We start from the raw sequence: 55,631 nt of genomic DNA on the forward strand, positions 1-55,631 counted from the left end.
CTTCGCCAACGGCAGCTCGGACTCCTGGCCGAACACCCACAACCCGCTCTTCGCCGACGCCGAGGCCCGCACCGCGCAGGTGGCCGCCGAAGGCGCCGACAGCTGGACCGACCCACGGGAGAACGGCGCCCTGCCGGACGTCTACATCGCGATGGGCCAGACCGCCGAGAACCTCGCGCGACTGAAGAACGTGTCGCGTGAAGAGATGGACGAGTTCGGCGTCCGCTCGCAGAACCTCGCCGAGAAGGCCATCGCGGACGGCTTCTGGGCCAAGGACATCACGCCGGTGACCCTGCCGGACGGCACCGTGGTCTCGAAGGACGACGGCCCGCGCGCCGGCGTCACCCTCGAAGGCGTCTCCGGCCTCAAGCCGGTCTTCCGCCCCGACGGCCGCATCACCGCCGGCAACTGCTGCGCGCTCAACGACGGCGCCGCCGCGGTGATCATCATGTCCGACACCAAAGCGAAGGAACTCGGCCTCACGCCGCTCGCCCGCGTCGTCTCGACCGGCGTTTCGGGGCTGTCGCCGGAGATCATGGGCTATGGCCCGGTCGAGGCATCGAAGCGGGCGCTCGCGCGCGCCGGGATGGCCATCGACGACATCGATCTCGTCGAGATCAACGAGGCGTTCGCGGCGCAGGTCATCCCGTCCTACAAGGACCTCGGGATCGACCTCGACAAGCTGAACGTCAACGGCGGCGCGATCGCCGTCGGCCACCCGTTCGGCATGACCGGCGCGCGGATCACCTCGACGCTGATCAACTCGCTGCAGCACCACGACAAGCAGTTCGGTCTCGAGACGATGTGCGTCGGCGGCGGCCAGGGCATGGCGATGGTACTGGAGCGCCTCTCCTGATCCCCTGACCTGCGAAAAGAGAGCAAGGGACCTTTGCTCACGTTAGTTAGTGTGCTAACGAACGCGAGCAAAGGTCCCTTGCTCCCTTCCGGGCCTAGTGGCTCATGATCGGCGGCGCCGCGGGGACCTCGCCGTCGGCCGAGCCCGCCGGCAGCGCGGGCTTGGTCTTCGGCAGGAACGCCGCCGGGATCAGGCACAGCGCCAGCAGGATCATCGACCACAGGAACGTCGTCGAGAACGAGTCCGCGGCCAATCCCGCGGCCGCCTCGTGCGTGGCCGGGTTCATGATCGCGCCTGTCGCGGCGAGCTGCCCTTGAGCGGTCGGCACGCCGAACTTCCCGGCCAGCTGCGCGGCGAGGATGATCGACAGCACGGCCGCGCCGATCGCTCCGGCGGTCTGCTGGAAGATGTTCGTCGCCGTCGACGCCTTCGCCATGTCCTTCGGCTCGAGCGTCTGCAGCGCGGCCGAGGTGATCGGCATCATCGTCGCGCCCATGCCGAGCCCGATGACGAACAGCGCCGAAAGCAGCAGCCAGTACGGCGTCGTCGCGGTGACCCGGGTGAACGAGATCAGCCCGGCGAGCATCAGCACGAGCCCGGGCAGCACGATCTTCCTGGCGCCGATCTTGTCCGCCAGCCTGCCCGCGAGCGGCATGGTCAGCATCGCGCCGAGACCCTGCGGTGCCAGCAACAGCCCCGCGTTCATCGCCGACTCGCCGCGGGCGAGCACGAAGTACGTGGGCAGCAACAGCATCGCGCCGAAGAAGGCGACGCAGAAGAACGTCATCGTCACCATGGCGACGGAGAACGACCGGTCCTTGAACAGTTTCAGGTCGACCAGCGGGTTCGAAACCCGGTTCGCCCGCAGCACGAACGCCACCAGCAGCACGATCCCGGCCAGCGCGGGCAGCCAGACGTCCACCGCGCCGACACCGCCGGCCGACGGGATGTTCGAAACACCGAAGATCAACGCCGCCAACCCCGGCGACACCATCAGCATGCCGAGGAAGTCGAACCGCTCACCGGGTTCCGGCTGGTCCTTCGGCAGCAAGCGCCAGGCCAACAGGATGGTGATCAGGCCGATCGGCACGTTGATGTAGAAGATCCAGCGCCAGCTCACCGCGTCGACCAGCCAGCCGCCGAGGATGGGGCCGCCGATCGGGCCGAGCAGCATCGGCACGCCGAGCACACCCATCACGCGCCCGATCCGGTGCGGCCCCGCCGTCCTGGTCAGGATCGTCATACCGGCGGGCATCAGCATGCCGCCGCCGAAGCCCTGCAGTACCCGGAAGACGATCAGCGACTCGACGTCCCAGGCCATCCCGGTGAGCATCGAGCCGATCAGGAACAGCCCGATCGCCGTCAGGTAGAGCCGTTTGGTGCCGAACCGGTCCGAGGCCCAGCCGGTGACCGGGATGACCGTGGCGAGCGCCAGCATGTAGCCGGTCGCGACCCATTGGATGGTGTCGAACGACGTCTGGAACTCGATGGTCAGCTTCTGGAGCGCGACGTTGACGACCGTCGTGTCGAGGATCGCCATGATCGCGCCGAGGATGACGACGCCGGCGACCTTGAGCACGCCGGCGTCGAGTTTGTCTCCGGCGGGCGCGGCCGGACCTTGCGTTGACATGTGAAAACCGTCCCTGGTGATCCCCCATGACGCTTGTGCACTAAGGCACAAGCGAGAACATGTCGCCGAGGGTAGCCGAACGCGGGTTTTACCTGCCAACTTTTTCCCCGTATGCGGGCCGAAAGGGCAAGACCGCATACGGATTGTGACACTGAGTGATCAGCAGACGCTGTCTGTCGGAGCCGGGTTGCCGAGCCCGAAGAGCGGTCGCAGCTTGAGTCCGATCCAGGTGCCGCCGAGTGCGAAGACACCCCACAGCCAGCCGTGCAGACTGCCGACCGAGATACCGCCGAGGTAGGCACCGATGTTGCAGCCGCCCGCCATCCGCGCGCCGACACCCATCATGATCCCGCCGAGCACCGCGGCGACGGCGGTGCGCCACGGGATCGAACTGTGGATCTTCCACGCACCCGCCGCCGCGGCGGCGATCCCCGCGCCGATCATGATGCCGATGTCGGTGAGGCTGTTCTTGTCCTTCCAGATCGGCGCCGCCAGCGAAGCCGCGTTCGCCTTGAGGCGCCAGAACTCCCACGTCTCCGGGTGTAGTCCGAACACCTGGAGGATCTTGGCGCCCCACAGGCTGAACGCGCTGGTGACACCCCAGATCCCGCCGGAGACCAGGAAGACCGCGCCGGCCAGGACACCGAGGACGACGGCACCGACGAGGATCGGCCACGAGCCGCGGAAGATCCGGGCGAACCCGTGCGCGGTCGGCACCACACCGACCGGCGGCGGGTTGCGGCGCTTCTGCACGAACCGGGTGCCCAGCACGATCGCGGCGAGAACGGCGACGGTGATCGCCCACGAACCGAACCAGCCGACGTGGTCGGCGAGCAGGATGCCCTTGAACTCGGGCCAGCCCGACAGCAGCGGATACGCCCACGTGTAGAGGACCGAGCCGGTGATGAACCCGCCGAGCGTCAGCACGATCGCCGACTGCCCCGAGCCGACCGCGAACAGCGTTCCCGACGCGCACGCGCCGCCCAGCTGCATGCCGATGGCGAAGATGGTCGCGCCGACGAACAAGGCGAGTCCCAACCCACCCGCGGTCGGGTTCGGTGTACTGCCGAACAGGCCGGAGCCGGTGCCGACGATCAGCGCGATCAGGGTCGCGGCGGTGCCGAGCAACAGCGTGTGTGCACGCAGGCCTTGACCGTTTCCGACCGCGATCAGCTGGCGCCAGGCCGAAGTGAAACCGAAGCGGGAGTGGAAGAGCGCGAGCCCGAGCAGGAGCCCGAGGATGAGCAGGACACCGAACTTCGCCCCGTGCGCCGCCCAGACGTACCAGGTCAGGCCGACGGCGAGCACACCCGCGACCGCCAGCGGCACGATCTTGACCGGCTCTTCCGGTTGTGGGGCCGGAGCGGCGCAAGAGGTCGGAAAGTCGAGGAGTTTCTTCGCACCGGCTTGGGTTTCTGTCGTCGCCACCAGGACTCCAGGTCGATCGGCGGGGTGGGGGACGAGCAACGTTAGGTCCCGCGCCCGCCCGGTCGCAGCCCGTCCCACAGTGTGCGACGAACGGACGCGTCCGCAGGCCCGGATGGCGGCAGGTGACAGCAAAGGTCCCCCGCTCCCCCGAAGCGCGTGAAGGCCCCCTTCCCGCGGCTGGGCCGAGGGCAGGGGGCCTTCACGTGAAACGACAGGCTACTTGCTGATCTTCAGGCAGATGGTGGTCGGCGGAGTCGAGTACGACCGCACGTGCGTCGCTTCGGTGCCTTCACACACGGCCTCGTCCACGACGTCGGCTACTTTGAGCAACTCCGCGTCCTTGCCGGGGTCGGAGCAGGACACCTTCTGGTACCCGGCGGTCTTCGAGTTGTAGCCCGTGAGGCAGTCACCCTGCTTGGCGTTGACCGCCAGGCACAACTTGTACGAGATCCGGCCGGACATCGAGATGGTGTCGTAGTCGCCCTGCGGGCAGGCCTCGTCGTCACCCACGCGCGCGGCGATCTTGACGTTCGCCTCCTGCGCGCCGCAGTCGGCCTTCTTCGGTTCGTCGGCCGCCCTTGTGAACTCGCTCACGCTCAGGCATTCGCCTGCCTGGGCACTGCCCGTCCCGGTGAAGTGGTTGACGAGGAACAGGCCACCGCCGATCACGACGACGAGTACCGGAATGGCGAATCTCAGCCAGGCGAGCTTGGACCGCTTGGGCGCCACCGGCTGAACGCCGGGAGGCGGACCGAAAGCGTCGGGCTGTCCCACCGGCGTTTGGCCCCCAGGGGCCGGCTGGGAAGTGGTCACCGAGAAACCTCACAGGTGTGAAAGGAATGAGAACCTCGGTATCAAACACGCAGCGTGAGCAACGCTGTCCACCAGGGCCCCGAAAGAGTGAAAAACCCAGGTCGGGGTCGTTATTTGGTGCTCTTCACGCAGACGGTCGAAGGCGGCGTCGAGTAGCTCTTGAGGTCGGTCGCTTCCGTGTCGTCACAGGTGGCGACACCGTCGACCACCTTCAGGACCTCCGCGTCCTTCGCGGGATCCGAGCACGGAACCTTCTGATAGGCCACGCTGTCGGCGAAGAAGTTCTCGAGACAGTCGCCCTGCTTGACGTTGATCATCATGCAGAGCTTGTACGAGGCGAACGTCTTGTCGACAGTGAGCTGGTCGTACTCGCCCTCAGGACAAGCCCCGCCGACGTCGAGCTTCGCCCCGGCCTTGGCGTTGGCCTCGACCGAGCCGCAGTCAGCCTTGACGGGGTCTTCGTCGACGTCGCCGAACGTGGTGATCGCGTAGCAGTCGCCCACCCGGACGTCGTCCGTGTTGGAGAGATAGCCGAAGATCCACGAAGACGCGCTCAGCACCACGATCGCGATCGGCACCAGGACGCCCACCCAGAACCATTTCGACCGCTTCGGCCTGGGCGGTTCACCACTGTGTTCGGTCATGGGGTCAGAGTATTCACCGGCACGAAAAAGGGCGCCCCGATCGCTCGGGACGCCCTTTCGCGGAGAACTCGGGTCAGTCGTTTTGGAAGTACGACAGCAACCGCAGGATCTCGAGGTACAGCCAGACGAGCGTGGTCATCAGGCCGAAGGCGACGTACCAGGACCACTTCGACGGCGTGCCTTCGCGGATCATCCGGTCGGCCTGGTCGAAGTCGAGCAGGAAGCTGAACGCCGCGACACCGATCACCACGAGGCTGAAGATGATCGCGATCGGACCACCGTCACGCAGCGGGTTGAAACCGAAGAAAAGGCTGGTGACGAGGTTGACCAGCATCATGATCGCCACGCCGACCACGGCGCCGATGATCCACTTCGTCAGTTTCGGGGTGACCTTGACGGCACCCGTCTTGTAGACGACCAGCATCGCGATGAAGACACCGGCGGTACCGACGATCGCCTGCAGCGCGATACCGGGGTACAGCGCTTCGAACAGCCCGCTGATCGCACCGAGGAAGACACCTTCGACGGCCGAGTACGCCAGCGTGAGCGGGCCACTCGGCATCTTCTTGAAGATGATCACCAGCGAAATCACGAGGCCGACGAGCATCGAGCCGACGAGCGCGCCGATCACGGGACCTGGGATGCCCAGGATCTTGCCGGACGCCGACATCGGGATCTGGCTGATCGCCCAGATCGCGGTGAGCACACCGGTCACCAGCGCCGTGCCGAGGCTCAGCGCGGTCTTGATGACGACGTCGTCGACGGTCATCGGACGGTCGTCAGCGCCGGCCGAGGTCTGCGGAGGACCGTAACCGGGCACCCCGCCCTGGGGTTGGTTGAAGCCTACGTTGGGTCCGTACTCCGCCGCGCCACGCGGCAGGTTCCGGAACGCCGGGTTGCTACTGGATCGCACCTGATCCTCCTGGATCTACTGGCACCTGCATCGGGTTCAACGACCGCGGGGGCCGCCCGGTTCCCGTCGAAGTAAAGACGACTTTACTCACATTCGGGGCGAGGCCCATCCCCCACACCGTATGCGGCGGAGATCACCGACCGTTCACCGATACCCCACCTGATGACCTCTTGCCAAAACCGCTGATCACACGCGACCCTCCACGGTGCGTGTTCGGATAAACACCGAAGGCGTGTCGGGGAACCTATCGATCGTGTGACCTGCATCGACGTAAAGGCGCCGGGGCGGAGCACGGCCAAAGGAGTCAACACACCATGGGGTGGACCACACGCCCGAGCGTGCGTTCGCGCGCCTTGACCAGTCTGATCGCGACGTGCCTGCTAGGCGCTCTATCCGCCACCGTCGCGGTGACGCCCGCCACGGCGGATGGTAAAGAGAAAGAGCTCGTCGGCTACGAAATCACACCCGGCCAGCCTTACGCGGGCAAGGATCGGGAGCGTGACTGGCTCGGCTCCTATCTTGTCAACGGCAAGCAGGTGTTCTGCGTGAGCTTCAAGCAGAAGGCACCGGACACGGATGAGGAGTACAAGCCCGGCGACGAACTGCTCGACAAGTGGGGCAAAAAGCTGCCGGAGGACATCGCGGCCAATATCTCCTACCTGCTCCTCCGCTACGGCGGAACGCAGGACAAAGCCGAGGCAGCCGCGCTCGCTCACCTACTGCATTCCTGGACGGCCAAGCCGCGGACTGAAGCCGACACCGACCGGGAAAAGCCTTCGAAGGAGATCGGCTACAAGATCGAGGAAAATTTCGCCAAGCTGGAGAAGCAGCACCCCGACGCCGCCACGGCCGTCGACAAGCTGACCAAGGACGCCGAGGCGAACCGCGGCCCGTGGACCACCGCCATCGCGCCGCCGAAGGAAGACCAGCACATCGGCACCGCGGGCGAGTGGACGATCAGCGTCAAGAACGCCAAGGGCAAGGGCGTCTCCGGTGTGCCGGTGAAGCTCACTCCGTCGAACGCGACCGTCGACAGCGGTGAGAGCACCAAGCCCGCGTCGTCTTCGAACGCGAAAGCCGACAAGGTCACCACGGTGAAAACCGGTGAAGACGGCACCGTCACGGTCAAGGTGACGCCGACCGGTGAGCAGCCGAAGCTGGCCAGCTCGCTGTCCGCGCCCGCGGACCGGCCGTACGTGCAGTTCCCAGTCGAGACCGGCGTGCAGAAGGTCGTTTCGACAGGCGGCGAGAAGGAACTGAAGGCACAGGGTGTCGCCGTCGTCGCGAAGCCGGGCAAGGTGCAGGTGACCAAGGTCGACGCGAAGACCGACAAGGGCATCGCGGGCGCCGTGCTCCGGATCACCGCCAAGGACAAGACCACCGCCGCCGTCGGCCAAGACGGCAAGCCCCTCAACGGCGCCGACGGCAAGCCCGCCGTCGTCACCACCGAAGGCGAGAACGGCACGGTCACCGTCGAGAACCTGCGGGCCCCGCAAGAGATCTGCGTGGTCGAGGTCAACGCGCCGCCGGGTTACACCAACGCGTTCGATCCGAAGAATCCGCCGTCCGCCTGCGGCGAGGTCAAGCCGGGTGAGACGCTGGCGCTCAAGGTCGCCAACACGCCCAACGAGGTACCGCGCACCATTCCCGCCGGCGACCGGCCGGTGGCGATGATGCAGGGCACCGTCGAGAACTCGGCGTCGACCGCCGGGATCCTCGGCGTAGGCGCGCTCGCGCTGCTCGGTTCGCTGATGGTGGGCGTGGCCGCGCGGCGGTCTTCGCGACGCTAAAGAGGATTCGAGAATGTCAGTACGACGCGGGTTCGCGCTGGGAGCCGTCACGGTCCTGTGCGCGGACCTCGTCGCGGCCTTGATCATCTGGCCGCCCACGACCGTGGTGGCGGGGACGGCACAGCCCGTCTCCGTCACCGTCGCGGGCGGCGCACCGGCTGCGGCCGCTCAGCAGGAGGTCCCGCCTCCGCCGGACATCGTCCCCACGACGCCGCCATCCGCTCCGCCGCCTCAGCCTCAGTCCCAGCAGGCGCCCCCTCCCACTCAGCCGCAGGGTCCCGGGACGATCCGGCTGCCCGCCGGCGGGGGCGCGAAGCTGATCCGCGCGGACCTCGGGCCGGGCGCGGAACTTCCGGTGCCGGAGAACCTCGACGAGGTGACCTGGTGGGGCGCCGAACTGAGTTCGGCGACCGGCGCCAGCGTGTTCGCCGGGCACGTGAACTGGAAGGGCGCGACGGGTCCGTTCGCGGAACTGTGGAACGACCGGATCGGCGGTGACGTCACCGTGGTCGACAAGGCCGGGAAGTCGTGGAAGTACAAGGTTTCCCAGCTGATCACGCTGAAGAAGAACGAACTGCCGCAGCGGGCGGACGAGTTGTTCGGCCAGTCCGGTCCCCATCGGATCGTCCTCGTCACCTGCGGCGGCCGCTGGGTCGGCGGGGAGACCGGCTACGCCGAGAACCGGGTCGTCATCGCCGACCGAGCCTAGTTACCCGCAAGTAACTTCACCGGGTGCCGTGGTGGTCAGCGACGTCGTCATGCAGCAGAATGCCGGGTGGACGCGGGCGAGCACGGTGAAGGGTGAAGCGGATGGCGACTTTTTTGGTGACCGGAGCGACCGGACTGATCGGACGCCAGTTCACCCGGCTGCTGCTCACCAGGGAGGACGTCGACAAGGTCGCGCTCGCCGTCCGCCCGTCCTCACAGGACAAACTCGCCAAACTCGTGAACACCTGGCCGCATCCGGAACGCGTCACCCTGGTCACCGGTGATCTCGGCGAACCGCTGCTCGGCGTCGGCGAAGAGGACCGAGAGAAGCTTCGCGGTGTCGATCACGTCGTCCACCTCGCCGCCCTTTACGACCTCACCGCCGACGATGAAGCCAGCATCAAGGCCAACGTCGAGGGCACCGCACAGGTGATCGCGCTCGCCGCCGACCTGAACGCCGGCTGCCTGCACCACGTGTCGTCGGTCGCCGTCGCCGGTGACCACGAGGGCATGTTCACCGAAGAAATGTTCGACGTCGGCCAACGGCTCGTCACGCCGTACCACCGCACGAAGTTCGAGGCGGAACGTCTCGTGCGCGAACAGCAGGAAGTGCCGTGGCGGGTGTACCGGCCCGCGGTCGTGGTCGGGAACTCCGAGACCGGCGAGATGGACAAGATCGACGGCCCGTACTACCTGTTCCCCGCGATCAGCAGGCTGGCCGGGCTGCCCGACCTGCCGATCGTCGGCCCCGACCTCGGCGACACCAACGTCGTCCCGGTCGACTACGTCGCCGAGTCGCTGCTCGCGCTGGTCACCACGAAGGGCCTCGACGGACGTGCGTTCCACCTGGTCAACCCGGAGCCGCAGCCGGTCGTCTCGGTGTACAACGCGTTCGCGAAGGCCGCGGGCGCGCCGACGATCTCCGTGCAGCTCAACGACCGCTTGTCCAAAGGCATCGTCAACCTGGTGAAGCTGAGCGAGCACATCCCCGGCTTCACGATCGCTCGCGACGCCGTGCTGGAGCGGCTCGGCATCCCGCCGGTGCTGCTGGAGACCATGGCGTTCCCGTCGGTGTTCTCGTCGGCGTCGACGCGCAAGGCGCTTATCGGCTCGGGTGTCGAGGTGCCCCGGATCGAGGAGTACGCGCCCACTCTGTGGCGCTACTGGCGCGAGCACCTGGACCCGTTCCGCGCCCGTAAGCACGGCCCTCGTGGCGAGCTGGACGGCCGCCGCGTGATCGTCACCGGCGCGTCGTCGGGCATCGGCAGGGCGACCGCGATCAAGGTCGCGGCGGCGGGCGGCGTCCCCCTGCTCGTGGCGCGGCGCCAGCACGAACTCGAAGAAGTGCGGGACGAGATCATCGCCGCGGGCGGCACGGCGTCGGTGTACCCGGCCGACCTGACCGACGAGGAATCGGTGCACAAGGCCGTCGACGCGATGCTCGCCGAGCATGGCCGGATCGACATGCTCGTGAACAACGCCGGACGGTCGATCCGCCGGTCGATCAAGCTCTCCTACGACCGCTTCCACGATTACGAACGCGCGATGGCGATCAACTACTTCGGCGCGGTGCGGCTGATCCTCGCCGTGCTGCCGCATATGTCCGAGCGGAAATTCGGGCATATCGTCAACGTCTCGTCGATCGGTGTGCAGGGAATCGCGCCGCGCTTTTCGGCGTATGCGGCGTCGAAGGCCGCTTTGGACTATTTCTCCAGGATCGCCGCGACCGAGACCCACGGCGACGGAATCACCTTCACGACCATCCACATGCCACTCGTGCGGACACCGATGATCCGGCCGACGAAGATTTACGACGCGTTTCCGACGAAGTCCCCGGACCAGGCGGCGGACATGGTGATGAAGGCGCTGAAGGAACGCCCGAAGCACATCGGCACGCCCGCCGGACAGGCGATCGGGCTCGCCTACACGCTCACGCCCGGGCTCACGGATGCCGTGGCCTACCAAGGTTTCCGGGTGTTCCCGGACTCCGCGGCCGCGGGCGGCGGTGGCGGGCTGAAAATCGGGAAGGGCGACCAGCATCTCTCCCGGGCGGCGGTCGCACTCGCCCGGCTCAGCCGCGGGTTCCATTGGTGACACTGCGCACACGGGTGGCGGCCGTTCAGGTGAGGGATCGCAGCTGAGAGCCGACACACGTCGGTGAATCACGAAGCCTGGCAACGGCGACGCCGGGTACGCAGGTACCGTCGTGACCATGGTTCCCGAGCGAGACAACGGCCTGTTGCCCCTGCGGCGCGAGTACACCCAGGCCTGGCACGGCTTCGACCGGAACGAAGTGCGCCAGTATCTGGATCATCTCGAAGCCCAGCTGCATCGCATGATGACCGACCGCGACGCCGCGATCGCGCAGGCGACGTCGGCCACGCGCGAACTCGAAACCTTGCGCCACGAGGTGGCGAAGCTCAACGCCCGCATCGAGGAGCTGAAGAAGCCGCCGGAGCGGCTCGAAGACCTCGACGAACGGATGCAACGCACCGTGACGCTCGCTCAGGCGCGCGCGGACGAGATCACGAAGCGTGCCGAGGTCGCCGCCGAAAAGCACTGGGCGTCCTCGAGCGAGGCGTCGAAGAAGCTCCGTGAGCGCTACTCGCGGCTCGTCGCCGAACTGGACAAGCAGGCGGACGCGCTGCACTCCGAGCACGAAGCCGCGCTCGCCGAAACGCGGGCCGAGGTCCAGCGCCTGACCGTCGAGGCCGCCCAGCGCCGGGAACTGCTGGACAACGAGGCCGAGCGCAAGCGCCGGAAGATCGAGCGCGAATTCGATCAGACGATCGCGGCTCAGCGCGCGGCGCACGAAAAGCACATCACCGACCAGCAGACGGCCAGCAAGAACCAGGCCGAACGCCGGATCGCGGAGGCCACCGCGGAGGCGAAGCGCCGCATCGACGAGGCGACGGCCGAGGCCAAGCGCCGGCTCGACGAGGCCACGACGACGGCCGCCCAGCGCACCACCGCCGCCCAGCGGAAGGTCGAGCGGCTCGCGGAGATCCGCGAGCAGGCCCGCAAGAGCCTGCAGCAGGCCGACGAGGTCCTGAAGGGCAGCGAGGCGATGCTCGCCGCACTGCCCGAGGAGTCGGTGATCCCGCACGCTTCGAAGCTCGTCGGTGGCGACAGCAAGGCCGAAGAGACGAAGCCGGCGGGCAAGTCCGCCGAACCGCCCGCCTCGAAGGCCGCCGCCCCGGCCAAGCCCGCTGCCGCCAAGCCCGCTTCTTCGGCGCCTGCCGCCGCTGCGCCGAAGAACGGACAGACCGCTCCGAAGGGCAACGGACAGAAGCCGTCGCCCGCCAAAACCGGCTCCTGACCAGCAGAAAATAGCAAGGGACCTTTGCTATCGCTCTCCGGAAGAGAGTGATAGCAAAGGTCCCTTGCTCTCTTCCCGGAGCGCGGTCAGACGGCGGTGGTGCGTGGCCAGGGATTGGCCGCTTCCAGTTGGGCGGCGAGGCCGAGGAGGAGTGCTTCCCCACCGGGTGCCGCGACGAGCTGAACGCCGGCCGGGATCCCCGAAGGGTGCACACCGATCGGAACCGACATCGCCGGGTAGCCCGCGAGATTCCAGAAACCGGCGAAACCCGCGACGCGCACGGACGGCAGCACGTTGGTGAACCATCGGCTTTCATGCCACGTGCGGGCCTTGAGCGGGAGTGTCGCGAGCATGGGCGTGACCAGCACGTCGTGCTCGGCGAAGAACTCTTCGGCACGCTTTAGCCAGCGCTCGCGGGTGCTGTCCCGGACCCGCGTCGCCAAGAGGCGACCGAGCCTGACGTGCGTACGCGTCCGGGGTTGGAGTGCGCCGAGGTCGAACTCGGCCGCCTGTTCGGCCGGGCCCGCGACCCAGCGCGCGAAGAGGCCGCCGACGGCTCCGGCGCTGTACCGGGGCGTTCCGGGCGCGACAGTGTGCCCCTCCGCGCGCAACAGCTCTCCGGCCCGTGCGACGGCTCGACCGAACGCGCGCGGCAAGGGCGCCCTGGTCAACGGGACCTGAGTCGACAGGGCGATGCGAGACGGCTTCGGGTCGGCGAGTTTCGCCAGATTTGGTCGTTCGGCGAGGACCGACATCAGCACGGCCGCGTCGGCCACGGTGGTCGTCATCGGGCCGTGCGTGGACAGGCCAAACCAGCCGGTCTCCCCCGGTATGCGGACCACGCCCTTACCTGGTTTGAGACCGACGATCCCGCACATCGCGGACGGTAGCCGGATCGAACCCAAGCCGTCCGTGCCGTGCGCGATGGGCACCAGCCCGGCGGCCACGGCCGCTGCACTCCCACCCGACGAACCACCCGCGGCGTAGGACGGATTGCGCGGATTACGCGCCGTCCCGTCCGGATCGTCGCTCGACGGCCAAACGCACAGCTCCGGCACCCGGGTCAGGCCGACGATCACCGCACCGGCCGCGCGCAGCCGTCGCGCGATCTCGCCGTCCTCTGTGGACACCGTCGAGGAACCCGCGCGCGATCCCCACGAGGCGTACTCGCCCTCGACCGGTGTGACGTCCTTGACCGCGACCGGCACTCCCGCCAGGGGCAGGTCGGCCAGGTCCGCGCGTTCGGCGACGGCCGCGGCCTCGGCGAGCGCCTCCTCGGCCCGGACCCGGCGGAAGGCGCCGATCACTCCGTCCGCCGCGGCGATCCGGGCCAACGTCTCGCGGGTCACCTGGACCGGGTCGAGTTCCTTGGCACGCACAGCCGCCGCGATTTCCATTGCCGTCTTGACCATCCCCGCACTGTAGAGCGGGCGGCGAAGATCAGCTGCGCGCCGAACAGGCGAACCTCACCGCGTCCGGTTCGAACGCCGGGAAGTCGGTGTAGCCGTCGAGCCGGGCGCCGTAGTAGATGTCGTGATCCGCTCGGGCGAGTGGGGCACGGAGCGCGAATCTGGTCGGCAGGTCCGGGTTCGCGATGAACAGCCTCCCGAAGGCGACCACGTCAGCCAATCCGGCCTCGATCAAGGACTCACCCTCCTCCTGGGAGGTCGGCTCCTCGGAACGCAGGTTCGCGATGAGCGTTCCCGGCCACAGTGGCCGGAGGTAGGACAGTGCCTCGGCCTCCGGGGTGTCGATGACGTGCAGGTACGCCAGCTCGTACCGGCGAAGTTCCGCGAGCAGTCGCGAGTACACCTCCTTCCAATCGTCTTCCACGATGTCGTTCTCCGGGTTGCCCGGCGAAATCCGCAGGGCGACCCTGGCCGCGCCGATCTGTGCGGCCACGGCCTCGACCACCTCGAGCGGAAACCTGAGCCGGGCCACTACAGAACCGCCGTACCGGTCCTGTCGGCGGTTGGTGTTGTCGGCGAGGAACTCCTGGATGAGATAACCGTTGGCACCGTGGAGTTCCACGCCGTCGAACCCTGCTTCGACGGCCTGGCGTGCCGCTGCGGCGAAGTCCTGGACGACACCGCCGACCTCGTCTTCACGGAGCTCGCGAGGCTCGACCGTGTCCACCCAGCCTTCGGCCACGAAGATCCGCCCGGCCTGACGGACCGCCGAGGGCGCCACCGGTGTCCGGCCCATCACGTCCGGGTGGCTGACCCGGCCCGCGTGCCACAGCTGCGCGAAAATCCGGCCACCTTTCTCGTGGACAGCCTCCGTCACCGCCCGCCAGGCCGCCACCTGCCGCTCCGTCACCAGTCCTGGGATACCCGGACCGCTCTTTCCGGTTCGGGTGACCCAAACGCCTTCACTCACGATCAAGGCCGCGCTCGCGCGTTGCGCGTAGTACTCGGCCGTCAGCGGATGTGGCACACCTGTCTTGTCGTCGGCACGCCCCCGGGTCATCGGGGCCATCGCGACGCGGTTCGGCAACTGGATCGCGGTGCCGCGAAATGCTTCGAGCAACGTCATGAACGCGAAGCTAAACCCTGACACCGGCGTCACGGTCAACGTCGGTTTCCGCGGCTACTGTGGATTCATGCGGATCGGCGAGCTGGCGGAACGGACCGGGGTGAGCGTGCGGTCCTTGCGTTACTACGAAGCGGAAGGGCTACTGAGTCCCGATCGCTGTGTCAACGGCTACCGGACCTTCACCGAAGACGACGTCGCCCGGGTTCTGCAGATCCAGCTCTTCTATTCAGCCGGGTTGTGCAGTGGCAAGATCGCGGAACTCCTTCCTTGTGTTTCCGGGGACGACACACACTTGGTGCCTTCACCGGAGATGACCGACGAACTCGAGATCGCCAGAACTCGGATCCAGAACCAGATCTCCTTGCTCACCTCCTCTCTGTCGGTTCTGGAACGTGTCCTGGCCGCGGCCAAGGGAACCGACACCGCAGAGGTCCCGGTCCCTTCCCGGCCCGTGCGGCGGCATCGGGGCATTCACGTGTGACCACGTCCGGCACGTACTAGGAGTTCGGGTCGCGGCCCATCAGCCCGAGCAGCCTGTCCTGCGAGGACGCGTCGTCGGGCACCTTCACTTCTGGACCGAAGACGACGATGCCGGGCCCGAAGGCGCCAGGGATCCTCATCTCCTCGGGGATCGTCTCGGCGTCCGGCAACAGCCGGGCGACCTCCCCGGGGTCGATCGTGTCGTCCTGACCGGTGGCCCTGGCCAGATCCCAGCCGTGGACCACCATGTCGGCACTGACGACCCGGTCGATGTGTTGCTCGACGGTCATCTTCCCCATCGGGGTCTCGTGTTCCGTGGCCGCGAGCACAGGATCGGTGAGGACGGCTTCGATATCCGCCCTTGCCGCCTGGAACGCTCCGAGTGGGTCCTTCTGGAGCGATGGCGCCGGGGCGAGATCACGTCCGAAAGGGCGCAGCATCACGCTGTGCATGTCGACGATGTGCCCGACGACATCCCTGGCGTTCCACTCTTCGCACGGCGACCGGTTCTCCCACTGGCCGGCTTTCACGGCCGCGACCTTGCTCTCGAAAGCGTCGGCCCGGACGCGATAGCGGTCCGCGATGGCCGTCATCGTGTTCACGCCCCCGCCGGGACGGACAAGGCTTCGGCCAGCTTGTCGAACCCTGCGCCGACGCCTCGCTCCATTCCGGATTCGAGCACGGCGTCCCGGATCCGTTCCGAGTCGTACCGCAGCACCTGCGTCAAGGTGGTGACGCCACCTTGTTCGACCAAGGTCAGCGTCGCCAGCGCTTGGCCTTCCGAGGCGTCACAGTCGTCGTTCGTCTCCAGGGAGACGAGCCTTTCCGGACGGCGGATCTCCTGGTAGACGCCCTGCAGGAGCATCTCCCTCCCGTCACCGTGACGCAGCCGGTAACGCCATCTGCCGCCGACCCGCAGGTCGATCTCGCATTCGATGACTTCCCAGTCGCGCGGGCCGAACCAGCGGCGTACCAGCGCCGGTTTGGTCCACGCGTCGAACACCAGCGCCCTCGGCGCGTCGAAGGACCTCGTCATGACGATCTCCAGATCGCCGGATTTCACCACGCTGAGGGTGCGTCCCATCGTGCCGTTCCTTTCCGATCGTGCGGTGGTCAGTCGGTCTCGTCCCGGTGCTCCGGGTGCCGCAGCTCCTCATCGAGGACGAGGTCCAGTTGCGAGAGGGCCTCGTCCCAGTGGCGGCGGTAGCCACCGAGCCATTCGTTCGCGTTCTTCAACGGCTCGGCGACCAGTCGGCAGGGGCGGCGCTGGGCGTCACGGCCTCGCGCCACCAGCCCGGCCCGCTCCAGCACCTTCAGATGCTTGGAAATGGCGGGCTGGCTCATCGCGAACGGCTCGGCCAGCTCCGTCACCGTGGCCTCACCGCGCGCGAGCCGCGCGAGGATCGCGCGGCGGGTTGGATCCGCGAGCGCCGCGAAAGTGACATCGAGCAGATCCTGTGCCACGGTCGCCCGCCTTTCCGTTTTCACGAGTTCGATTCTCACGTTCGCTTTTCACGACGTCCGTGCCGCAGCCGGACCTTCGATAACCTTGCGGTTCCATAACCATGTGGTAATCTACTGCGGAGCAGATCGACTTGTCAAGTCCTACACCGGGCTTGACGAGGGAGAACACGAAAAGGGAGGGAGGTGAGGCCGCACCCTCGGCCGCCGCGCACCTGCGCCAAAGGGCACGCGAGCGCGTACCGACGGGCACCTGGGGTTACCGTCGGTACCGGCATGGACGACGACCGAGACGAGCTGATGAACGCCGGGCGACCGAAGACGACGAAACGATGGGCGACCGTCATCCTGGGAGCGGCCACTGTTCTGCTCACGAGCGTGCAGTGCGGCACAGCGGACGAGCAGCCAGGATCGGCACAACCGGCGGGGACGGTTCCCCCGCCGCGCAGCAGCACCGTTTCCAACCCGCCCACCAGCCCGCCCCCTCCCTCGCCGTCACCGAGGACGGAGCAGGCGCCCATATCGGACTGCAAGGCGGTCACCGCCGGGATGAGCCCCCGGCAGCGGCTGGCCCAACTGGTGGTGGTCGGCGTGAACGCGGGCGACCCGCAGGCGACGGTGAAGCTGGTGCGCGACCAGCAGGTCGGCGGCATCTTCCTCGGCGGCAACGAGACGGCCCTGCTGCAGAACCGCGCGTTGGACGAGGTCCAAAAGGCCGCGAAGGTCCCCGTGTCGGTGGCGATCGACGAGGAAGGCGGCCGCGTTCAGCGGATCGACGCCCTCGACGGCAGCATGCCGAGCGCGCGGAAGATGGCCGCGACCATGACACCGGCGCAGGTACGGACGAAGGCCGCCGAACGGGGCCGGCAGATGCGGGCTCGTGGCGTCACCGTCGACTACGCGCCCGATGCCGACATCACCGACCAGCCGGACCGAGACATCGTCGGCGACCGGTCGTTCGGCTCGGACCCCGAAGTCGCTCGCAAATACGTCCTGGCGTTCGCGCAGGGGCTACAGGACGCCGGGGTGCAGCCCGTGCTCAAGCACTTCCCCGGGCACGGGCACGCCACAGGAGACTCCCACAAGGGACTGGTCCGGACGCCGCCGCTCGCTTCGCTGCGGAAGGTCGATCTGGTGCCTTACCGCGACATCGGCCAGTACGGCGAGGTCGGCGTCATGGTCGGACACCTGGACGTGCCTGATCTGACCGGCGGTACGCCGTCGACCCTGTCGGCGCCGGCGTACCGGCTGCTGCGGAAGGACTACGCGTTCGACGGCCCGGTGATCACGGACGATCTCGGGGCGATGAAGGCGATCACGGCTCAGTACCCGCTGCCGACGGCGGTCCTCAAGGCGTTGCAGGCGGGGGCGGATCAGGCGTTGTGGTCTTCCGGCGGCAACGTCGGCACGGTGCTGGACACGCTGGAGCAAGCGCTTGCGTCGGGCGCGCTCCCGGCAGCCAGGGTCGATGAGGCGCTGACCAGGGTGCTCACGGCGAAACAGGCCTGCGGCTGACCGAACCAGCGGCCACGAAGGCGGCTCCGCGGGGTCGTCCGGCGCGGACGAATCGGCTGGGCTGTCCGCAGACCAGACTGTCCGCGAAACGGTCCGAAAACTCAATGGACACAATGCTGACCAGGTCGACGCCGGGAGTGACCCTGATCACCGCCCCGCCGCCCGATCAAGGAGGATCGCGTGCCTGGTCCCGCGAAGTACCTACGCCGTCTCGCACTGATGGCCGCCGCCGCGGCCGGACTGAGCCTGCTCGTCGCGCCGGTGGCGTCAGGAGCGGCGGTGGCGCCAGGAGCGTCGTCGATCGATCGTCCGGTGCCGACCACCGGCTGCGGCCGGCCCTCGCCGGTCCCCGCGGGGGTGACGACGCCGCGGACTCTGACGTCGGCTGGTCTGGCGCGCGAGTACACGGTCCACGTTCCCACGCGGTACCAGTCGTCGCGGCCGTATCCGCTGGTGTTGTCGTTCCACGGGCACAAGCGGACATCGAAGTACCAGGAGGAACTGTCCGGCTTCTCGGCGTATGACGCGATTTCCGTTTACCCGCAGGGGCTTCCGAGCACCGACGGCGAGTCGGCCTGGACCGGCGCACCCTATTCGGCGGCCGCCGACGACGTGCTCTTCATGAGCGACCGGCTGAACGCGCTCCAGCGGCACCTGTGCGTCGACTCCCGCCGGATCTACGCGACGGGCAAATCGAACGGCGGCGGGTTCGTCGGCGTCCTCGCCTGCCGGATGCCAGGCCGGATCGCGGCGTTCGCTCCGGTCGCCGGAGCGTTTTACCCGCAGAGCGGGAAGTGCGATCCGTCGCGCCCGGCGCCGATTCTCGACTTTCACGGAACGGCCGACATGACGATTCCCTACACCGGGATTCCCGCCAAGGGCCTGCCGACGCTGCCGGACTGGCTTGCCGGATGGGCAGACCGGAACGGTTGTTTCCCCCGCCCCGTCCAGTACTCGCCGAAAACCGACGTCACCGTCCAACGCTGGCTCGGCTGCTCCCTCCAACACTATCGGGTCGAAGGAGCCGGACACGTCTGGCCGAGCACGGCACCGAACAATGACTCCTCCACCCCACGGTCATCAACGCGACACCGGTCATTTGGACCTTCTTCCTCGCCCACCGTCTGCGTTAAAAAACGCCTATCTCCTTGCCGGACCGACCCGTGCGGCGCTACGGTCTAACTGACCCCATGACCAGATGAGCAAATCTGGTCACGAAGTCAGAGACTGGGAGTGCTCGTGGCAGAACGTCCGGACCGCACCGCCGGCCGCGCCGATCGCATCCTCGACGCGGCCGGCGTCCTGCTGACGCGGCTGGGCTATCGCAAGGTGACCATCGAGGACATCGCGAACCAGGCGGGCATCGGGAAGGGCACGATCTACCTGCACTGGCGCGCCAAAGAGAACCTTTTCCAAGCATTGCTCCTGCGTGAATCCGTCCGAGCCGCCGAAGCGCTTCTCGCGGGGCTGGCCGAAGATCCGGCGGAGGTACTCCCCCATCGGTTCCAGCGGGCGGCCTTCCTGCACACCCAACGGAATCCGTTGCTCGGCGCGCTCATCACCGGCAACACCGAACTGCTGGGCCGGTTGAAGAAACATCCCTTGCAGGATCAGGACGCCGTCGTGACCGAGCGGTATCTGAAGACGATGATCGACCGGGGCCTGCTGCGCGACATCCCGAACCTGCTCTATTCCCTGCGAGCCTCGGCGCTGGGGTTCTATCTGATGGACAGCTTCATCCCCGAGAGCACCGGCCTCACACCCGAGGAGAAGGCCGATGCTCTCGCGCACATCATCCGGTCGGCGTTCGAGCCGCCGGAAGAACCGTCCCCGGCGAACTTGGCCGCCACCGCGGCCGAAGTCACCCAGGCATTCGAGGATCTGATTTCGACCTATCGCGCCTGGATCTACCGGCAGGACGAAGCCGAGGAGCCCGTCTGATCCGAGCTCCTTCACTTGAGAAGAAGGGGGCACGCCATGACCACACTCGCCGAAAACTGGGGAGTTCACGAAAGCCAGTTCTGGCTTCGCGGTGAATTCCCGGCCGATCCGGTGCGTTTCGAACCCGACACGGGCATGTGGAACGTCTACGGCCACGCCGAGGCGCTGAAGACCTTGAGCGATCACAAGGTTTTCTCTTCCGACACCGCCCGTCTGATCCCCCAGGAGCTGGCGCCGGACAAGGACCTGTTCGTCGACGGCAACCTGCTGCAGATGGATCCGCCGGACCACAAGAAGCTGCGCACACTGGTGAGTCACGCGTTCACACCGAAGGTCGTCGCGGACCTCGAACCGCGGATCGCCGCGTTGACGAACGAACTCCTCGACGTCGTCGACGGCGAGGACTCGATGGAACTGGTGACGAATCTGGCCTATCCGCTGCCGGTGATCGTCATCGCCGAACTGCTCGGTATCCCGGCGAGCGACCGCGAGCTGTTCAAGGAATGGGTCGACACGTTGCTACGGAACAGCCAGCAGCGGTCACTGATCAAACAGACCGAGGAGGACAAGAAAGCCTCCGACGAAACGATCGAGCAGCTGAAGAACCTGGTGAACTACCTGGGCGAGCACGTCGACGACCGACGGCGGAACCCGCGCGAAGATCTGCTGACCAAACTCGTCGAAGCCGAGGTCGACGGCGAAAAGCTTTCGCAGAACGAGGTCGTCAACTTCGCGAACGTGCTGCTACTCGCCGGGCACATCACCACCACGATGTTGCTCGGGAACACGGTGCTGTGCCTGGATTCCCATCCGGACGAGTACCGGCGCGTCCGCGAGGACCGTGCGCTACTGCCCGCCACGATCGAGGAATCACTGCGCTTCCTCAGCCCGTTCGCACTCGTCGCCCGCGCCACGACGACCGAAGTCGAACTCGGCGGCCGGACGATTCCGGCGGACAGCATGCTCGCCATCTGGGTCGCGGCCGCGAACCGGGATCCGCGCACGTTCACGGATCCGGGAACCTTCGACCCGGCCAGGGTGCACAACCCCCATCTGGCCTTCGGTCGCGGGATCCACTTCTGCATCGGGGCTCCGCTGGCGCGGCTGGAAGGCAAGACGGCGCTCAACATCCTGTTGGACCGGTTCCCTGATCTGCGTACCGATCCCGCCGTCCCGCCGTCGTTCATCCCCAGCCCGAACATGACCGGGGTGAACGAGCTTCAGCTGCGGCTGAAGCCTTAGCGGTCGGCGAACCGGGAAGCGAGCGGGACCACCACTCGCGGAACCCGCTTGCCCGGCGTGTACCGCAGCTCGGTGATGTTGCCGTTCGGTACGAGGTAGGTGTCGGCGAACGTGCGGAATCCGCGCATGGCCTCGCTGTCGGGGGTGGTGATCCCGGTGAGCAACGACCACATGACCGCGCGGATGAAAAGCCCGTGCGTGAACACGGCGATCGGTCCGGGTTCCCGCTCACCCAGCCGGGCCAGGAATTCCTGAGTCCGGGTGAAGAGCCCGGCGAAGGATTCCGCGCCGTTCACCGCGTGGTGTGGATCGGCCCGGTCCCAGTACGCCTCGGTGTACGGCCTGCGGATGGCGGTGGTGGTGACCTGTCCATGGAGTTCGCCGAGAAAGGTGAACTCCTGGACAGGCCACTCTTCGCGTTCCGCGCCGGGGAACCGCTCGATCGTCGGCTCCGCGGTCTGCCGCGCCCGCAGAAACGACGACGTCACGATCAACCGTGGTGGTTCGTCAAAGGATCCGGCGACTTCGGCGGCCTGCCGTCTGCCCAGTTCGGTCAGCGCCGAAGCGCCCGGCTCACCACCGGGGAGGCCGGCGTTCGACTCGCTTTCGCCGTGCCTGATCAACCACACCCTTGTCACGATCGCCTCCTAGACCCCGTGTGCACCGACGATCGCATCGAGCGGGGCCCGCCGCGACTTCCAGGATGCGTAATCATCGTGGAAGTGACACGGTTCTCAGCGGTCGAACTGCCCCGGCTTCCGTCCCTCGCCCGCGGGGCCGCGGTACGCCTGCGCGATGTCGAGCCAGTGGTCCGCCAGTGCGCCTTCGGCACGGACGTCGAGATCGTCGCGGTGACGGCGCCGCGTGACCAGGAGGCAGAAGTCCTCCGCGCTTCCGGTGATCCGCTGCCGTGAGTCTTCGGGGCCGAACGTCCACAGTTGCCCGGACGGCGAGGTGATCTCGAAGCGGAACTCCTGCTCGGGCGGCGTCAGTCCCCGTGCTTCGTAACCGAAGTCCCGCACCCGGACGGCGAAACCGACGAGGTACGCGAGCCGGTCGGTCCGCTCCGGACGCACTCCGAGCGCGTCCGCGACGTCCTGGCCGTGAGCGAACAGTTCCATCATCCCGGCGCAGGCGAGGATGGCCGGCGGCAGCGGGTTGACCAGCCACGGCACGACCCGGTCCGCCGGGACCGCGGCGAGGGCCTTGATGCCGGCGTCGCGCTCGGCACGCCACCGGCTCAGCACGACCTCGTTGGGATCCCCGAGGTAGTCGTCGAGGGCCGCGTTGACGGCGGCGTCGAAACCGCGCGCCATCGAGGTCTTCGCGAGTTCGGCGAACTTCTGCGGCTCGGCCGCGGACAGCCCGGCGATCTTGAAAATGAAGGAAAGGTGAGCGATCTGGTGCTTGACCGTCCACCCGGTCGCGGGCGTGGGCAGAGCCCAGCCCGTGTCGTCCAGATCGGACACCAGGGCGTCGACCTGTTCACCCTCCGTGGTGAGGTCCCTGATCACGTACCGGAAGTCAGTCACCGTGCCGTCCTCTCGCCGTTTTCACCCTTTCCGATGATGCGGACGCGACGCGCCGTCGTCTTCTCCTCATGAGCCCCAGCAAAATTCGCGCTTGATTCTGGAGCCGGGTCCAGGTTCTACCCTCGGTACATGCGAACCGAAGCGACGACGGCGCTGACGGCGTTGACCATGTCCCAGGTGACCTCTCGCGCCGGTGTACGGCCGGATACCGTGCGCTACTACGAGCGCATCGGTCTCCTGCCCACACCGGCACGGACGTCCGGCGCGCATCGGCGCTACGACGAGGACGTCATCGACAGGTTGCGGTTCATCCGCGGCACCCAACGGCTCGGGCTGACGCTGACGGAGATCGGCGACCTGCTGAGCGTGCGCGACACCGGGGTCTGCCCGTGTGAACCCGCCGAAACCATGCTGGAACGCCATCTCGCCGAAATCGAAGCGGAGATGACGCGGCTCGGCTCCCTGCACGCCGAACTCACTTCCATGCTGTCCGGGATGTCCGGCGAGAAATGCGCCGATCCGCTGCCCGGCGCGTGGTGCCCGCCTGACCACGGACCCGAGGGAGGAGGTGGATGACCATGCGGAACGACGACTGGTGCGACTGCGTCTGCGGCACCGGCTGCTGCTGACCCGTTCCGGCGGGACCGGCCGGGCTTGACGTCACCCGGCCGGCCATCCGAGAGGTCAGTCCCGCGGCAGGAGCACCGTCTTCCCGATCCGGTCCTTGCAGACTTCGGCGGAGTAAGCCATCAGCCCGCCCGCCTGGGCGTCCCGAAAGAGGCGCTGAATCGGCGAAGTGCGCAGAAAGCCCGAGCCACCTCCCGCTTTCAACGCCAGCTGGGCGACGTCGCGGGCGATGTCGTTCGCCAGCACCTTCGCGGTCATGGTCGCGAGCAGGAATTCCGGCGAGTTCTGATCCGCCAGCCACGCCATGTTCCGGGCGTACATGCGCGCGGCATCGAGGCGGGTGTGAACGTCCGCCACTTCGAACTGCAGCCATTGCATTTCGGCGAGCGACTGCCCGGTCATGGGAATGACGCGGCTCCGGGAATGCGTGATCAGCGCGTCCTCCGCCGCGTCGGCTATCCCCAGTGAAAGGAACGCGAGCCCCGCTCCGATGTGGTTCGGGCGCCGCTCGGTCGAAGGCGGGCACCGGCGGTCCTCCCGCAGGACCGTGCCTTCGAACGAGACGAGCTGGCTGCGACTGGCACGCAGTCCCATCGTGTCCCAGATGGGCACGAAGGTCATCGTGTCGTCCGGCGCGACGCCGAAGAAGGTTGGTGCGCCGTCGACGAGCGCGTTGACCAGGAAGTGATCGGCGGCCTCGCAGCCGGAAACGAACCGTTTGGCGCCGGTGAGCCGGAACCCGTCATCGACGGGCTCGGCGACTTGTTGCGGCATCAGGAACATGTTCCCGCTGCTCGGTTCCGACAGCGCGTTGGCGAAACGTTTGCCGCCGATGAGTTCCTCGGCATAGAAGCGACCCACTTCGGGAGCGGACAGCTGGACCAGTCCGATGGCGGCACCGATGTGCATCACCCAGATGCACGCGGTCGAGGAACAGGCGGCGCTGAGGATCCGGACGATCTCGCCGTAGGCCCGATAGCTCAGGTCCTCGCCACCGAACTCCGCGGGCAACGTCGCCCTGTCGAGGCCGGTCGCGTGCAGGGCGCGGAGGTTGGCGATGGGCAACTCGGCCGTATCGTCGAAGTCGGCCGCTGTCGCGGCGAAGCCCTTCGCCAGTTCGGTGGCGGTTTCGATCCAGCGACGTTCGTGGGCGGGCGGGGCGAACGGATGCGTGGCCTCGGTCATGTCCGCGTCATGCCGCAATCGCGAAGGCCTCCTCGCCACCCCGCGAATGGCGAAGGAGGCCTTTCACCGTCCGACCGGCACACCCGGGTGCAGGCGGCCGTGGCGAATTCGCCGGAAGCGGTCTTGGTCGAACCCACCGCGCCGTCGACGGTGATCTTGCAGCTGACCGAGCCACCGGTTTCGCCCGTGGTGACGGTCAGCGCGCCGCCTTTGTACATGCCCTAGTTCTCGACGTTCGTGGCGTCGCCAGTGATTTCGTAGAACACCTTCGCGGTGCGGTTGAGCTCGTTCACGGCCGCTACGAAGCCCGTGACGCCGATGCCGTTGCGGGGCGGCATCGGAGCGGCGGGGGCCTGCGGGGCAGGCGTGTAAGGGGTTTGCTGGGTCACGGTGCGCGTGGTCGCGGCAGGTGAGGCGGAGTTGTCGCCGAGGACTACACGAAAACTCATCGGTCACTTCGTCGCGAACAGGATGAGTCCGCGGCGGAACCGCGCACAGGCCGGGCTGGCCACGCTGACCGAACGAAAACGAGAGATCGTCACCGCCGTCGCCCGAGGCGGGACCAACGCCGAGATCGGCGCGGCACTGCATCTGAGCGAAGCGACGGTGAAGACCCACATCACCCGGACCTTCGCGAAACTCGACGCGACCAACGGGGTCCAGCTGACGATCTTTGCTTACGAAGCCGGGCTTGTCGCTCCCTGAGTGACCGCGCCCAGCAAGCCCGCGACGACGGTTCCCCAGAGGACCACGGCGCCGCCGAAGCCCGGCACGAGCTGCCAGGCCGCGGCCCACCCCGCGACCGCGAGCACGGCGGCCAGCACGGCCACGGCGCACAACAAAGCGCTCAACACGAGGAACCGCCGCGAACCGAACAACTTCGCGAACGACAGGAAGTGCAAGCCCACCACGAAAAGCACCCACGCGGGCACGGCTTCGGGAAGTTCGAAGACCGCCGAGAGCACCCTCGCTCCGGCGAAGATCCCCACCAGCATCAGCAGCACGGCGAACCCGTATTGCTTACCGAACGGGCTTTCCTCCCGGCCGCCGCCCGCGGGAAGCCCCGCACCTCGCCGCGCCGTCAGAATCAGCCAGCCGACCAGTCCGAGCACCACGACGACACCTGAACCGACCAGCGGCGTCGATCCATCGGAGACTGAGGAAGCGCCGAAAAACCACCATCCGGCACCGAATCCCACGCCGATCGCGGAACTGATCAGCAAAGTGATCAGGTGCCCCTTGGTGAACAATCCGTCCGTCACGATACTCGGGTCTCCTCCTCCCCCCCGCGGAAGGATACCCCGGCGGGTGGCGGTGTCAGGCGAGTCCGGCGAGAATGTCCGCGACCTCCCGCGGCCGGATCAGGAACCCCACGTGACTACTCTCGACCGAGCGCACGTCGGTCGGGTTGTCCGGGGTGAGCGCGTCCGCCTCCTTGATGAAGCGGTCCTGCAGCGCGATCGGCATCGACCGGTCTTCGGTGAGTCTGAGGTAGGTGCGCGGAATCCGGCCCCAGGTGGCGGCATCGGCGCGTTCGGTACCCGCGTCGAGGCTCTCGTCCGGCTCGAGAGTGTTGAGGTAGGCGAAGAACTCCTGCTCGGTACCGTCTTCGAGCATCGCGGTCTTCAACGCGGTCAGTAGCGTGGGATCGGCGGTACGCCAGTTCATCCGGAGCGCGCCGAGCGCCACGGGGTCGGCGACGACGACCCCGCCGACGTCGTTGAGCGCGCTGCTCGCGTACTCGGGCCCCTGCATGTATTCGCCGATGGTCGCGTCGACGCAGCACCACGCGGAGATGTAGACGATCCGATCGATCAGCTCCGGGACGGCGTTGCCGACCCCGGTGAGCGTGGCACCGCCGCGGCTGTGCCCCACCAGGATGACCGGCCCGTGCTCGGTCGCCCTGCGCACGACGGCCACCACATGCTCGACGGCTTCGGCGGCAGTGGCGTCAGCCATCTTCGACGGCTCTGTGGCCAGCGCTTCGAGATCCTGGGGCGCTTGGTAGGCCGCCGGGAAATCGGCGCCGAAGCCGTGGCCCGGGAGGTCGACGGCCAGTGTGCGGTGCCCGAGCAGGGCGAGCTCACGTTGCAGTGGGCTCCAGGTGAACGAGTTGCTGCTTGAGCCGTGTACGAGAACGTAGGTCGGAGTCACGTCCGCATTCTGACATCGCGGCTTTGCCGGTCGAGGGGTCAGCGTTCAGTCAGCGCAGAAACCCTTCCCATCAGCGCTTCTGAACGAAATACACCTTGTCGTCGGTCACACTGCCTACCTGGATCGTCACGTCCCCCGGAGCATCGACGAAGCCGACCCGGAACGTGAGTTCCTTGCCCGGCAGGATGTCTTGACTCGGTGTCCCCCCGAGCCCCGCTTCGGTGTCGAAGACTTGCTCGGCACTGGTGTTACCCGTGGTGGCCTGGACGAGCAGCATCGCCGCGGACCACGGCTTGTCGGAGTGGTTGACGACCGTCACTTGGTAACTCGTCGCCTTGACCTTCTGGGCCGGGGCCGCGTATTCACTCGTGGTGAAGGCCTTCGGATCCGCGACGGTGATGTCCACGGCGGTGCCGCGATGTGTTTCCCCCACCGCGTATGTCTGGCCGCTCGCCTTCTTGTCCGTTTCTGGCAGACCGAATTTCTCGTTCAGTTCCTTCACCGCCGCTCCCTGAGCGATGACCGTGAAAACGACGGCCAGCACACACAGCACGACACCGATGGTCGCGAGGATCTTCTTCGAACCGAAGAGCGCGATCACGCCGAGGACGAACCCGACGCCGGCGACCACGGCGGTGAGGTTGTTGAAGAAAATGATCGGTGAGCCGAAGACACCGACGATGCCGAGGATGAGCCCGGTCCAGGCGAGTCCCGCGAACTTCGTGGGCCGCGGAGCCGTATAGGCCATAGGAGCGGGTGGTGGCGGTTGCGGGGTGTACATGTCAGACATCTCCAAGAGGTCGAGGGCGACCGCTAAGGAGGCCGCGCGCCAGCCGAGTGCCTGACAGTTCGGAAAAAGATGGCGTTGTGTTACGCGGAAGATTCCCCGTCATCGCAACGTAATCAAGAGCAACCCGAATGAGTGACTGACGTACTGAGATTCCCGGTCTCAGTCCGCGATGAGGACCTGGCCCGCTCCATCGAACCGGTAACCGACTCCGCGCACGGTCGTGATGGGCGCCAGCACGGGCTCGAGTTTGCCGCGGATCTTGCGGATATGGACGTCCACCGTCCGTCCGTTGCCACCGCTCAGCCCCCACACCCGCGCCATGAGCGAGCCGCGGTCGAAGACGCGGTCGGGATTCCGGCTCAGGAACAGCAGGAGATCGAACTCCAGCCTGGTGAACTCCAGCACCTCGCCGCACAGCAGCACTCGCCGTGCGTCGGGCTCGATGCGCAACGGCTGCGCGGGGCCGCTGAGGCGACGACGCCGTCCGGCGAGTTCGACGACCTTGTCGTCGGGGAAAGCGCGCGCCGTCAAAGTCACGCCGACAGTGTCCTCAAAGGACTCGAGCAGGCGCGCGGTGATCGCGGCGGCGTGCTCGGAGTCGGTGCTGACTCGCAAGGCCAAGGTCAATTCGACGGTCGGTTTCCCGGTCACCACGACCGACTGCGTCATCTCACACCACCCGGACCGGATGCCGCACGACAGCGTCGAAAAGATAGCCCTGTGTGTTGTGCGGGGTGACGTCCGGCTGGGTGACGCCGGTGATGTCCGTGGCCCTCGCCCGCAGGGTGTACGTGCCGGAAATACCGGGCTGCCAAGGGATTTCCCAGCGTTGCCACCCGCGATCCGCCGCCGCTCCCACGAATCTCGCCTGCCGCCAGCCGTCACCGGTGTTCACTTCGACGCGCCGGATCCGGCCGTTCCCCGACCATGACCGGCCGCGCAGTTCTTGCCTGGTACCGACAGCGAACTCGGCGTTCCACGGCAGCTCGAAGGCGCTCTTGACCACCTGTCGGGTCACGACCGCGCCCTCCGCCGGGTAGCCGGGGCCGAGCAACCGGTAGTACTGCGTGTGCCACGGTGAGAACAGCGGCGTTTCCGAAACTTCGATGCGCCCCAGCCATTTGATCGACGAGATCCCCACCCACGACGGCACGACGAGCCGCACCGGATGACCGTGGTCCGGTGACAACGGCCGCCCGTTCATTTCGTACGCCAGCAAGACATCCTGCAACGCCTTCGCGACCGGCAGCGGGCGGCGCACCTTTCCCAGGTTGACCCCTGCGGTGACGTAGTCGGCGTCCAGCCCCTCCGGCAAAACGTCCACCGCGTGCCGCGTCAGTCCCGCCTTGGCGAGCACGGTGGCAAGACGGACGCCACGCCAGCGCGCGACCCCGATCGCGCCGAGTTTCCACGCCGTACCGGACACCGTCTGCCCTTGCTGGCTGGTGAAGAAACTCCGGCCGTTGCCCGCGCACTCGATGGCGGAGGTGATGGTCTCCGAAGGCAGCCGGAGCAAGTCGGCGTAGGTGAACTCGACCGGGCGGTCCGCCGTCGGTGCCCCGCGCAGTCCGGTGCCGAACAGCTTCAGCCGCCACGAGCGTGCGTCGATCAGCGGGGTCGCGGTGTGGTTACGGACGAAGAACCGGTCGATCGGCGTCAGGTAGCCCTGCCCGCTCAACGCCTCCCAGCGCGTCTCCGCGTTGGTGCCGTGGATCTCGAAGAACTCCGGCGGCAAGGGTTTCACGATCGGCGCGGCCGCCGACGCCGTCCCCGACGGCAGTGATCCGAAGGCCGCCAACGCGAGCCCGCCACCGGCCGTCAGCCGAAGCAACCTGCGACGCGACAACCCGTCACCTCGCACCTCCCCCGCCCGCCACTGCGTGAGTCGCGTGTGGTCGTAGGTGGCTTCGTCGGTCAGGCCGCTTCCGGTCATGCGGATCATTGTGAGCAGCGGCCGTCCGCGCGGACCAGTACGTCCACGGAGCGGAACGTGTTGTGCCCCGGACGGGGATCGAACCCGCACTGTGTCGATTTTAAGTCGACTGCCTCTGCCAATTGGGCTACCGGGGCACCGACAGCCTAAGCGATGTCACGTTCCGGCGATGACTTAACCCTGAACGCCGTGAAGGCCTCCTTCCCTACGCTCAAAGTAGGGAAGGAGGCCTTCACGGCGCTACGAGATCAGGACTTCGACAGCCTGTCGAACTCCTCGCGCGGGTTGTTGATCTGGCCGAGCGAGATAACCTCGCGCCGGAACAGGCCGCCGAGCATCCAGTCGAACAGGATGCGGATCTTGCGGTTCCACGTCGGCATCGCCTTGAGGTGGTACGCGCGGTGGAAGAGCCAGGCCGGGAAGCCCTTGATCTTCAGGTTCAGCGCGTCGGCGACACCCTTGTGCAGGCCGAGGCTGGCCACCGCACCCAGGTTCTTGTGGTAGTAGTCCTTCGGCTTGCCGCCGCGGATCACCTTGATGATGTTCTTCGCCAGCAGACGCGCCTGACGAACGGCGTGCTGCGCGTTCGGCGGGCAGGTCGCGGTCGGGTCCTGCTCGGTGCGCGAGAGGTCCGGCACGGCGGCGTTGTCACCGGCGGTCCAGACGTCGGGGTGCCCGACGACCTGCATCGCGGCGGTGGCCTCGACACGGCCGCGCTTGTCCAGCGGCAGGTCCGAGCTGGCGAGCACCGGGTTCGCCTTCACACCGGCGGTCCAGATGATCGTGTCGGTGTCGAATTCGGTGCCGTCCGAGAGCACGACGTGGCCGTTTTCGAACGACTTCGCCGCTGTCGACAAATAGACTTCGATGCCGCGCTTCTCGAGCTGCTCGACGGTGTACACGCCGAGCGTCTCTCGCACCTCGGGAAGGATCCGCCCGGCCGCCTCGACGAGCACCCAGCGGATGTCCTCGACCTTGAGGTTCGGGTAGTAGTGCTCCACCGCGAAGCGGGTCATGTCCTCGAGTTCGGCGAGCGCCTCGATACCGGCGAACCCGCCGCCGACGACGGTGAAGGTCAGCAGGCGCTTGCGCTGCTCGGGGTCGAGCGTGCTGGCGGCCTCGTCCAGCTTCGTCATGACGTGGTTGCGCAGGTAGATCGCCTCACCGATGGTCTTGAAGGCGATGCCTTCCTCGACCAGGCCCGGAATCGGCAGGATGCGCGCGACGGCCCCGAGCGCGACCACGAGGACGTCGTAGTTCAGCTGCTCGACGTGCCCGTCGGCGGCTTCGACCGTGACGGCCTTGCGCTCGTGCTCGATCTTCGTCACGCGCGCGGTGAGCACGTGGCAGCGCTTGAGCACGCGCCGCAGCGGCACGACCACGTGCCGCGGTTCGATCGCACCGGCCGCCGCCTCGGGCAGGAAGGGGGCATAGGTCATGTGCGGCTGCGGGTCAACGACCGTCACGGACGCTTCGTTGGCCCGGAGCATCTTCTGGAGCCCGTACGCCGTGTAGAGCCCGACGTATCCACCACCAAGGACGAGGATCCGTGTCGGTTCCGACTTAACACCAGCCATATTTCTATAGTCGCACCCATCTGCTGAGATCGCTCGTAGACCCCATCCGGCTGTGACCAGCGTCGCCACGGCTTCCGCACCGATTCAGTTCAGCCCGGCCACCGAGGTCGCGGCGGTCAGCACGTCGCACACCATGTCGAGCGTCAGGCGACCGGTCTGGACATTGCGCTGCGACACGTGGTAACAGCCGAAAAGGCGCAGGTCGCCGAGTCTCACCTCGACGCCGTGGCCGAATTTCGGGCGTGGCGCGGGTACCGGCCAGCCCGCCTCCGCGAGGACCGGCAACAGCGCTTGCCAGCCGAACGCGCCGAGGACCACGACGGCCTTCAGCGTCGGCCTCAGCAACGCGAGCTCGGCGGCGAGCCACGATCGGCAGGTTTCCCGTTCCTCAGGTGTGGGCTTGTTGGCGGGTGGCGCGCATCTCACCGGGGAGACGATCCGGGTCCCTCTGAGCTCGAGACCGTCACCTATATGGGTTGACGTCGGCTGCGAGGCGACCCCAACCCGGTGAAGCGCCTTGAAGAGAACATCGCCGGAGGGGTCGCCGGTGAACATGCGACCGGTCCGGTTCGCACCATGGGCTGACGGGGCGAGCCCCACGATCGCCAGCGACGCGTCCGGCGGGCCGAAGCCGGGCACGGGCCGGGCCCAATAGGTCTCGCCGGCGAAGGCCGCGCGCTTGACCACGGCGATCTCCTCGCGCCAGGCGACCAGCCGCGGGCAGGCGCGGCAGCCGACGACCTCGGCGTCGAGCTCGGCGATCGAAGGGAACCTCATAGCGCCTCCTTCAAGGCGTCACGGCAGAGGCGGTCGGCGAGGCGGGTCGTCTCGGGCTGCCGGAACGCCGGGCACAGCCGCAGGACCTGGCGGCACGCGTTGTCCAGCGAGATCTTGTGGCCGACGGAGACGTAGACGGGCTTCACACCGTCTTGGGTACGCAGGACCGCACCGACGACCTCGCCGTCGTCCACCAGCGGCGTCCGGGTGCCGCGCTCCCGGCCCGGCTCGTCGTGTTCGCCGATGAACCGGGTCTTGCCGACCCCAATGGCCGGCAAGCCGGTCACGACGCCCACGTGACACGCCAGTCCGAATCGGCGCGGATGAGCCAGCCCGTGGCCATCACAGACCAGGAGATCGGGAGTGTGTTCGAGCGCGCGGAGGGCGTCGAGCAGTGGCGGCAGCTCCCGGAATGCGAAAAGGCCAGGTTCGTAGGGGAACGAGATCCCGGAAACGACCGTTCGCTTTTCCACGACGCGGAATCCGGAGGTTTCGAGAGTGACCGCGGCGGCCGCGATCAGGCCGCTCTCCTCGTCGTAGGCGACGTCCAAACCGGTGACTGTGACGATCTCTTGTGGACAACGATCCCCACGATCGACCAGGCCACGCAGGGATTCCTGGATTTCGATCGCTTCGGCGACGGTGTTCGGGCGATCATGCGCCGTGACGATGTCCACCCGTACAGACTGCCAGTAAGTTGGGACCATGCCGGACACCAATCCCGATGAGAAGGCCGCCGACGAGAAGGACACCCCGTCGGTGGAAACCAAGGTCGAGCCGATCGACGACCTGGTCACCACGAAGCACACGCTGACGCTCAAGCGCCGGAAGCTCGCGTACACGGCCCAGACCGGGCGGATCGTGCTACGGAAGGAGGTCATCACCGACGGTAAGTCCGAAGGCCACAAGGCCAAGGCCGAGGTGTTCCTGACCGCGTACACCCTGGACGACGCGGAGCCCGGCACTCGCCCGGTCACGTTCGCGTTCAACGGTGGCCCCGGTTCGGCGAGCATCTGGCTGCACATGGGCCTGCTCGGCCCGCGGCGCGTGCTGTCCGGCGACGTCGACGACCCGGTCGCGCCGCCCTACGGCCTGACCGACAACCAGGAAACCCTGCTCGCGCACAGCGATCTGGTATTCATCGATCCGGTGTCGACCGGCTACTCGCGCGCCGTGGACGGCGAAAAGGCCAAGGAGTATCACGGGTACACCGCCGACATCGAGTCCATCGGCGAGATCATCCGGTTGTGGGTCTCGCGCAAACAGCGCTGGCTCTCGCCGAAGTTCCTGGCGGGCGAGTCGTACGGCACGCTCCGGGCGGCAGGCCTGGCGGCGCATCTGCAAGAACGCCACGGGATGTACCTCAACGGGCTGCTCCTGATCTCCTCCGTGCTCGACCTGGGCACCCTGCGGTTCACCGAGGGCAACGACCTGCCGTACACGCTTTACGTGCCGACGTACGCGGCGATCGCGCACTACCACGGTCTCCACGGCGAACGCCCACTCGACGACGTCCTCGCGGACGCCGAGGATTTCGCGGCGAAGGAACTCCCCTGGGCCCTCGCGCGCGGCGCCCGTCTGTCCACACAGGATCGCGCCGAAGCGGTGGCGACGCTCGCTTCACTCACCGGCCTCAGCGAGTCCTATGTGGACCGGGTCAACCTGCGGATCGAACATGTCCGGTTCTTCACGGAGTTGCTGCGGGACAAGGGTCTCACCGTCGGCCGGATGGATGGCCGGTTCACCACCTGGGAACCCGACGGCGGTCGCGAGCACATGAGCGACGATCCGTCGATCTCACGGATCATCGGCGCCTACGCGAGCGGCCTCAACCATTACGTGCGGGCCGAACTGGGTTACGAGAACGACCTTCCGTACGAGGTCCTGTCGATGGACGTCTTCAAGGCCTGGTCGTACTCCGACTTCGAGGGTCGCTCGGTGTCCTCCGTGGACTCCCTCGCCTCCGCCATGCGGGCGAATCCGCATCTGCGCGTTCACGTCGCTTTCGGTCACTATGATGGCGCCACGCCTTACTTCGCTTCGGAGCATGTGTTGGCGCGCCTTCAGATTCCCGAGGAGTTGCGGGAGAACATCGACACGGCTTACTACCCGGCAGGGCACATGATGTACGTGCACGAGGAGTCTCGGGTGCGGCAGTCGAAGGACCTGGCGAAGTTCGTGAAGAGCGCTTCGGGACAGTAGGGAACGCCCGTTCCCAGCCTAACAAGTGCTATGAAAGGTCCTTTCCTTGCAAATTTTGCAAGGAAAGGACCTTTCATAGCACCCAGGTACCAAGTTTTGTCGGACCCACCCATGACTATGTTGGCATGTACCTATCCAAAGTTCCGATTACGGACTCGTACCTACGTCAACACAGCAGACATGGCGTCATCCGTGTGGCGTCCTTGGAGAAACTAGGGGTCATGCAAAGCACGGCATACCGAAGATGCCAGCCTGGCGGAAGGTGGACTCATCTCCTGCCAGGCGTCGTCCTTCTCTCGAAGGAACAACCGACCGCGCGACAACGAGTCGAAGCTTCGTTGATGCTCACTGGCGGCTGCGGGGTCGTCACTGGCTTCGAGGCCGCTCGCCGATACGGGCTACGGCAAGCCGGGCCTCACGGAACCGTCCACGTGCTCATTCCCCAACAGCGCAAAGTGCGAAGCGTCAAGTTCGCGATCTTTGAGAGAACGATCGTCATGCCGGACCATCGCATAGTCGAAGGGGTCCCGCTGGCCGCTCCAGCTCGAGCGGTCTTGGACGGCGTACGGCGCATCCGTGACCTCGACCCAGTACGCGCCTTGCTGATCGAAACGATCGAGACAGGCCTGTGCACGGTCGATGAACTGAGCGCCGAACTCGAATCTGGCAGCAGGCGGGGAACCGCCCTTCCTCGCGCCGTGCTCCGAGAGCTGGCAGCCGAGGTCAAGTCGGTGCCCGAGGCGGCTGCACTGGCGATCTGGAAGCGGGCGGGGCTGCCCCCGGCAGAACAGAATGTAAGAATCCTCGACGCTTTCGGAAACTACATCGGCAAGCCCGATTCATGGTGCGATGAACTCGCCATGGCATGGGAAATCGATTCGTATGCCTTTCACTTCGGAAGGGATGCCTACCGCAAGACACTCCACCGCAACAATCGGTACGCGGCTGCCGGGATCGTCGTCGTGCAGACCTTGCCGTCCCGGATTTGCGACGAGCCGGACAAGGTCATCGCCGAACTTCGTGCCGCCGCCGAGGCAGCGGCACGCCGTCCAAGACCGGCTGTCTCCGTGGTCCGCACCGATCGGGCCGCCTGACTGTTAAGCCCGTAACGCTATGAAAGGTCCTTTCCTTGCAAATTTTGCAAGGAAAGGACCTTTCATAGCACTCTACGGGAGCCGAAGGGTCAGCCTCGCAGGAACTGCGAACCCCGCGTAACGGCCGACCACGCGTCAACGGCACCGTGACCGTAGAAGCCGTTGAACGAAGCGTCACCGACGCAGGTCGCGGTGAACGACGCGTCCCGGCCTTCGTCCAGGTAGTCGACGGTCCGCGGTACCGGGCACGCGATGTCGGAGGCCGTGCCTTCGAGCACTCGCTGCACCGCGTCCGGGTTCATGCCGAAGTCGCGCGAACCCTTGCCGTACTGCGAAACGATGAGCGCGGCGACGCCGGTCGCGTGCGGCGACGCCATCGACGTCCCCTGCAGCCACTGGTAGTAGCCGACGCGGCCGTCGGCGGTGGTCGCCTTCTGGATGCCGGCGGTGACACCGGCGGGCGTGATGTTGCCGGCCGCGTCGATGTTGCCTTCCGCGACGCCGACATTGCGCGGGTAGGTCGAGAGGATCTGGTTCTCGATCGTGCGGAACCACGGGGTGCCGAAGCCGTCACGGAAGTATCCGCCGGGTGCGGAGACCGAGATCTGCTCGACGCCGTAGTTCGAGTAGTCCGCCTTCGCCTGCGAAGGACCGAAGGACGAGACGCCGATCGTGTGCGGGCCCTCGACGGGCAGCGAGAGGCAGCTCGCGTTGTCGATCTGCCTCGGGTGCGTGCTGTTCGACGGGTAGTCCGGGCTCGAAGTGTCCGGCTGCGGGGCGCCGAGGTCCGTGTGCTGGTTGCCCAGCGAGACGACCTGGGAGACGCCCTTGCGGTGCGCGTAGTTCAGCGCACGGGTCGTCGCCTCGATGACGGTGCGCTGTTCCGCCTGCTCCGCGGCCGAGTCCGCCGGGTTGGAAGCGCAGTTGTAGAGCCAGGGGTCCGTGTAGAAGCTCATGTTGACGACGTCCACACCGGCGTCACCGGCATAGGTGATCGCGTCCACGGTCGGCTGCAGGAAGAAGAAACCCGAGTCCTGGCCGGCTCGCAGGTTCACCAGCGTGACGTTCGGCGCGACGCCCGAGACGCCGAAACCGTTCGCGGCGGCGCCGATGGTGCCGGCGACGTGCGTGCCGTGCCCGTTGTCGTCGACGTCGGCGGGGTCGACGCAGCCGCGGTACTCGCATGGTCCGTCGACGGGCTCACCCTTCACGTCCGCGACGATGTCCTTGGTGAAGTTCCACGACGACGCCCGGTCGAAGTTGGGGGCGATGTCCGGGTGACTCGCGTCGACACCGGTGTCGATGACGCCGACCTTCACCCGCTTGTCGCCCGCCTGCACGGTGCGCGAAAGGTCCGAGCGGACGGACTTGAGGCCCCAGAGCTGACTGTCGAGTGGATCGAGCCCGGCGGCCTGGGCCGAGGCCGGCTTCGGCGCCGAAGCCGCCCCGCGGCTCTCCTTCTCGACGACGTCCGGCTTGACCTTCGCCTTGTTGCTCTTCGGCGCGGAGCCGATCGGCTTCGCTTTGGCCGCACCGAAAACCGAACGGTCGGCGGAGACCCGCTCGGCGAATCCGTTGGCGGGCGCGGTCGCGGTGATCAGGCCGACAGCGGCGTTGCTGGTCACGACGGTGCCTCCGGCGGCACGGATCGCGCGCTCCACCGAAGCGACGCTCTGTCCTTCGCGGCCCAGAACGGAGAATTCCGTCGGCGCGCCGGAAAGCTGTGGTTGCGCGGACGCCATCGGCGCCGCGACGATCGCGCCGAACAGCGGTACCGCCAAGGCGATGACGAGAGATCTCGATCTTTTCACTTCATGCCTCCTGAAGAAAACGATTCGTGCAAACTACGTTACTGGCCGTCGGCCTTCAACGAAGTCCCTACTAAAGTCCGGGCACGACGGTTTTTTCCTCCGCGAAATGACAGGCCGACAAATGTCCACCGGTCCGGGTGATCAATTCTGGTACCTGGTCGGCGCAAATGTCCTGCGCCTTCCAGCACCGGGTACGGAACCGGCAGCCCGACGGCGGATCGAGCGGACTCGGCACGTCGCCTTCCAGGCGAATCACCTGCCGCTGCCCACGCAACGCCGGGTCGGCGACCGGCACCGCGGACAGCAGCGCCTGCGTGTAGGGGTGCGAGGGATGCTCGTAGATCTCCTCTTCCGTCCCCATTTCCACGATCTTGCCGAGATACATCACCGCGACCCGCGTGGAAAGGTGACGGACAACGGACAGATCATGTGCGATGAACACATAGGAAAGGCCGAATTCCTTCTGCAGTTCACCGAGCAGGTTCATCACCTGCGCCTGGATGGAGACGTCCAGCGCGGAAACCGGTTCGTCGCAGATGATGACCTTCGGCCGCAACGCCAAGGCCCGCGCGATCCCGATGCGCTGCCGCTGCCCGCCGGAGAACTGGTGCGGATAGCGGTTGATGTGCTCGGGGTTCAGCCCGACGACGTCGAGCAGGTCCCGCACCTTCGCCGCCCGTGAGCCCTTCGGAGCCACGTCGGTGTGGATCTCGAAGGGTTCGCCGACGATGTCACCGACCGTCATCCTCGGGTTCAGCGACGTGTACGGATCCTGCAACACGATCTGGATCTCACGCCGCATTTTCCTGAGCTCGGCACCCCGCAACGCGAAGATGTCACGGCCTTCGAAGGTCGCGACCCCGCCCGTGGGTTCCTCCAGCCGCATCAAAACTTGGGCCAGGGTGGACTTACCGCAACCGGATTCCCCCACCACACCGAGGGTCTCGCCGGGCATGAGGTCGAATGAGACCCCGTCGACAGCCTTCACGTGACCTATCGTCCGTTTGACGAGGATTCCCGCTCGCACCGGGAAGTACTTCACCAGGTTCTCGACCCGCAAAATGGGCTCAGACACGCTCACTCACCACCTCTTCGGCGAAGTGACAGGCGCTGACCCTGCCGAATCCGAGACTGTGCAGCGCGGGCCGTTCGGACTCACACCGGGCCACCGCCCGGGGACAACGCGGATGGAACGGACACCCCGGCGGAACGTGCAGCAGACTCGGTGGCAGACCGGTGATGGTCTTCAGCGTCTGTCCTTTGAGGTCCAGCCGCGGCAGGGAGGCCATCAGCGCCTCGGTGTAGGGATGCCCCGGCGAGCGGAACAACTCGGTGACATCGGCCTGCTCGACGATCCTGCCCGCGTACATCACCGCGATCCGGTCGGCGACCTCGGCGACCACCGCCAGGTCGTGGGTGATCAGGATCAGCCCCATCCGCCGTTCGGCCTGGATTTCCGCCAGCAGGTCCATGATCTGGGCCTGCACGGTGACGTCCAGCGCGGTCGTCGGCTCGTCCGCGATCAGCAGATCCGGGTCGAGCGCGAGCGACATGGCGATCATCGCGCGCTGCCGCATCCCGCCGGAGAACTGGTGCGGGTACTCGCGGACCCGACGCGCGGCGGCCGGGATGCGCACGATGTCGAGCAGTTCGATCGCCCGCTTCCGAGCGTCCTTTTTAGACATCCCGAGCCGGACGCGCAACTGCTCCTCGATCTGGAACCCGACGGTGAAGACCGGGTTCAGCGCGGAAAGCGCGTCCTGGAAGATCATCGCGATCCCCGCGCCCCGCACCTCACGCCGCCGATCTTCGGTGGCGGTGAGCAGATCCTCGCCGCGGTACCGGACGGCACCACCGGTGACGACGGCGGGCGGGCTGTCGAGGATTCCCATCACCGTCTGCGCGGTCACGCTCTTGCCCGAACCGGATTCTCCCAGCACGGCAAGGGTTTCCCCGGCGTGCACGGAGTAGTCGACGCCGTTGAGCACGGTCGCGACGCCGTCCGAGGTCCGGAATTCGACGTGGAGGTCTTCCACTTCCAGCAGTAATTCGTTGTCCACGACCACTCACCGGGCCTTCGGGTCGAGTGCGTCGCGGATCCCGTCACCGAGCATGACGAACGCGAGCACGGTGACGGTCACGAATCCGGCGGGGAACAGCAACATGTGCGGGATGACCCGGAAGTAGTCCCGCGCGTCGCTGATCATCACGCCCCACGAGACGACCGGCGGCCGCACGCCGACACCGAGGTAGGCCAACGTCGCCTCCGCCCCGATGAAGGCACCGAGCGCGATGGTCCCGTAGACCAGCACCGGCGCGACGGTGTTGGGCAGCAGGTGCCGGAGCACGATGCGCGGCGTGCTCGCGCCGAGACCGCGAGCGGCCTTGACGTAGTCGAGTTGCTTGGCCACCAGCGTCGCCGACCGCATGATGCGCATCGCCACCGGCCAGCTCAGCGCCGCGATCGAGAACACCACCTGCACGATGATGGTGACCGCGCCGGGATTCGTGCCTGGCGCGTTGAACGTCGTGAGGATGACGATCGCGCCGAGCACGAACGGCAGCGCCGCGAAGATGTCGCCGATCCGGGAGAACAGGCTGTCGACGAGGCGGCCGTAATATCCGGCGACGATCCCGACGAGCGAACCGATCAGGATCGTCAGCACCGTCGCGAAGACACCGACCAGCAACGACGCCCGCGTGCCGTGGATGGTCCGCGCGTAGATGTCGTAGCCCTGGTTGTCGTAGCCGAACCAGGCGTCCGCGGACGGGCCTTCGTTGGCGTGCGTCAGATCGCTGAAACCGGCCGGACGTGAACTGAACAGGTCCGGCGCGATGGCGATCAGCACGATCAGCAGGATGATGACGGAGGAGATGAGGAAGGACGGTTTGCGGCGCAGCATCCGCCAGGCGTCACCGCCGAGGCTGCGCGGCTTGTACGCCAGCGCGGAGTCGTCGGCGACGCCCGCGGCGGCGACGTCCACAGAGGACACGCCACCGGCCACGTTGGGGTCAGTCATAACGGATCCTCGGGTCGAGAACGGCGTAGAGCAGGTCGACGGTGAGACTCACCAGCAGGTACACCATCACCAGCAGGACGACGACACCGGTGACGGTGGCGCCCTCCCGGTTCTGGATACCGCGGAAGATGAGCCCGCCGATGCCGTTGATGTTGAACACGCCTTCGGTGACGATGGCCCCGCCCATGAGCGCGCCGATGTCGGTGCCGATGAAGGTCAGTACCGGGATCACCGAATTGCGCAGCAGGTGAACACCGACGACGCGGCTGCGCGGCTGTCCTTTCGCGATGGCCGTGCGGACGTAGTCGGCGTGCCGGTTCTCGGCGATACTCGTCCGGGTCAGCCGGGCGATGTAGGCCATCGAGAGACTGCCCAGCGCTATGCCGGGCACGATGAGCTCGCCGACCGTCGCGTCCTCGGACACGCTCGCCTCGATGAGGCCCAATTCCGAACCCAGGATGATCTGCAGCACGATCGCGGTGACGAACACCGGGATCGAGATCAGGAACGTGGTCGACATCAGCACGAGGTTGTCGAGGAAACCCTTGCCGCGCAGCCCGGTCAGGATGCCGGCGGCGAGTCCGATGATCGCCTCGATGGCCACCGCGATGAGCGCGAGCCGCACGGTCACCGGATAGGCGTTCCCGATCAGCTCGCCGACCGAGACGCCGTTGAAGGTCTCACCCCAGTCACCGGTGAACAGGTTGCCGAGGTATTTGAAGTACTGGACGAAGATCGAATCATCGAGGTTGAACTTCGCGGTCATCATCTCGATGTAGGCGGGCGGGCAGGCGACCTGACCGCATTTGCCCGCGAACGGGTCGCCGGGCACCGCCCACACGAGGGCGTAGATCAGGAACGTGGTGCCGAAGAAGACCGGAATCAGTTGAAGTAGGCGACGGAGGATGTACTGGGACATGGGCGTGCCGTCCTGGAGATCGCGTGGTGGGAGCTGTGGGACCGGCGGGTCGTGAGTGGCGATTCGGGTTAGAACCCGAATCGCCACTCACGACGCACGAAGTCCCGCGCGGTGCTCTACTTCGCGGCGACCTCAATGGACGAGTAGTCCGCGAGGCGGCCGAAGTCGAGCTTCGCGACCTTCAGCCGGTTCGACTTGCCACCGACGCCCTTCTCCTCCCACACCGGGATCTGCGGCAGGTCCTTCGCGATCAGGTCCTCGGCCTGCTGGTACAGCTTGATCGCGGCCGCCTTGTCGGCGGTCTGGTCCGCCTGGGTCAGCAGCGCGTCGACGGCCGGGCTGTTGTACGTCGAGTCGTTGGAGGAACCGGTGCTCTTGTAGCGCGGATTCAGGTAGTTCTCGATCGACGGGTAGTCGGCCGACCAGTCGGAGCGGCCCATGCCGGTCAGCTTCCGGCCGTTGACGATGCTGCGCCACTGGCCGAAGTCGGTCGCCGGGACGAAGTCGCATTCGACGCCGAGCGCGTTCTTGATGCTGTTGCACGCCGCGACCAGCGGTTCCTTACGGCCGCCGTCCGCGTTCGAGGCGATCGTGAGCTTGCCGGTGTATCCGGACTTCGCCCAGAACTCCTTGGCCTTCACCGGATCGAACTTGCAGAACTCGCAAACACCGGGCCGGTAGCCCTCGATACCGCGCGAAACGTAACCGTCGGCGGGCGCGTAGGTGTCGTTCATGACGGTCTTGACGATCTGTTCGCGGTCGATGGCCAGCGAGATCGCCTTACGCAGGTCCAGGTTGTTGTAGCCCGGGACGTAGTACGGAATGGCGAGCGCGCTGATGCCGAGCAGGTTTCCTTCGACCAGACGCTCACCGAGGTCGGTCTTGTACTTCCCACCGGCCTTCGCCGCCGGCGGGAGCGCCTCCATGAAGTCGAGGCGGTTGCTCAGCAGGTCCTGGTACGCGGTTTCCTGGCTGGTGTAGATGCGGACTTCCAGGTCCTTGAACTTGACCTTGTCCTCGCCCTGGTACTCGTCGAACCGGGTGAGCTTCATGTTCTGGTTGGGCGTGCGCGAAACGAACTTCAGCGGCCCGTTTCCGATGGGGGCCTTGGCGAACGCCTCCGGGTCGGCGAAGAACTTGTCCGGGAGCGGCGCGAAGGCGAGATAGCCGATCTTGGTGGCGAACACCGAAAACGGGCCTTTGAGGGTGACCTGGAATTCGTAGTCGTTCACGACCTTGAGCCCGGACATCTCCTTGACGGCCGGCTCTTTGGCGCTGATCTCGTCGTAGCCCTGGATCTGCTCGAAGAACGACGCGTTCTGCATGCCGTTCTTGCCGTTCGCGCTGTAGTTCCACGCGTCGACGAAGTTCTTCGCCTTGACTTCGGTCCCGTCGTGGAACTTCCAGCCCTTTTTGAGCTTGATGTCGAAGACCTTCGAATCGGTCGTGGTGATCGATTCGGCCATCAGGTTGTACGGCTCGGCCGTGTCGGATTTGTAGCCGACCAACGCCGAGAAGACCGGTTTGAGGGCTTTGGAACCGCCGAGTTCGTTGGTGTTGGCGGGGATCAGCGTGTTCTCCGGTTCGGTGCCGTAGACCGAGACCGCCGCGTTGGCGTCAGTGGCGCCGGATCCCTTGTCTTCGCTGGATCCACCACCTCCACAGGCCGTCAGCAGCATGGCCGCCGTGGCCATCACCGCCGTCGCTCCCCAGAACCCGCGTGAAGCCCGCATGTCCACTCCAACTCTCGTCGTCGGATCGTCCGGCGAGCGCTGGTCGCGCCCTGCCGTCCAGAAGGTGAGACGACGCTATGGGACACGTGAAGCCGATCACAGTGCGTTGGTGTTGCAAATGTGTGACGGTCTCCCCGACCACCCGGTCAGAGCACAACGTTGGTAGGAACCACGCTGCACCGAATGGCCTAACCCGGACAGGAGGTCACCGAGTCATCACCGAAAGAAATGGCGTCACATAAGAGAAATCGAATTTCTCAGGCCAGGGAGAGCGCGATCCCGTCCAGGATGTCGTGCTCGGAAATCACCAGCTCGCCGGGGCCACCGCGCGTGGCGAACTGTTCGGCCAGCATCTGCACGATCACCGACCCGCCGCCGATGACGTCGACCCGGCCGGGGTGGATCACCGGGTTCGCGGCGCGGGTCGCGTGGTCGGCCGTGAGGAGCGATCGCGCGACCCGGTCGATGTCGGCGTGGGAAAGCTTCGAGAGGTGGGTGCGCGCCGAGTCGTACTCCGACAGACCCTGTGCCACGGCGGTCAGGGTGGTGACCGTACCGGCGACGCCGATCCACGTCTTCGCGGTCGACACGTCCACGACGTCGAAGGCTTCGGAAAGCACCTTGGCGGCCAGCTGACGGGCTTCGGCGATCTCGTCGGCGGTGGGCGGGTCGGACTTCAGCGCACGCTCGGTGATCCGCACGCAGCCGATGTCGACCGACTTCGCGGCGATGACCTCGGCCTGGCGGCCGTCCCAGGTGCCCACGACGAGTTCGGTCGAGCCGCCGCCGACGTCGACCACCACGAACGGGCCGTCGTCGGGGTCCTGCTCGCCGACGGCGCCGGTGAAGGACAGCCGGGCCTCTTCGTCGCCGCTGATGACCTCGGCCTCGGTGCCGAGCACCTCACGCGTCATCGCGAAGAACTCGTCGCGGTTGCTCGCGTCGCGGGTCGCCGACGTCGCGACCATGCGGACCTTCTCGACGCCCTTGCGGCGCGCGGCGATCGTGTACTCGGCCAGCGCCTTGCGGGTGCGTTCGAGCGCCTCGGGGGCCAGCCTGCCGGTGGCGTCCACACCCTGGCCGAGGCGGACGATCCGCATCTCGCGGTGCAGGTCGCGCAGGTCGACCGTCCCGTCGTGGCGGGGGGTCAGCTCGGCGACGAGCAGACGGATGGAGTTGGTCCCACAGTCGATCGCGGCAACACGAGGCATGCCCTGAGCTTAGACAACGCCGATCAAGTGGGGTCGGCGGCTTTGCCGCTCGTCGACGGCACTGTCGTGGTCGTCGTGGTCGTCGTCGGCGAGCTGCATGTGGTCGGCGGCGGCGGTGTGGTCTGACTCGTGGACGTCGGGCTCGTGGTCGGGCTGGGCGTCGTCTCCGTCACCGTGGCCGTCGGGCATGGCGGCGGCTTCGGTGTCGTCGGCGGTTTCGAAGACGAAGAAGAACTATCCGACGGTGGCAGCGAAGTCGAAGGCGGCGGCGTCACCGAACCGGGCGGCGTCGGCGGCACCGGAGGCGGCGGCACCGAAGCGGGCGGCGGAGCGGCCGCGGCGTTCGGCGCGCCGATCGGCACCTTGCTGTCCGGCGTCGGCAGCACCCCGGTGCGGTAGGCCTCGGCCCAGATCAGCACCGTGTTCACGTAGGTGTCGGAGTTGTTGTAACGGAAGACGGCCGCACGTAACTGATCCGGTTTGGACAGATCGAGCCCGCCCGAGCACAGGTACCGGCCGGTGCCCAGCGCCGCGTCGAAGATGTTGTTCGGGTTGGACTCGCCGTCACCGTTGCCGTCGGAGGCGTAAGCGGCCCACGTGGACGGGATGAACTGCGTCGGGCCGACGGCGCGATCCCAGACGGTGTCACCGTCGTATTCGCCGCCGTCGGTGTCCGGGATGGCCGCGAACGGACCGGCACCGTTGAGCTGCGGGCCCAGAATCGGTTCGAGGGTGTTGCCCTTCGCGTCGACGAAACCACCGCGTGCGTGATTGGACTCGATCCGGCCGATACTCGCGATCAGGGCCCAGTCGATGTGACAACCAGGCTGTTCGGCGATGAGGATGTCGGCTGCCTTGCGGTACGCGGTGAGCGCGGTCACCGGGATGCCGAGCGGACCGTTGGGGAGTTCGTCCGCGGGGAGCGGAAGCGGGGTCGGCGCGTTCGGCAGGCTGCCGTCGACGCCGATCTGCTGGACGAGCGGGTTCTTCGGGTCATAGCCGCCGACGAGGGCGACGTCGTCGGAATGGATCGTGCTCGCCGTCGCGGCCCAGCTGCCGGCGCCGACGACCGCGGCACCGGCCGGGACGATGGCGAGGACACCTCCGGCCATCGCGGCGATCGTGCGGTGCCGGAGACACAGTCTCCGGACATGACCGGTCACCGCGCCTGGCACGTGCCTCACGCGCATACCTCAGAACCCTCCCGGCGGATCGCGACTCGGCGAATCCGTTCCTTGCCCACCCAGAAAATCCACACCTGGTGCCCAGCCTGCCGCATGCGGTGACCGGTTTCACCCCATCGGGGAGGACCAGTTGGACTTCATCGGGTGAATTAACCCACCTGGAGGAACTATCTGTACATCAGGGGTGGGTGTTACCCCTGGCAGTCGCCCGACGGCCACCCGTTCGCTTTGAGCAGCGCGAGGGTCTCGTCCCCGAACGGGTTCACGCCGGGACCGACGGCGAGCGTGTGCGCCAGATGGACGTGCAGGCACTTGACCCGGCCGGGCATCCCGCCCGCGCTGACCTCGTGGCCGAGTGAATCGATGGCGTCGCGTTCGGCGAGGTAGCTCTCGTGGGTCCGCTGGTAGGCGGCGGCCAGCTCGGGGTCTTCCGCGAGCCTGTCGGTCATTTCCTTCATCAGCCCGGACGCCTCGAGGGTGCCGACCATCGAGGTCAGCTTCGGGCAGGTCAAGTAGTAGAGCGTCGGGAAGGGAGTGCCGTCGTCGAGGCGGGGGCTGGTCTGCACGACCGACGGGTGGCCGCTCGGGCAGCGCGCGGCGACGGCCCGCAGCGCACGGGGTGCCCGGCCGAGCTGTTCCGCGATGATCTCGCGGTCGGCGTCGGTCACAGGCTCATAAGAAGACTTTTCCGTGCGGTTCACGCCCATAAGGTTAAACAGGGAGCTTCAGCCGCCCGCGACCTGATCCCACAGCTTCTCGTACCAGGAGCCCGCCGGCACCGGCTGCTGACCTTGCTCGCCCTGCTCGGGCGCCTTGTCCTCGGGCAGCTGCACGATGTACGGCGTCTCACCGGGTTTCACGAAACCGAACCGCTTGCGGGCCTCGGCCTCGATCTGCGCCGGGTCGCTCAGCTCGGCCTTGCGGGCCTCCAGCTGGGCGACGCTCCGCTGCAGTTCGGACTGCAACTGCTGCTGCTCGCTCACTTCGGACTTCTGGCTGAGGTACGTGCGCAGCGGGACGGCGATGGTGAACGCGAGCGCGCACACCACGATCGCCACCACCGCGGCCCGGCGGGTGGTGGACATGCCGAGCACCTTCGCGGCGCCTGACGCGCGTTTCGCCGCGAGGCTGCGGCGCAGCCGGGTTCGGGCGCGGACCTCCGTCGTCGTGGTCCGCCGGGCGCGCTCCGGTCGGCGGCCCCTGCTGGAGCCGCCGCCGTCCGCGCGCCCGCTACGACGGGTCCGCGCCCTCCCCCGGTCCGCCATGCCTTATTACCCCTCCGGGGTGAACCGCGGGAAGGCGAGGTCGCCGGCGTAACGCGCCGCGTCGGCGAGGGTTTCCTCGATCCGCAGCAGCTGGTTGTACTTGGCGATGCGCTCGCCGCGGGCTGGGGCGCCGGTCTTGATCTGGCCGACACCGGTGGCGACGGCGAGGTCGGCGATGAAAGTGTCCTCGGTCTCGCCGGACCGGTGGCTCATCATCGACTTGTAGCCGTAGGAGGTGGCCATCGAGATCGCGTCGAGGGTCTCCGACAGCGTGCCGATCTGGTTGACCTTCACCAGCAGCGCGTTGGCGGCGCGGCGGGTGATGCCCTCTTCGAGTCGGTCCGGGTTGGTGACGAACAGGTCGTCGCCGACGATCTGGACCTTCTCGCCGACCTCGGCGGTCAGCTGGACCCAGCCGTCCCAGTCGTCCTCGCTCAGCGGGTCCTCGATGGACACGAGCGGATAGTCGCGCAGCAGTTCGGCGTAGTAGGCCGACATCTGCTCAGCGCTCTTCTTCGCGCCTTCGAAGGTGTACGCGCCGTCGGAGAAGAACTCCGTCGCGGCGACGTCGAGCGCCAGCGCGACGTCGCGGCCCGGGGCGTAACCGGCCTTCTCGATCGCCTGAAGGATCAGGTCGAGCGCCTCGCGGTTGTTCTTGAGGCTGGGCGCGAAGCCGCCTTCGTCGCCGAGACCGGTAGCCAGGCCACGGCCCTTCAGCACCGACTTCAGCGAGTGGTAGACCTCGGTGCCCCAGCGCAGGGCCTCGCGGAACGACTCGGCGCCGATCGGCGCGATCATGAACTCCTGGATGTCCACATCGGTGTCGGCGTGCGCGCCACCGTTGAGGATGTTGAGCATCGGCACCGGCAGCACGTGCGCGTTCGGCCCGCCGAGGTAGCGGAACAGCTCCAACTCGGCCGATTCGGCGGCGGCCTTCGCGACGGCGAGCGAGACACCGAGGATGGCGTTCGCGCCGAGGCGTGACTTCGCCGGGGTGCCGTCGAGGTCGACCAGCTTCTGGTCGACGATGCGCTGGTCCACGGCGTCGGTGCCGACGAGGTCCGGGCCGATCTCGTCCAGGACGGCCGCGACCGCGCGCTCGACACCCTTGCCGTTGTACCGGCCGGTGTCGCCGTCACGCAGCTCGACGGCTTCGTGTTCGCCGGTGGAGGCACCCGAGGGGACCGCGGCCCGCGCCAGCGTGCCGTCGTCGAGAGCCACCTCCACTTCGACCGTCGGGTTGCCTCGCGAGTCCAGAATCTCGCGAGCGCCTACCTGCTCGATGAGCGCCACGCCATGCTCCTCATGTGGGTCGTGCCTGCGGTGACGGGCCCCAGCCTAGCCGTCGGCGCCGTTCACCCGTTGGAGGCACGCGCCACAGGGAGCCGTGATGCGGACCTAGTCGGCCGCTGGTTCGTCCGCCCGGATCTCCCGCCAGCCCGACGGAAGCTCGACGGTGTCGGAGAACTGCTGCCAGAACGTCCAGCTGTTGCCGCCGATGTCGGAGACGGTGAACACGCGGGCGCCGTAGGGCTGATCCTGCGGGGCGTCGAGGTCGGCGTCCTCGCCCAACGCGGCGCGGACGCGCTCGTACTGGGCGTCGGCGTCGGGGACGTAGACGATGTTCAGCTGCCCGACCGGGCCGTCGACGCCCTTGGCCTCCCAGTACTCGGGACCGACCCCGGCCAGCTGGATCTTCGCCGGACCGGCGCACAGCGTGGCCTGGAACACTTCACCGGAGGCGTCGGCGAAGCGCACCTCCTCGGTGAACCCGAACACTCTGACCAGCCACTCGACCGCTTCGGTCGCGTCGGTGTAGTAGAGGTACGGCGCGAGTCCGATGTAGCCGGGCTCGGTCTCGGGCCTATCCGCTTCGGCACTGCTCATGGCGAGACAGTCCACCATGACCGTTTCAGCGCCTCGTGAACGACCCTGCCCCGGCGTATCGTGGAGCGGACCATGATGGATGCCGAACCCGCCCCAGAAACCGGTCCGGACTCGTCCGGCGAATCCCGGTTCCGCGCCTTCCGACAGGCGGAGGCGCTGGTCGAAAGCCGCAGGCCGCTCGACGCCCTCAAGGCCCTCGCACCGCTGCTGGAGGACGAAACCGACAAACCGAGTGTGCAGCTACTGGCCGGTCGCGCGTACTTCCACTCCGCACAGTTGCGGCGGGCCGAGCGCGCCTTCACCCGGGTGCTGGAACTGGACCCCACCGATCATTACGCGCGGTTCGTGCTCGGGCGGACCCTCCAGCGCCTCGGCCGGTTGACCGAGGCGCTCGCACAGATGCGGATCGCGTCGGCGATGCACCCGATCCCGGAGTATCTGGAAGCGATCAGCGAGGTCAGCGCGCGGATCGCGCTGCGGGACTGACCCCGCCACCGTCGCCGCGGGAGCAAGGGACCTTTGCTCCTCACGTGGACTTCGCCCGCAGGTGGGCGCGCTCGCCCTGTTTGCCGAACAGCACCAGCAGTTCCACCGGCCCCGGCCCCGCGCTGCCGAACCAGTGCGGCACGCGCGTGTCGAATTCGGCGGCCTCACCCGGCCCCATCGTGAAGTCACGGTCGCCGAGCACCGCCCGCAACCGGCCGCTGAGGACGTACATCCACTCGTAGCCCTCGTGCGTCCGTTGCACCGGTTCGATGTCCTCGACCGGGATCAGCAGTTTGAACGCCTGTGGCTGCCCTGGCTGCGCGCTCAGCGACCAGGCGGTGAACCGGCCGAATTTCTGCGGTTTCATCCGGACCCGCGGGTCGGTGGGCTCGGGTTCACCGACCAGCTCGTCGAGCGGGACCTGATGCGCTTCCGACAACGTCAGCAACAGTTCCAGGGTGGCCTTCCGCGAGCCCGATTCGAGCCGGGAGAGCGTGCTGGCGGAGATCCCCGTCGCCTCCGAGAGCGCGGAGAGGGTGGTGCCGCGTTCCTTGCGAAGCTGCTTGAGCTTCGGGCCGACTTCGGCGAGCCGCCGTTCGATGTCCTGCATGATCCCAGTTTGCCAAATCGGCAAAGAACTTTGCCAGACTTCCGCGGGATCCGGATGCTCGGGACCATGAACAACGAATTCGACGTAGTGATCATCGGTGGTGGCGTCGCGGGTCTCAGTGCGGCCTTGGTCTTGGGCCGGGCGCGACGCAAGGTCGTCGTGATCGACGCCGGAACCCCGCGCAACACCCCCGCCGCGCACGCGCACGGTTTCCTGACCAGGGACGGCATTCCACCCAAAGAACTGCTGGCGATAGGCCGCGACGAAGTCCGCGGCTACGGCGTCGAGATCGTCGAGGACGTCGTCCACCGGCTGAGGCACGACAAGGCGGTGGAACTGGCGAGCGGGCGGGTCATCAGCGGACGCCGGATCGTGGTGACGACCGGACTGGCGGACGAACTGCCGGACGTCCCCGGCGTCGCGGAGCGCTTCGGCGCCGACGTGCTGCACTGCCCGTACTGCCACGGTTGGGAAGTGCGCGATCAGCGCTTCGGCGTGTTGGCCACCTCCGAGAAGTCGGTCCACCAGGCGCTGATCGTCTGGCAGTGGAGCAAGGACCTGACGTTCTTCACGCACACACAGCAGATCTCGCCCGTCGACCGGGCGAAACTGACCGGACTGGGTATCCGGATCGTCGACGGGAAGGTGTCCGAACTCGCCGTCGAAAACGACCGGTTGACCGGGGTTCGGCTCGTCGACGGCGAACTCGTCGAACGCGATGTCGTGTTCGTCGGCCCGAAGTTCGTCCCGCACGACAAGCTTCTCGCTCAAATCGGCTGCGAGCGCACCCAGGATGGTTTCGTCGCGGTGGACGCGCAGGGCCGCACGAACGTGGACGGCGTTTGGGCGGCGGGAAACGTCGTCGATCCGATGGCACAGCTGGTCGTCGCGGCCGGGGAGGCCTACAAGCTGGCGTCGGCGCTGAACTTCGATCTGGTGCTTGAAGATCAGGGCGCGACGCTGGCGTCCGCGTAGGCGTCGGCCGCGCTGAAGACCTCCTGGACGTAGGGAACGGCCGGGTTGAAGACCCGCATCGCCTTCCACCAGCCCGCCGGAGTCGCGACGTCGTCGCCGTCGGCGCACAGGTAGCGAGCGGTGGCGAAGGCGGCGTCGTCGAGGTTCTTCGTATCCGGCCGTTTCCCGTCGCCGGTGGCGCGCATGGAGTGCTTGGCCCAGACGTCGGGCGCGAGCGTGATCGGGCCCGGCCTGCCCTGCGCCGCCTCGACGTGGGAGATCCCGGCGAGGGTCGCCCACGAGAGATGACAACCCGGCTTCTGGCGCCGGAGCCACATCTCGGCCCGGCCGTAAGCGGACAGATCGGCGACGGGGAGCCGGGTCTTCGAGGCCACTCGTTTCGCCCAGGTTTCGAGTTCGACGGCGTCGGAAACGGTGGGCCGGTCGGGCGGCGCGGCGAGCCCGGCTCGCGGCGTCGCCACTCCCGGTTGCGGCTCCTGGCCGGGAACCGCGAGCGCGGGCTGGGACTGCGGCGGTGGGGGCGACTCCTCCCCGCCCGGCCGATTCATCCCGACGGTCATGATCAGCACCACGCCGGTGAGCACGAGCCCACCGGCGAAAGCGAGCCGGGGGACGTACGGCGGCAGAGGACGCGAAGTGTGCTCGGGGGTGTCGACGCTCGACTGGGTGGTTTCGGCCACCTTGTCAGGTTACTTCGCCGCACTGCCGAGCGATGCCCCGTTCGGGCTACGAACGCTCTTGACTTCCAGTTAAGTGGAGGTCGCACACTGGATTCCATGTTCAGTGAAGCGGAACTCGACTACCTCGCCACCCAGGGACTGGGGCGGCTCGCGACGGCGCAGCCGAACGGGACCCTGCAGGTCAGCCCGGTCGGCTACGTCTACAACCCCGAAACCCGAACGATCGACATCACCGGCTACGAACTGGCGAAGAGCAAGAAGTTCCGGAACGTGGCCGCCAACGGGCAAGCCGCTTTCGTGGTGGACGACATGCCTTCGCAGGACCCGCCGCGGGTCCGTTGCCTCGAAATCCGCGGCCGCGCCGAAGCGCTGACCGGCGCCCGCACCCCGGACGGCCATCTCGACGGCGCGGTGATCCGGATCCACCCCTCGCGGATCATCAGCCTCGGTGTCGACGACCCGGACCACGACCCGCTCGATCTCGTTCCGCACAACCGGAACGTATGAGACCTCGAGCGGGCGAGGCCGGGTCATAGGCCGCAAAGGCCGGCCTAGGCGTGGGTGAGTGCTCGACTGGAGGCTTCGAGGATGTCGCCCAAAGCGGCGCGGGCTTGGGTGAGGTCGGCTATGCGGGAATCCAGCTCGGCGTACTGGGTTCTCAAGTGGTCTAGAACGCAGGCCTGGAGTTCGGTGCTGTCACCGACGAAACAGGGCATGAGCTCGTGGATGACCTTGGTGGGAAGTCCGGCGGCGAGCAGGGTGCGGATACGGGCGACGGTGGCGGGGGCCGCGGAGTCGTACTGGCGGTGGCCGCCTTCGCTGCGGTGGGAGGTGAGCAGCCCCTGGGCCTCGTAATAGCGGAGAAGACGTACGGCCACGCCTGTTTCGCGGGACAGCTCCCCGATCTTCATATGACCCACCTCACAGGACAGCGACTTGAAGCTGACATTGATGTCAGCTTCTAACGTTGATCGCATGACGACTATTTCGACCGCGCCGGCGCCAGTTTCCCTCTACGGATTCCTGACCCCCAAGCCCGGACACGCCGACGAATTCAGAAAACTCCTGATGGACCTCGTCGAGCCGTCTCGGGGGCACGAAGGCAGCCTCCAGTACCACCTCCACGAACAGGAAGACGGCCGGTTCTTCCTTTATGAGGTTTGGCGTTCGCAGGAGGACCTCGACCGGCACAACGCGACCCCCCTGTTGCGCGCCTTCATGGACCAATTGCCTGAGCACATCGACGGAGCTCCTGAGGTCTACTTCGGCGTGATGAGGAGTCCCTATCCGGCCACCGTGGTCGGTCAGCGACGGCCACCGAAGACCGCGTAGGTCCCGAGTCCGGCGACGGCGAGCACCACGGCCGTCCACGTGGCCGCGGCCACGTCGGCGGGTTGCAGGAGCCAGGTCGCCACCAGTGTCCCGGTGTCCGTCCCCGGCGGGGTGAAGAACGCGAGCGCGAACGCGAACAGCGGCAACGTCCACCCGTAGGCCCCGCCGAACAGCACCGCGGCGATCCCGGCGAGGCCGAGCAACCCGCCCGCGTTCCGCGCGATGATTTCCACCGGGACCCGCTCCGTCTCCCACAGCCGCGGCAGCAGCGCGGCGCCGAAGGCGAGGCCGCCGATCAGCAGGAGATGCAGTCCTCGACGCGGACGCCAGCGGATCGCGGCGGTCCGGTCGAGGTCGGCGTCCTGGCCGCTCAGACCGGTGGCGGGCACCGCGACCGCCACCGTGAGCGCCAGCGAAACCGGGATCAGGGACCAGGAATCCCTTGCCAGTGACCACAGCACCGCCATGCTCACCACCAGCGCCGCGAGGGACGCGGGCACGGCGCGCGAGCGGGCGTACAGCACCGCCCACCTCATCGGGGGCCGCCGAGGAGGATGTCGAGCTGGTTTCCCCGGCAGGTCAGGCCCGCCTGCCGCTGCGCGATGACCCGTGTGCGCTGCACGTCGGGCGGCAAGGCCCGGAAGGCCTCCCAGTCCCGGAGGACCTCGCTCTTCTTCTCCTCGCTCAGCCAGGAACCCTCGAGCATCTTCCACTCACCGAGAAACCAGCTCGACGTGATCGACCGCGCGGTGAGTTCGTCGAAAAAGGACCTGTCGGCGCCTTGGATGGTGTAGCAGGTCGGCGCCCCGGCGCCGGCGACCAGTAGCCGCGTCAGGTCGCCCGACCTCATGGCCGACCGGACGGGCCAATCGAGCAGGTCGACGTAGAGGGTGTCGGCGGCACGCGGCGGCACCTCCTCGGAGTCCACTCGCCGATCCAATACCGTGACCTTGACCGGAGCGTCCGGCAGTGCTCCCAAGAGCCGCAACGCTTCCTTGCCGGCTCCGGCGACACGGTCGAGTTCGGGCTCGAGCAGGCGGGGAACACAGACCGGGCCGTCGCAGACCATCGCCGTCGCGCGGGGGTCGACGACCTTGGCCTCGGCCATGGTCGCGGGCAGGACGGGAGTCGCGATCGCGACCGCCACCAGCGCGGGGACGACGGAGATTGCCTTCGACCGCATGGAGCGGGCCGCCAGTAGGAGGAATCCGGTCGCGGCCAGTCCGGCGAACCAGACCCCCTGCCCGAGATCCACCCGGCTCGCGGTGGTGATGAACGGATCGTTGGTGACGTCCATCGCGGGGGAAAGCAACAAGACCCGGGGCGAAACAGGGCCCATCATCACGCTGCCCGTCGATCCGGCGATCTGGAACACGATCACGATCACGAAAGCGGCGACGGCGACCGCGGGGGCGGTCAGCGGATGCGGCAGCAACCGGCCGATCCCCAGCCCGATCCAGGCGCCCGCGAGCATCGCCAGCACTCCGACCACGACGATCGGCAGCCAACCGAAGGTGAAGAACGCGCCGCTGAAGATCACTTGTACGGCACCCACGGCGAAGACCAGCAGATAACCGAGGATCAGCAGGCCACCCACCGCACCGGCGAGTTTCGCCGCCCGGTGCCAGCCGGGCCGCGGCATCGTGGTGAGGAGTTCGGTCATCCCGGACCGGCTGTCACGCATACCTTGGATCACACCGGCGCCGATCGCGATGGGCCACAGGAAAACCAGCAGGAACCGGCTCCACTCCGCCGCGGGCACCCAGTTTTCATCCCAGGCGAGCGGCGCCTTCGACCACGGCCCGCTGAACGAATACAGGAACCCGAACGCGACGACGAGGATCGCGAGGGTGGCCCAAGGGGCGATGGAGCGGCGGAGTTCGGTCCGCAGCACACGCGCGTTCACCAGTTCCCCTTCCCCGGCTCGTGACCCAGCAGCGCCGAATAGCCGCGCTCGATCGGGCTGTCGCCGACGTGCTCCTCGCTCCCGGCCGCGGCCAGTTCGTCCGGCGTCCCTTGGAAAACGAGCTTCCCGTCTTCGAACAGGACGACGTCGGTACAGGCTGTCGCGACGTCCTCGACCAGATGCGTCGAGACGACGACGCAGGCGTCGCGCCCCAGTTCCTGCATGAGATCCCGGAACCGCACGCGCTGCGCCGGGTCGAGCCCGGCGGTCGGCTCGTCCAGCAGGAGGATGTCCGGATCGTTCACGATCGCCTGCGCGATCCCGACCCGCCGCACCATCCCGCCCGACAGCGTCTTCAGCTTGTCGTCCGCGCGATCGGCGAGGCCGACCCGTTCGATCGACCGCTGCACCGCTCCCGGGATGTCCTTTTTGGACATTTCCTTGAGCCAAGCGATGTACTCGACGAACTCGCGGACGGTGAAGCGCTTGTAGAAACCGAAATTCTGCGGCAGGTAGCCGATCCGGCGGCGCAGGCGGCGCTGATCGGTGAGTCCCCCGACAGAATCACCGAGCAGCGCCAGCCCTCCCTCCGCCGGCCGGAGCACCGTCGCCAGCGCCCGGATCAGCGTGGTCTTCCCGGCCCCGTTCGGGCCGAGCAGACCGTGCACCCCCGTACCCAGCTCCAGGTCGAGCCCGTTCACGGCGAACTTGCGCTTGCCGACCCGGACCTTCAGACCCTCCGCCTTGATCTGCCACGCGTAGGTCGTCGGCGCGACCTCCGCGGCCCCGACAGCACGCATCATGTTCTCCCCTTCGTTCATCGTTCGGTTCCGCTGAGCAGGCCGAAGGCGCCCCGTCGGAGCACCACCACGGCCGCGGTCAGCGCGAAGATCGCGCCCCATACAGGAAGCACTTGAGGTTCGAGTGCGGTGGCATGTCCTTGCGACGCCACTGCGGGCGCCAAGATGACCGCCACCCAGAGCCCGGCCAGGACATAGGCCGCCCGCACCACCCCGATCAGTCCGCCAAGTGCGAGCGTCCCGGTGGTGAAGGCGAGGCTCGGCAGGAGGCCGAGCCCGAATCCACCGCCGCCGAGCCAGCCCGCGAGGGCTTGTATCGGCAAGACGACGGCGAGGACCGCCGTCGTCCGGCGCAGCAGCAGGTAGAGCCCGGCCCTTGGCGTGGAAGTGACGAGTTCGTAGGCGGGATCGAGGCCCCTGGACCACGACACCGCGACCCCGAGGACAGGCAGCATCGGCGAGAAGAGTTGAACGAACGAGAAGTCCTCGTTTTTGGTGAATCCGATCCCGTCCAGTGCGAAGCCGATTCCCGGGATCAGCAGGATCATCAGCAGCCACGGCAGCATCACCGGCGTCACCCAGGTGTACAGCCGTACGGCCCACCGGCTTCTCGCCGGACCTGGTCCCGCTTCGGCGAGTTTCGGCCCCAGTCCGGCCCAGACGTCG

General features: G+C 67.2%; 59 protein-coding genes, 1 tRNA gene and 1 pseudogene (2 of these 61 only partly in view). 19 read left to right on the plus strand and 42 right to left on the minus strand.

Translation table 11 applies throughout. From position 1 onward, the window contains the following. Window positions 1–856, plus strand: partial view of an acetyl-CoA C-acetyltransferase gene (locus ACZ54P_RS16875; RefSeq protein WP_465462443.1) — the 3' portion only. Its footprint begins 365 nt before the window's first position; only the last 856 of its 1,221 coding nucleotides appear in the window; its start codon lies beyond the left edge, outside the window; its stop codon occupies window positions 854–856. A 94-nt stretch (window positions 857–950) separates the two neighbouring features. Here ACZ54P_RS16875 and ACZ54P_RS16880 read toward each other — a convergent pair whose 3' ends face one another. From ACZ54P_RS16880 to ACZ54P_RS16900, 5 genes are all read right to left on the minus strand, one after another. Continuing rightward, window positions 951–2,486, minus strand: coding sequence for a DHA2 family efflux MFS transporter permease subunit (locus ACZ54P_RS16880; RefSeq protein ID WP_465462444.1), 1,536 nt, complete (start codon window positions 2,484–2,486; stop codon window positions 951–953). A 159-nt stretch (window positions 2,487–2,645) separates the two neighbouring features. Then, the gene (locus ACZ54P_RS16885) at window positions 2,646–3,914 is read right to left on the minus strand and encodes a YeeE/YedE family protein (protein ID WP_465462445.1); all 1,269 of its coding nucleotides are present in this window, start codon (window positions 3,912–3,914) and stop codon (window positions 2,646–2,648) included. A 216-nt stretch (window positions 3,915–4,130) separates the two neighbouring features. After that, the gene (locus ACZ54P_RS16890) at window positions 4,131–4,727 is read right to left on the minus strand and encodes an LppU/SCO3897 family protein (protein WP_465462446.1); all 597 of its coding nucleotides are present in this window, start codon (window positions 4,725–4,727) and stop codon (window positions 4,131–4,133) included. A gap of 110 nt (window positions 4,728–4,837) precedes the next feature. Continuing rightward, the gene (locus ACZ54P_RS16895; protein WP_465462447.1) at window positions 4,838–5,371 is read right to left on the minus strand and encodes an LppU/SCO3897 family protein; all 534 of its coding nucleotides are present in this window, start codon (window positions 5,369–5,371) and stop codon (window positions 4,838–4,840) included. Between the two features lie 73 nt (window positions 5,372–5,444). Further along, window positions 5,445–6,284, minus strand: a complete 840-nt coding sequence (locus ACZ54P_RS16900) for a Bax inhibitor-1/YccA family protein (protein ID WP_465462448.1) — start codon at window positions 6,282–6,284, stop codon at window positions 5,445–5,447. 314 nt (window positions 6,285–6,598) lie between these two features. On the opposite strand from ACZ54P_RS16900, the gene ACZ54P_RS16905 reads away from it, so the two are divergent. From ACZ54P_RS16905 to ACZ54P_RS16920, 4 genes are all read left to right on the plus strand, one after another. Continuing rightward, complete coding sequence (locus tag ACZ54P_RS16905; RefSeq protein WP_465462449.1) at window positions 6,599–8,074, plus strand: SpaA isopeptide-forming pilin-related protein; 1,476 nt, start codon at window positions 6,599–6,601, stop codon at window positions 8,072–8,074. A gap of 13 nt (window positions 8,075–8,087) precedes the next feature. Continuing rightward, a complete protein-coding gene (locus tag ACZ54P_RS16910) occupies window positions 8,088–8,783 on the plus strand; it encodes a class F sortase (protein ID WP_465462450.1) in 696 nt (231 codons plus the stop codon). Between the two features lie 101 nt (window positions 8,784–8,884). Then, the gene (locus tag ACZ54P_RS16915) at window positions 8,885–10,876 is read left to right on the plus strand and encodes an SDR family oxidoreductase (protein ID WP_465462451.1); all 1,992 of its coding nucleotides are present in this window, start codon (window positions 8,885–8,887) and stop codon (window positions 10,874–10,876) included. Window positions 10,877–10,994: 118 nt separating this feature from the next. Next, window positions 10,995–12,101 (plus strand): cell division protein DivIVA, encoded by a 1,107-nt coding sequence (locus ACZ54P_RS16920; protein ID WP_465462452.1) that lies wholly within the window; start codon window positions 10,995–10,997, stop codon window positions 12,099–12,101. Between the two features lie 86 nt (window positions 12,102–12,187). On the opposite strand, the gene ACZ54P_RS16925 is transcribed toward ACZ54P_RS16920, so the two are convergent. Together ACZ54P_RS16925 and ACZ54P_RS16930 are read right to left on the minus strand one after the other, a co-directional pair. Then, complete coding sequence (locus ACZ54P_RS16925) at window positions 12,188–13,513, minus strand: amidase (protein ID WP_465462453.1); 1,326 nt, start codon at window positions 13,511–13,513, stop codon at window positions 12,188–12,190. A 28-nt stretch (window positions 13,514–13,541) separates the two neighbouring features. Continuing rightward, window positions 13,542–14,636: an alkene reductase gene (locus tag ACZ54P_RS16930; RefSeq protein ID WP_465462454.1), complete on the minus strand. Its 1,095-nt coding sequence runs from the start codon at window positions 14,634–14,636 to the stop codon at window positions 13,542–13,544. Here ACZ54P_RS16930 and ACZ54P_RS16935 point away from each other — a divergent pair. Beyond that, window positions 14,635–15,117, plus strand: a complete 483-nt coding sequence (locus ACZ54P_RS16935; protein ID WP_465462455.1) for a MerR family transcriptional regulator — start codon at window positions 14,635–14,637, stop codon at window positions 15,115–15,117. The genes ACZ54P_RS16930 and ACZ54P_RS16935 overlap by 2 nt on opposite strands. 16 nt (window positions 15,118–15,133) lie before the next feature. Here ACZ54P_RS16935 and ACZ54P_RS16940 read toward each other — a convergent pair whose 3' ends face one another. From ACZ54P_RS16940 to ACZ54P_RS16950, 3 genes are read right to left on the minus strand one after another with little or no spacing between them, the layout of a single operon-like run. Then, window positions 15,134–15,709, minus strand: a complete 576-nt coding sequence (locus ACZ54P_RS16940) for a TIGR03086 family metal-binding protein (protein ID WP_465462456.1) — start codon at window positions 15,707–15,709, stop codon at window positions 15,134–15,136. Between the two features lie 5 nt (window positions 15,710–15,714). Then, window positions 15,715–16,200 (minus strand): SRPBCC family protein, encoded by a 486-nt coding sequence (locus ACZ54P_RS16945; protein ID WP_465462457.1) that lies wholly within the window; start codon window positions 16,198–16,200, stop codon window positions 15,715–15,717. Window positions 16,201–16,229: 29 nt separating this feature from the next. Then, window positions 16,230–16,580 (minus strand): ArsR/SmtB family transcription factor, encoded by a 351-nt coding sequence (locus tag ACZ54P_RS16950; protein ID WP_465462623.1) that lies wholly within the window; start codon window positions 16,578–16,580, stop codon window positions 16,230–16,232. 273 nt (window positions 16,581–16,853) lie between these two features. Here ACZ54P_RS16950 and ACZ54P_RS16955 point away from each other — a divergent pair, with 273 nt between their 5' ends. The 4 genes and pseudogenes from ACZ54P_RS16955 to ACZ54P_RS16970 all read left to right on the plus strand — a co-directional run bounded on the left by ACZ54P_RS16955 (window position 16,854) and on the right by ACZ54P_RS16970 (window position 21,275). Continuing rightward, on the plus strand, window positions 16,854–18,092 hold the full coding sequence (locus tag ACZ54P_RS16955; RefSeq protein WP_465462458.1) for a glycoside hydrolase family 3 N-terminal domain-containing protein: 1,239 nt from the start codon (window positions 16,854–16,856) through the stop codon (window positions 18,090–18,092). A 180-nt stretch (window positions 18,093–18,272) separates the two neighbouring features. After that, window positions 18,273–19,225 (plus strand): annotated as a pseudogene (locus tag ACZ54P_RS16960) (CE1 family esterase). A gap of 106 nt (window positions 19,226–19,331) precedes the next feature. After that, window positions 19,332–20,033: a TetR/AcrR family transcriptional regulator gene (locus ACZ54P_RS16965; protein ID WP_465462459.1), complete on the plus strand. Its 702-nt coding sequence runs from the start codon at window positions 19,332–19,334 to the stop codon at window positions 20,031–20,033. A gap of 36 nt (window positions 20,034–20,069) precedes the next feature. Then, a complete protein-coding gene (locus ACZ54P_RS16970; protein ID WP_465462460.1) occupies window positions 20,070–21,275 on the plus strand; it encodes a cytochrome P450 in 1,206 nt (401 codons plus the stop codon). Here the strand turns inward: ACZ54P_RS16970 and ACZ54P_RS16975 are convergent. Then, on the minus strand, window positions 21,272–21,913 hold the full coding sequence (locus ACZ54P_RS16975; protein WP_465462461.1) for a histidine phosphatase family protein: 642 nt from the start codon (window positions 21,911–21,913) through the stop codon (window positions 21,272–21,274). The genes ACZ54P_RS16970 and ACZ54P_RS16975 overlap by 4 nt on opposite strands. Before the next feature lie 96 nt (window positions 21,914–22,009). Continuing rightward, on the minus strand, window positions 22,010–22,807 hold the full coding sequence (locus tag ACZ54P_RS16980; protein WP_465462462.1) for a TIGR03084 family metal-binding protein: 798 nt from the start codon (window positions 22,805–22,807) through the stop codon (window positions 22,010–22,012). Between the two features lie 129 nt (window positions 22,808–22,936). On the opposite strand from ACZ54P_RS16980, the gene ACZ54P_RS16985 reads away from it, so the two are divergent. Next, a complete protein-coding gene (locus ACZ54P_RS16985) occupies window positions 22,937–23,383 on the plus strand; it encodes a heavy metal-responsive transcriptional regulator (protein WP_465462463.1) in 447 nt (148 codons plus the stop codon). A gap of 108 nt (window positions 23,384–23,491) precedes the next feature. Here the strand turns inward: ACZ54P_RS16985 and ACZ54P_RS16990 are convergent, their stop codons facing one another. Beyond that, complete coding sequence (locus ACZ54P_RS16990; RefSeq protein ID WP_465462464.1) at window positions 23,492–24,619, minus strand: acyl-CoA dehydrogenase family protein; 1,128 nt, start codon at window positions 24,617–24,619, stop codon at window positions 23,492–23,494. A 99-nt stretch (window positions 24,620–24,718) separates the two neighbouring features. Here ACZ54P_RS16990 and ACZ54P_RS16995 point away from each other — a divergent pair, with 99 nt between their 5' ends. Beyond that, on the plus strand, window positions 24,719–24,844 hold the full coding sequence (locus ACZ54P_RS16995; protein ID WP_465462465.1) for a hypothetical protein: 126 nt from the start codon (window positions 24,719–24,721) through the stop codon (window positions 24,842–24,844). Here ACZ54P_RS16995 and ACZ54P_RS17000 read toward each other — a convergent pair. After that, window positions 24,841–25,068: a hypothetical protein gene (locus ACZ54P_RS17000; RefSeq protein WP_465462466.1), complete on the minus strand. Its 228-nt coding sequence runs from the start codon at window positions 25,066–25,068 to the stop codon at window positions 24,841–24,843. The two genes, ACZ54P_RS16995 and ACZ54P_RS17000, sit on opposite strands and share 4 nt — an antisense overlap. Before the next feature lie 22 nt (window positions 25,069–25,090). On the opposite strand from ACZ54P_RS17000, the gene ACZ54P_RS17005 reads away from it, so the two are divergent. Next, window positions 25,091–25,324, plus strand: a complete 234-nt coding sequence (locus tag ACZ54P_RS17005; protein WP_465462467.1) for a response regulator transcription factor — start codon at window positions 25,091–25,093, stop codon at window positions 25,322–25,324. Here the strand turns inward: ACZ54P_RS17005 and ACZ54P_RS17010 are convergent. From ACZ54P_RS17010 to nfi, 9 genes are all read right to left on the minus strand, one after another. Continuing rightward, window positions 25,297–25,881: a DUF7010 family protein gene (locus ACZ54P_RS17010; RefSeq protein WP_465462468.1), complete on the minus strand. Its 585-nt coding sequence runs from the start codon at window positions 25,879–25,881 to the stop codon at window positions 25,297–25,299. The two genes, ACZ54P_RS17005 and ACZ54P_RS17010, sit on opposite strands and share 28 nt — an antisense overlap. Before the next feature lie 55 nt (window positions 25,882–25,936). After that, window positions 25,937–26,773 (minus strand): alpha/beta fold hydrolase, encoded by an 837-nt coding sequence (locus ACZ54P_RS17015; RefSeq protein ID WP_465462469.1) that lies wholly within the window; start codon window positions 26,771–26,773, stop codon window positions 25,937–25,939. 70 nt (window positions 26,774–26,843) lie between these two features. Beyond that, window positions 26,844–27,554 (minus strand): hypothetical protein, encoded by a 711-nt coding sequence (locus ACZ54P_RS17020; RefSeq protein WP_465462470.1) that lies wholly within the window; start codon window positions 27,552–27,554, stop codon window positions 26,844–26,846. A gap of 168 nt (window positions 27,555–27,722) precedes the next feature. Next, a complete protein-coding gene (locus ACZ54P_RS17025; protein WP_465462471.1) occupies window positions 27,723–28,232 on the minus strand; it encodes a winged helix-turn-helix domain-containing protein in 510 nt (169 codons plus the stop codon). 1 nt (window position 28,233) lies between these two features. Further along, window positions 28,234–29,496, minus strand: a complete 1,263-nt coding sequence (locus ACZ54P_RS17030; RefSeq protein ID WP_465462472.1) for a sulfite oxidase — start codon at window positions 29,494–29,496, stop codon at window positions 28,234–28,236. A 63-nt stretch (window positions 29,497–29,559) separates the two neighbouring features. Beyond that, a tRNA-Leu gene (locus tag ACZ54P_RS17035) sits at window positions 29,560–29,633 on the minus strand. A gap of 111 nt (window positions 29,634–29,744) precedes the next feature. Then, a complete protein-coding gene (locus ACZ54P_RS17040; protein ID WP_465462473.1) occupies window positions 29,745–31,073 on the minus strand; it encodes an NAD(P)/FAD-dependent oxidoreductase in 1,329 nt (442 codons plus the stop codon). Between the two features lie 84 nt (window positions 31,074–31,157). Further along, window positions 31,158–31,850: a uracil-DNA glycosylase gene (locus ACZ54P_RS17045; protein ID WP_465462474.1), complete on the minus strand. Its 693-nt coding sequence runs from the start codon at window positions 31,848–31,850 to the stop codon at window positions 31,158–31,160. Then, complete coding sequence (gene nfi / locus ACZ54P_RS17050) at window positions 31,847–32,527, minus strand: deoxyribonuclease V (RefSeq protein ID WP_465462475.1); 681 nt, start codon at window positions 32,525–32,527, stop codon at window positions 31,847–31,849. The genes ACZ54P_RS17045 and nfi overlap by 4 nt, the downstream gene beginning before the upstream one ends. A 28-nt stretch (window positions 32,528–32,555) precedes the next feature. Between nfi and ACZ54P_RS17055 the strand changes: the two genes are divergently transcribed. Together ACZ54P_RS17055 and ACZ54P_RS17060 are read left to right on the plus strand one after the other, a co-directional pair. Then, a complete protein-coding gene (locus ACZ54P_RS17055; protein ID WP_465462476.1) occupies window positions 32,556–34,052 on the plus strand; it encodes a S10 family peptidase in 1,497 nt (498 codons plus the stop codon). 431 nt (window positions 34,053–34,483) lie between these two features. Then, window positions 34,484–35,146, plus strand: coding sequence for a hypothetical protein (locus ACZ54P_RS17060; protein WP_465462477.1), 663 nt, complete (start codon window positions 34,484–34,486; stop codon window positions 35,144–35,146). Between the two features lie 89 nt (window positions 35,147–35,235). On the opposite strand, the gene ACZ54P_RS17065 is transcribed toward ACZ54P_RS17060, so the two are convergent. The 12 genes from ACZ54P_RS17065 to ACZ54P_RS17120 form a co-directional block, all read right to left on the minus strand. After that, entirely contained in the window at window positions 35,236–36,888 is a 1,653-nt protein-coding gene (locus ACZ54P_RS17065) for a S8 family serine peptidase (protein ID WP_465462624.1), read from the minus strand. Window positions 36,889–37,027: 139 nt separating this feature from the next. Beyond that, a complete protein-coding gene (locus ACZ54P_RS17070) occupies window positions 37,028–38,032 on the minus strand; it encodes an ABC transporter ATP-binding protein (RefSeq protein ID WP_465462478.1) in 1,005 nt (334 codons plus the stop codon). Continuing rightward, window positions 38,025–39,017 (minus strand): ABC transporter ATP-binding protein, encoded by a 993-nt coding sequence (locus ACZ54P_RS17075; RefSeq protein WP_465462479.1) that lies wholly within the window; start codon window positions 39,015–39,017, stop codon window positions 38,025–38,027. The genes ACZ54P_RS17070 and ACZ54P_RS17075 overlap by 8 nt, the downstream gene beginning before the upstream one ends. A 6-nt stretch (window positions 39,018–39,023) precedes the next feature. After that, window positions 39,024–39,977, minus strand: a complete 954-nt coding sequence (locus tag ACZ54P_RS17080; protein WP_465462480.1) for an ABC transporter permease — start codon at window positions 39,975–39,977, stop codon at window positions 39,024–39,026. Beyond that, complete coding sequence (locus ACZ54P_RS17085; RefSeq protein ID WP_061986233.1) at window positions 39,970–40,896, minus strand: ABC transporter permease; 927 nt, start codon at window positions 40,894–40,896, stop codon at window positions 39,970–39,972. The genes ACZ54P_RS17080 and ACZ54P_RS17085 overlap by 8 nt, the downstream gene beginning before the upstream one ends. A gap of 116 nt (window positions 40,897–41,012) precedes the next feature. After that, window positions 41,013–42,629, minus strand: coding sequence for a peptide ABC transporter substrate-binding protein (locus ACZ54P_RS17090; RefSeq protein WP_465462481.1), 1,617 nt, complete (start codon window positions 42,627–42,629; stop codon window positions 41,013–41,015). Window positions 42,630–42,886: 257 nt separating this feature from the next. Continuing rightward, window positions 42,887–43,840: a Ppx/GppA phosphatase family protein gene (locus tag ACZ54P_RS17095; RefSeq protein WP_465462482.1), complete on the minus strand. Its 954-nt coding sequence runs from the start codon at window positions 43,838–43,840 to the stop codon at window positions 42,887–42,889. A gap of 23 nt (window positions 43,841–43,863) precedes the next feature. Beyond that, window positions 43,864–45,030 carry a lytic transglycosylase domain-containing protein gene (locus ACZ54P_RS17100; protein ID WP_465462483.1) on the minus strand — a complete coding sequence of 389 codons (1,167 nt, stop codon included), beginning with the start codon at window positions 45,028–45,030 and terminating at the stop codon, window positions 43,864–43,866. A gap of 185 nt (window positions 45,031–45,215) precedes the next feature. Next, window positions 45,216–45,731 carry a DUF501 domain-containing protein gene (locus ACZ54P_RS17105; RefSeq protein WP_465462484.1) on the minus strand — a complete coding sequence of 172 codons (516 nt, stop codon included), beginning with the start codon at window positions 45,729–45,731 and terminating at the stop codon, window positions 45,216–45,218. Between the two features lie 18 nt (window positions 45,732–45,749). Beyond that, a complete protein-coding gene (locus tag ACZ54P_RS17110) occupies window positions 45,750–46,109 on the minus strand; it encodes an FtsB family cell division protein (RefSeq protein WP_465462625.1) in 360 nt (119 codons plus the stop codon). Window positions 46,110–46,295: 186 nt separating this feature from the next. Beyond that, window positions 46,296–47,582: a phosphopyruvate hydratase gene (eno, locus tag ACZ54P_RS17115; RefSeq protein ID WP_465462485.1), complete on the minus strand. Its 1,287-nt coding sequence runs from the start codon at window positions 47,580–47,582 to the stop codon at window positions 46,296–46,298. 105 nt (window positions 47,583–47,687) lie between these two features. Beyond that, window positions 47,688–48,176 carry a VOC family protein gene (locus ACZ54P_RS17120; protein ID WP_465462486.1) on the minus strand — a complete coding sequence of 163 codons (489 nt, stop codon included), beginning with the start codon at window positions 48,174–48,176 and terminating at the stop codon, window positions 47,688–47,690. Window positions 48,177–48,248: 72 nt separating this feature from the next. Between ACZ54P_RS17120 and ACZ54P_RS17125 the strand changes: the two genes are divergently transcribed. Then, window positions 48,249–48,662, plus strand: coding sequence for a tetratricopeptide repeat protein (locus tag ACZ54P_RS17125; RefSeq protein ID WP_465462487.1), 414 nt, complete (start codon window positions 48,249–48,251; stop codon window positions 48,660–48,662). Between the two features lie 40 nt (window positions 48,663–48,702). On the opposite strand, the gene ACZ54P_RS17130 is transcribed toward ACZ54P_RS17125, so the two are convergent. Next, window positions 48,703–49,272, minus strand: a complete 570-nt coding sequence (locus ACZ54P_RS17130; RefSeq protein ID WP_465462488.1) for a helix-turn-helix domain-containing protein — start codon at window positions 49,270–49,272, stop codon at window positions 48,703–48,705. Between the two features lie 54 nt (window positions 49,273–49,326). Between ACZ54P_RS17130 and ACZ54P_RS17135 the strand changes: the two genes are divergently transcribed. Next, window positions 49,327–50,247, plus strand: coding sequence for an NAD(P)/FAD-dependent oxidoreductase (locus tag ACZ54P_RS17135; RefSeq protein ID WP_465462489.1), 921 nt, complete (start codon window positions 49,327–49,329; stop codon window positions 50,245–50,247). Here ACZ54P_RS17135 and ACZ54P_RS17140 read toward each other — a convergent pair. Continuing rightward, window positions 50,220–50,927, minus strand: coding sequence for a lysozyme family protein (locus tag ACZ54P_RS17140; RefSeq protein WP_465462490.1), 708 nt, complete (start codon window positions 50,925–50,927; stop codon window positions 50,220–50,222). The two genes, ACZ54P_RS17135 and ACZ54P_RS17140, sit on opposite strands and share 28 nt — an antisense overlap. A gap of 96 nt (window positions 50,928–51,023) precedes the next feature. Here ACZ54P_RS17140 and ACZ54P_RS17145 point away from each other — a divergent pair, with 96 nt between their 5' ends. After that, window positions 51,024–51,434, plus strand: a complete 411-nt coding sequence (locus tag ACZ54P_RS17145; protein WP_465462491.1) for a PPOX class F420-dependent oxidoreductase — start codon at window positions 51,024–51,026, stop codon at window positions 51,432–51,434. Window positions 51,435–51,478: 44 nt separating this feature from the next. On the opposite strand, the gene ACZ54P_RS17150 is transcribed toward ACZ54P_RS17145, so the two are convergent. Further along, window positions 51,479–51,838, minus strand: coding sequence for a MerR family transcriptional regulator (locus ACZ54P_RS17150; protein ID WP_465462492.1), 360 nt, complete (start codon window positions 51,836–51,838; stop codon window positions 51,479–51,481). 64 nt (window positions 51,839–51,902) lie between these two features. Here ACZ54P_RS17150 and ACZ54P_RS17155 point away from each other — a divergent pair, with 64 nt between their 5' ends. Continuing rightward, window positions 51,903–52,259 carry a putative quinol monooxygenase gene (locus ACZ54P_RS17155; protein WP_465462493.1) on the plus strand — a complete coding sequence of 119 codons (357 nt, stop codon included), beginning with the start codon at window positions 51,903–51,905 and terminating at the stop codon, window positions 52,257–52,259. On the opposite strand, the gene ACZ54P_RS17160 is transcribed toward ACZ54P_RS17155, so the two are convergent. The 4 genes in view from ACZ54P_RS17160 to ACZ54P_RS17175 are tightly spaced (at most 17 nt apart) and all read right to left on the minus strand, a layout consistent with a single transcriptional unit that may run on beyond the window. Next, entirely contained in the window at window positions 52,232–52,783 is a 552-nt protein-coding gene (locus tag ACZ54P_RS17160) for a hypothetical protein (protein ID WP_465462494.1), read from the minus strand. The two genes, ACZ54P_RS17155 and ACZ54P_RS17160, sit on opposite strands and share 28 nt — an antisense overlap. A gap of 8 nt (window positions 52,784–52,791) precedes the next feature. Further along, window positions 52,792–54,165 carry a hypothetical protein gene (locus tag ACZ54P_RS17165; protein ID WP_465462495.1) on the minus strand — a complete coding sequence of 458 codons (1,374 nt, stop codon included), beginning with the start codon at window positions 54,163–54,165 and terminating at the stop codon, window positions 52,792–52,794. Next, a complete protein-coding gene (locus ACZ54P_RS17170; protein ID WP_465462496.1) occupies window positions 54,162–54,965 on the minus strand; it encodes an ABC transporter ATP-binding protein in 804 nt (267 codons plus the stop codon). Before ACZ54P_RS17170 ends, ACZ54P_RS17165 begins: the two co-directional genes overlap by 4 nt. A gap of 17 nt (window positions 54,966–54,982) precedes the next feature. Next, on the minus strand, window positions 54,983–55,631 hold the 3' portion of the coding sequence (locus ACZ54P_RS17175) for a zf-HC2 domain-containing protein (protein ID WP_465462497.1). 167 nt of this gene lie beyond the right edge of the window; only the last 649 of its 816 coding nucleotides appear in the window; its start codon lies off the right edge, out of view — the gene reads right to left on this strand; the stop codon is at window positions 54,983–54,985.

Source organism: Amycolatopsis sp. NPDC034160, assembly GCF_055575355.1.

Coding starts and splice junctions, on each gene's coding strand:
- ACZ54P_RS17110 (WP_465462625.1), bottom strand. CDS start 46,109: ATGTCCACCACCCGCCGGGCCGCGGTGGTGGCGATCGTGGTGTGCGCG.
- ACZ54P_RS16935 (WP_465462455.1), top strand. CDS start 14,635: ATGAACGCGAAGCTAAACCCTGACACCGGCGTCACGGTCAACGTCGGT.
- ACZ54P_RS16910 (WP_465462450.1), top strand. CDS start 8,088: ATGTCAGTACGACGCGGGTTCGCGCTGGGAGCCGTCACGGTCCTGTGC.
- ACZ54P_RS16945 (WP_465462457.1), bottom strand. CDS start 16,200: ATGGGACGCACCCTCAGCGTGGTGAAATCCGGCGATCTGGAGATCGTC.
- ACZ54P_RS17095 (WP_465462482.1), bottom strand. CDS start 43,840: ATGCCTCGTGTTGCCGCGATCGACTGTGGGACCAACTCCATCCGTCTG.
- ACZ54P_RS17100 (WP_465462483.1), bottom strand. CDS start 45,030: ATGCGCGTGAGGCACGTGCCAGGCGCGGTGACCGGTCATGTCCGGAGA.
- ACZ54P_RS17150 (WP_465462492.1), bottom strand. CDS start 51,838: ATGAAGATCGGGGAGCTGTCCCGCGAAACAGGCGTGGCCGTACGTCTT.
- ACZ54P_RS16915 (WP_465462451.1), top strand. CDS start 8,885: ATGGCGACTTTTTTGGTGACCGGAGCGACCGGACTGATCGGACGCCAG.
- ACZ54P_RS17065 (WP_465462624.1), bottom strand. CDS start 36,888: ATGGCGTCCGCGCAACCACAGCTTTCCGGCGCGCCGACGGAATTCTCC.
- ACZ54P_RS17125 (WP_465462487.1), top strand. CDS start 48,249: ATGATGGATGCCGAACCCGCCCCAGAAACCGGTCCGGACTCGTCCGGC.
- ACZ54P_RS17155 (WP_465462493.1), top strand. CDS start 51,903: ATGACGACTATTTCGACCGCGCCGGCGCCAGTTTCCCTCTACGGATTC.
- ACZ54P_RS16880 (WP_465462444.1), bottom strand. CDS start 2,486: ATGTCAACGCAAGGTCCGGCCGCGCCCGCCGGAGACAAACTCGACGCC.
- ACZ54P_RS17170 (WP_465462496.1), bottom strand. CDS start 54,965: ATGCGTGCTGTCGGGGCCGCGGAGGTCGCGCCGACGACCTACGCGTGG.
- ACZ54P_RS16970 (WP_465462460.1), top strand. CDS start 20,070: ATGACCACACTCGCCGAAAACTGGGGAGTTCACGAAAGCCAGTTCTGG.
- ACZ54P_RS17130 (WP_465462488.1), bottom strand. CDS start 49,272: ATGCAGGACATCGAACGGCGGCTCGCCGAAGTCGGCCCGAAGCTCAAG.
- ACZ54P_RS16940 (WP_465462456.1), bottom strand. CDS start 15,709: ATGACGGCCATCGCGGACCGCTATCGCGTCCGGGCCGACGCTTTCGAG.
- ACZ54P_RS17080 (WP_465462480.1), bottom strand. CDS start 39,977: ATGACTGACCCCAACGTGGCCGGTGGCGTGTCCTCTGTGGACGTCGCC.
- ACZ54P_RS17105 (WP_465462484.1), bottom strand. CDS start 45,731: ATGGGCGTGAACCGCACGGAAAAGTCTTCTTATGAGCCTGTGACCGAC.
- ACZ54P_RS17145 (WP_465462491.1), top strand. CDS start 51,024: ATGTTCAGTGAAGCGGAACTCGACTACCTCGCCACCCAGGGACTGGGG.
- ACZ54P_RS17005 (WP_465462467.1), top strand. CDS start 25,091: ATGAGTCCGCGGCGGAACCGCGCACAGGCCGGGCTGGCCACGCTGACC.
- ACZ54P_RS16925 (WP_465462453.1), bottom strand. CDS start 13,513: ATGGTCAAGACGGCAATGGAAATCGCGGCGGCTGTGCGTGCCAAGGAA.
- ACZ54P_RS17030 (WP_465462472.1), bottom strand. CDS start 29,496: ATGACCGGAAGCGGCCTGACCGACGAAGCCACCTACGACCACACGCGA.
- ACZ54P_RS17085 (WP_061986233.1), bottom strand. CDS start 40,896: ATGTCCCAGTACATCCTCCGTCGCCTACTTCAACTGATTCCGGTCTTC.
- ACZ54P_RS17055 (WP_465462476.1), top strand. CDS start 32,556: ATGCCGGACACCAATCCCGATGAGAAGGCCGCCGACGAGAAGGACACC.
- ACZ54P_RS16930 (WP_465462454.1), bottom strand. CDS start 14,636: ATGACGTTGCTCGAAGCATTTCGCGGCACCGCGATCCAGTTGCCGAAC.
- ACZ54P_RS16895 (WP_465462447.1), bottom strand. CDS start 5,371: ATGACCGAACACAGTGGTGAACCGCCCAGGCCGAAGCGGTCGAAATGG.
- ACZ54P_RS17000 (WP_465462466.1), bottom strand. CDS start 25,068: ATGAGTTTTCGTGTAGTCCTCGGCGACAACTCCGCCTCACCTGCCGCG.
- ACZ54P_RS17135 (WP_465462489.1), top strand. CDS start 49,327: ATGCTCGGGACCATGAACAACGAATTCGACGTAGTGATCATCGGTGGT.
- ACZ54P_RS17040 (WP_465462473.1), bottom strand. CDS start 31,073: ATGGCTGGTGTTAAGTCGGAACCGACACGGATCCTCGTCCTTGGTGGT.
- ACZ54P_RS17090 (WP_465462481.1), bottom strand. CDS start 42,629: ATGCGGGCTTCACGCGGGTTCTGGGGAGCGACGGCGGTGATGGCCACG.
- ACZ54P_RS16955 (WP_465462458.1), top strand. CDS start 16,854: ATGGACGACGACCGAGACGAGCTGATGAACGCCGGGCGACCGAAGACG.
- ACZ54P_RS17045 (WP_465462474.1), bottom strand. CDS start 31,850: ATGAGGTTCCCTTCGATCGCCGAGCTCGACGCCGAGGTCGTCGGCTGC.
- ACZ54P_RS17020 (WP_465462470.1), bottom strand. CDS start 27,554: ATGTACACCCCGCAACCGCCACCACCCGCTCCTATGGCCTATACGGCT.
- ACZ54P_RS17025 (WP_465462471.1), bottom strand. CDS start 28,232: ATGACGCAGTCGGTCGTGGTGACCGGGAAACCGACCGTCGAATTGACC.
- ACZ54P_RS16990 (WP_465462464.1), bottom strand. CDS start 24,619: ATGACCGAGGCCACGCATCCGTTCGCCCCGCCCGCCCACGAACGTCGC.
- ACZ54P_RS16905 (WP_465462449.1), top strand. CDS start 6,599: ATGGGGTGGACCACACGCCCGAGCGTGCGTTCGCGCGCCTTGACCAGT.
- ACZ54P_RS16985 (WP_465462463.1), top strand. CDS start 22,937: ATGCGAACCGAAGCGACGACGGCGCTGACGGCGTTGACCATGTCCCAG.
- ACZ54P_RS17120 (WP_465462486.1), bottom strand. CDS start 48,176: ATGAGCAGTGCCGAAGCGGATAGGCCCGAGACCGAGCCCGGCTACATC.
- ACZ54P_RS16920 (WP_465462452.1), top strand. CDS start 10,995: ATGGTTCCCGAGCGAGACAACGGCCTGTTGCCCCTGCGGCGCGAGTAC.